This is a genomic window from Pseudomonas salicis, assembly GCF_057128705.1.
In genome coordinates, this window is the sequence record NZ_JBSKHU010000002.1 from 169,861 (window position 1) to 226,639 (window position 56,779).

The window sequence follows — 56,779 nt, forward strand, 5'->3', positions numbered from 1 at the left end:
GAACCCGCCGCGCTGGCGAGCCCCATGCCCATGCTGCGTTTTTCAGGGGGCAAGGCACGCCCGACCACGCCGAGAATGATCGAGAACGTTGTGCCTGACAGCCCGATGCCAATCAGCAACCCGGCACTCAGGGACAGTGTCGCCGGTGAGTCGGCCATGCTCATCAATCCCAGCCCCACGGCATACAGCACGCCCCCCACCAGTACGACTCTGGCAGCACCGAAGCGATCAGCCAGCGCGCCAGTGAAGGGTTGGGCCAAGCCCCAGACCAGGTTCTGCAGCGCGATGGCAAACGCAAAGACCTCCCGACCCCAGCCGAACTGCGCGCTCATGGGCGGCAAAAACAACCCGAAGCCATGCCGCGTTCCCAGCGAGAGGGCCAGAATCAGGGCACTGCCCAACAAGACCCAGCCACTGGTACGCCAGACGGATGTCATTTTTTATCTCCAAAAGCGGTGCGTGGGGCATTAGTTGCATATGCCACTAAATCAGATTCAGGCACGCTACGCGTGAGCACAAAGGGTGTCAATCAAGGTGACGGGAACGGACAAGACCGGTTCGCTGGAAGGTCGTATCTGGATCAGCGCAACACTAACGTCACCACCACCAGCGTCTCCAGCAACTCCAATAACGCCCCGGCGGTATCGCCCGTGCTGCCGCCCAGCCGCTGGATCATCAATCGACGAAGCCCGAAAAACCCGACCATCGCGAACAGTACCGACCACAACCCGGCCCAGCCCGCCACCAGGACACAGGCCAGCGTCGTCAACGCCAGCACTTGCGCCCCAAGACGACGCGGGAGGTGATCCGCCAGCGCCTGGCCCAATCCACCCGCTCGCACGTAAGGCGTAGTGAGGAACAGCCCCAGCATCGAAGCCCGTCCGATGACGGGGGCCAACAGCAGGCCAACGCTATGGTGCTGTTCGACCAGCGCCAGTACGGCGGTGAATTTCAGCAGCAGCACGATCACCAGGGTGACCACGGCAATCGGCCCACTGCGAGGGTCTTTCATGATGGTCAGGGTGCGTTCGCGGTCGCCGAAACCACCGAGCCACGCATCGGCACTGTCCGCCAGCCCGTCCAGGTGCAGGCCGCCGCTGAGCAGCACCCACGCGGCCAGTAGCAAGGCGGCGTGAAGCAGAAGAGGAGCGCCGTCGAGCAGTAGGTTCAGGCCCATCAGGATCGAGCCGAACAGCACGCCCACCAGTGGATAAAACAGCAGCGATCGCCCCAACGCTTGAGGTGCGGGCATGCCCGGCAGGCGAATGGGCAGGCTGCTGAGAAATTGCAGGGCGATCCAGAACGGCAGCATTTACACCTCCGTCAGCGCGCCATCCGCGTCGACATTGATCCCGAACAGGCTGCCATGACCGACGACCACCTGTAGCAGCTGCTCACGGGGCAAACCGCGAGCCTGGGCCAGCAACAGGCGCATCACGCCGCCATGGCTGATCAGCAGAATCCGCTCGCCCTCGTAAGCCGCGTGAAGACGTCGGACCGCGCCATGCACACGCTGGGAAAACGTCGACACTGGCTCGCCATTGGGCGGCGTGAAGGTGTAGGGGTTTTCCCAGAAGCGACCCAGCCCTTCGGCGTCGGTCTCCATCAGTTGCGCGGTGCTCACGCCTTCCCAGTCGCCGAAATGCAGCTCTTGCAGATCGGGTTCGAGTTGCAGCGGCAAGGACAACCGCGCCGACAGTTCTTCTGCAAAGCGTGCACAGCGCTGTAATGGGGAGCTGACAACCCGGTCCCAACCACTAAGCGCTGCGACGGCATCACGCATCTGCTGCCAGCCGGTCGGGGTCAACGCATCGTCCAGACTGCCGCGCAAGCCGCCACCCTGTTCGGTTTCACCATGACGCAGCAGGTCCAGGCGCAACGTCATGCCGGGCGATCCGCCACGGCGGCTTCAGCGAACGTCGCCATGCCGTTGTGCAGCTCGCACGCCAGACGCAACAGCGGCACCGCCAACGCAGCACCACTGCCCTCGCCCAGCCGCAGGCCCAGTTCCAACAAAGGCTCGGCCTGCAAGGTCTCCAGCACATGGCGATGACCCGGCTCAGCGCCGCGATGGGCGAAGAACAGCCATTCGCGGCACGACGGGTTCAAGCGCACGGCCACCAACGCCGCCACGGTGCAGATAAAGCCGTCCACCAGCGCGGCGATACCCTCTTGAGCGCAGGCCAGGTACGCGCCGACCAACGCGGCCACTTCGAAACCACCCAGCGCACGCAAGCTGCCCAGCGCATCGCCGGAATGAGCCGCATGCCGTTGCAGCACCTGTTCGATGACATGAGCTTTATGGTTGATGCCTTGCGCGTCCAACCCGGTTCCCGGCCCTACCAACAGCGGCGCCGGGCAGTTCAGCAACGAGCAGGCGACTGCGCTGGCGGCCGTGGTGTTGCCGATGCCCATCTCACCGCCGATGAACAGCTCAGTGCCGACGGCTTTGGCGCGCAACACGCTGTCACGCCCGCCTGCCAACGCGCCTTCCAGCTGTTCCTGAGTCATTGCCTCGGCCTTGGCGAAGTTGACCGTGCCCGCGCCAAGGTTCAGGTGACGCACACCCGGCAGGTTCAGCGGCGAGACGGTGCCAAGATCGACCACATCCAGCTGTGCCGAAAGCTGTTTCGCCAAGACGCTGATCGCCGCGCCGCCCATGATGAAGTTGTGCAGCATCTGCCCGGTGACTTCCTGGGGATAAGCCGACACCCCTTCCGCGACGACGCCATGATCGCCCGCAAAAATCGCGATCCAAACCTTATCTAGCGTAGGTTTAACCTTGGCTTGCAGACCGGCCAGTTGCACGGCGACCGCTTCCAGCTGGCCCAACGAGCCAGTCGGTTTAGTCAGTTGCTGCTGCCGGGCCAACGCCTGCTCACGGCTGGCTTGATCGACTTCTCGGGACGGCGCGAGCCACCAGGCATTGCTCATAGCGGGGTTCCTTTCAGGGTCATGGGCAGACCGGCGACGGTAAACACCACACGCTGGCACCGTTCGGCCAGCGCCTGATGCAGCCAACCGGCTTCATCGACATAACGACGGGTCAGCTCGCCGAGGGGCACGACGCCCAGCCCGGTTTCGTTGCTGACAAAAATGATGTCGCCCGGCAGCTGCGCCAGGCAATCGAGCAGGACGTCGCGCTCCTGCGCCAGTCGCTGCGGATCGTCCAGCATCAGCAGATTGGTCAGCCACAGGGTCAGGCAGTCCACCAACAGGCAGGTGCCCTCCTCTGCGTTTTCTTTCAGCACGCGGGCCAGCTCAAGCGGTTCTTCGACCAGCCCCCACGTGTCCGGGCGACGTGCGCGGTGCGACGCCACCCGTTGATTCATTTCGCCGTCCAGAGGCTGGCTGGTGGCGATGTACACGACATCGAGGCCACTGCCGCTGGCCAGTTTTTCCGCCAGCCGACTCTTGCCGGAACGCGCACCGCCGAGGATCAGTTGCAGCATCACACAGGCTCCAATCCACAGAGTTCGCGCAGCAATTTGCCGTCCAGATGGTTCTCCACCAGATCGGCCAAGCGTTCGATGTCGCGCTCGCGCAGACCGTGATAATCGACAGACTGCACGTTCTGCACACCGGCCCAGCGCAGCAAGGCGCTGCTGGACGCCGGGTTCTCGAACAACCCGTGCAAATAGGTGCCGAGCACTTGGCCATCGGCACTTTGCGCGCCATCGCATCGGCCATCGCTGAGCTGCACCAATGGCCGCTCAAGCGCAGGTCCGGTGGTCACGCCCGCATGAATTTCGTAGCCGCTGACGTCGGCGTCTTCCAGGGTCAACCGCCCGGTGACATTACGCAGCTGCTTTTCCTTTTCCAGCACCGTGCTGATGGCCAGCAGGCCCAGACCGGGGCTCGACCCTGCCGCGCCTTCGAGCCCCAGCGGGTCATGCAGTTCTTCGCCGAGCATTTGCAGCCCGCCGCAAATTCCCAACACTTTGCCGCCGTAGCGCAGATGCCGGGCGATGGCCGTGTCCCAACCGTTGTTGCGCAGGTAGGTCAGGTCGCTGCGCACGCTCTTCGAACCCGGCAGGATGATCAGGTCGGCGGGGGGGATCACCTGACCCGGTCCGACGAATTGCAGATTGACCTGCGGGTGCAGACGCAGCGGGTCGAAATCGGTGTGATTACTGATGCGTGGCAGCACCGGCACGACGACGTTCAGCACCTGTTCGGCCTTGTCGGTCTGACGCTGATCGAGGCCGTCTTCGGCCTCCAGATGCAGGTCCATGACATACGGCAGAACGCCCACCACCGGTTTGCCGGTGCGCTGTTCAAGCCAGTCCAGACCCGGTTGCAGCAAGGCGATATCGCCCCGGAAACGGTTGATGATGAAGCCCTTCACCCGCGCCTGTTCGCTGGGGGACAACAGTTCCAGCGTGCCCACCAAATGCGCGAAAACACCACCGCGATTGATGTCGGCCACCAGCAACACCGGGCAATCCACCGCCTCGGCAAAGCCCATGTTGGCAATGTCGCCCGCCCGCAGATTGATTTCCGCTGGCGACCCCGCGCCTTCGACCATGACCACCGGCCAGCCTTCGCTCAGCCGTTTATGGGAGGCCAGCACCGCCTGCATGGCGATGGCTTTGTAGTCGTGATAAGCGACGGCGTTCATGGTGGTCACCGCGCGCCCGTGGATGATCACTTGCGCGCCGGTGTCGCTGTTGGGTTTGAGCAGCACCGGGTTCATGTCGGTGTGCGGTTCGAGGCCACAGGCCTGAGCCTGCACGGCTTGCGCCCGGCCAATCTCGCCGCCATCGGCGGTCACGGCACTGTTGAGCGCCATGTTCTGCGGCTTGAATGGCACCGTGCGCACACCCTGGCGGGTCAGCCAGCGGCACAGCGCGGTCACGAGCGTGCTTTTACCGGCGTCCGACGTGGTGCCTTGGACCATGAGGGTTTTGCCAGCCTTCGGATGATTCATGCACGCTCCCCGGAAAATTCGCTCAACGCCTGCTCCAGTCGCTGCCAATCCGCTTCATCCCGAGGCAGACCAAAACGCAGGCTGCTGTGAGCCGGGCTGTTGTTGAGGAAGATGCGCAACAAAATCCCGCGTTGGGCGCAGAACTCGTGCAGCTCAACAGCCATCGGCGTCACCAGCCATTGGAACAATGCGCAGCCCCCTTGGGGGGCGAAGCCGTATCGGGTCAGCACCTCGACCAGACGTTCACTTGCGTGCGCTGTGCGCTCTCGTTGCACACGATGACCTTCGACGTCGTCAAAGCAGGCTTTGCCCAGAATGCGTGTAGGACCGCTCACCGACCAGGGTCCGATCTGTTTGGCCAGGACTTTGAGAAAACGCGACTCGGCCAGTACGAAACCCAGGCGCACGCCTGCCAGACCGAAGAACTTGCCAAAGGAGCGCAGCACAATAAGACCGGGGCGTTGGGTTTCGGCGGCGAGGCTCAGGTGTGGCGTGTTGTCCATGAACGCTTCGTCCACCACCAGCCAGCCGCCGCGTTGCGCCAGCCGCGCATGCCATTCCAGCAAGCGTTCCTGGGTCAGGCTCAGGCCTGTGGGGTTGTTCGGGTTGACCACCACCAGCACGTCGAGGACATCAATGAAGCGCTCGACCTCATGCTCCAGCACTTCGCGCACCAGAAATCCGTTGCTGCGCCAAGCCTCGGCGTGTTCGGCGTAACACGGCGACAGCACGCCGACCTTGCCCGCCTGGCGCAAACGCGGCAGCGCCTGAATCGCGGCTTGGGAACCGGCCACGGGCAGCAGATCCGCCACGCCGTAATACGCACAGGCGGCCGCTTCGAGGCCGTCATCGGTTTCAGGCAAACGCGCCCACGCTGAATCCGGGATCGGCGGAATCGCCCAGGACCAAGGTGAAATCCCGCTGGACAGGTCGAGCCAGCCGGCCTCGTCGATGCCGTATTTCTGTACCGCACCCCGCAACCGACCGCCGTGTTCAAGCATAGAATTCAGTCCCCAGACACAACATCAGCAACCACAGCCAGACGCCACGCTGCACCAGTTGCCAGCCTCGATCAATGGAATTCGCATCGGCTGGTGCACCTTCGCCTAATTGCGGACGCTGGTGCAGCTCGCCATGATAAATCGCCGCGCCGCCCAGTTCGACGCCCAAGGCACCGGCACCTGCCGCCATGACGGGACCCGCGTTCGGGCTGTCCCATTTAGGGGCCTGCGTCCGCCAGCAGCGCAACGCCAGTCGGGTTTTGCCGAGCACTGCGTAGGTCAACGCCACCAGACGCGCGGGAATGTAATTGAGCAGGTCGTCAATCTTTGCCGCCGCCCAACCGAAACGTTCGAAGCGTTCGTTGCGATAGCCCCACATCGCGTCGAGGGTATTGCTCAGGCGATAGAGGATCACGCCGGGCGCGCCCAGCACGACGAACCAGAAGATCGCGGCGAACACGGCGTCGCTGCCGTTTTCCAGCACCGATTCGGTGGCGGCGCGGGCGACCTCGGTGGCGTCCAGTTCAGACGTCTGGCGACTGACGAGGAAACCCACGCGACGCCGCGCCTCTTTCAGGTCATCGCTGCGCAAGGCCTGCGCCACCGGCGCCACATGTTCGCCCAAGCTGCGCAGGCCAAGGGCAAAGTACAGAGCGGCGACTTCCACCAGCCAGCCGATATAAGGCAGCCAACTGAGGAAGGTCACCAACAGGGTCAGCGGGATGACCGCAATGAACCACGCCGTGACGCCATGGCTGCGCCAGCCGCGACCGCCGCCGTTGAAACGTTGCTCGATGCGCTCGGCATGTCGGCCGAAGGCCACCAGCGGGTGGTTTCGTTTTGGCTCGCCCAGCAGCGCATCCAGCGCGACCCCGGCGACGCTCAACAACGCCACGCTCATGCGCTCACTCCCCATGTGTTTTCGTAGACCAACTCTCGCAGCGGACGCGCCTGCGCCCACCCCTCTAATACCAGCATCGGCGCCGGGTAAAATTCCTTGACCGGGCCCAGACACAGGATTGCCAAAGGTTTTGAACCGGTTGGCATCTCCAGCAGGTCGGCCAGCGCTTGAGGTTCGAATAATGAGACCCAGCCCATGCCCAACCCTTCGGCCCGGGCCGCGAGCCACAGGTTCTGAATCGCACAGGACAGCGACGCCATGTCCATCTCCGGCAAGGTGCGACGGCCGAAAATGTGCTTCTCACGATCGTCCATCAAGGCCGCGACGAGCACTTCGGCGCAGTCGTTGATGCCTTCGACCTTGAGTTTCATGAAGTCGTCGGAGCGCTCGCCCAAGGCTTCAGCGGTGCGGATGCGCTCTTCTTCAACTTGGGCCTGAATCTGGCGGCGCAGTTGACGGTCGCTGATCCGAATGAAGCGCCATGGCTGCATCAGACCGACGCTCGGCGCGTGGTGTGCGGCTTCCAGCAGGCGGGCCAGCAACTCCGGTGTCACGGAGCCGCCGGTGAAATGCCGCATGTCCCGGCGTTCGGCAATGGCCCGGTAGACCGCCACGCGTTCGGCGTCGCTGAAGGCGTGATCAGTCACGAGAGCACCTCGCCATGGCTGACCACACGTGCACCTGCTGTAGGAGCGAATTTATTCGCGATGCGAAGGTACGGCCGATAGAAAGGCTTCGGATGTACCTTCGCATCGCGAATGAATTCGCTCCTACAGGAAACCGTGTTCCCACCGAAAAATCGGGTCAGTCCTACGATGGAGAACACCGACAGACACGTCATGGCAAAAACAGCGCCGCCATCGCCTGTGGGTTGGACGGGAAATAGAAGTGCACGTACGACGCAGTCATCCGCCCTTCCCGGTACACCGCTTCCGCGCCACGTCCGCCGTTGGGACTGACGCCACGGGCAATCGGGGTCAGTTCGGTGCTGGTCAGCGAATGATGATAGGTATGCCCGCGCAAGGTCCCTTCCGGCAACTCGACCGATTGCAGGGCCAGGGCGGCCAGACGTTTCTGCATCACCGCCTCGCCGTCGAGCAGGCCCACCAGTTCGGCGCGCTGACCGTCCACGTCGGTCAGGGCGTTCAACAGGTAAAGCATGCCGCCGCACTCCGCGAGCAAGGGTTTGCCGGCGGCGTGGTGAGCGCGAATGGCGTCGAGCATCGAGTGGTTCTGACCGAGCGCCACGTGATGCAGCTCCGGGTAACCACCGGGCAGGTACAGGCTGTCTGCGTCTGGCAACTGGCTGTCGCGGATCGGTGAGAAAAACAGCAGCTCAGCGCCCATCGCCCGCAACAGGTCGAGGCTGGCGCCGTAGGTAAAGGCGAACGCCTCGTCACGGGCAACGGCGATGCGCACGCCGGCCAACAGCGGCTCAGCGGGCACGATGTCGGGCGCTTCGAAGGTCACGGCGGGTGGCAACGTCGAATCGCAGGTGCTGGCCAATGCATCGGCGGCCGCGTCGAGGCGCACGTCCAGGTCGTTCAGTTCGCTCGCCTGAACCAGCCCCAGATGGCGACTCGGCAGTTCGATGCCGGTTTCCCGCGACAACGCGCCATACCAGCGCAAGTTTTCAGTCAGGCTGCCTTCGAGCAACTGGGCATGACGCACGGTGCCAACCCGATTGGCCAGCACGCCCGCGAAGGGCAGGTCCGGTTGATAGCGCGCGAGGCCCAACGCCAGCGCCCCGAAGGTTTGAGCCATGGCCGTGCCGTCGATCACGCCCAGCACCGGCACGCCGAAACGCCGCGCCAGATCCGCGCTGGAAGGCGTTCCGTCGAACAGCCCCATCACACCCTCGATCAGGATCAGATCAGCATCGGCGGCGGCTTCCCACAGCAGGCGTCGGCTCTCATCCTCGCCCACCATCCACATGTCCAATTGATAAACGGGATTACCGCTGGCGCGTTCGAGAATCATCGGGTCGAGAAAATCCGGACCGCATTTGAACACTCGAACGTTACGACCCTGATTGCGATGCAGACGGGCTAACGCCGCTGTCACAGTGGTTTTGCCCTGGCCGGACGCGGGCGCCGCGATCAAAACCGCAGGGCATCGACGAGCCTCACTCACAGCTCAATGCCCTTCTGCGCCTTGATGCCCGCCTGAAATGCGTGCTTGACCACGCCAATCTCGGACACCGTGTCAGACAGGTCGATCAATTCCTGCTTCGCGCCACGGCCGGTGACGACCACGTGCTGCATCGGCGGACGCGCCTGGAGGTCGCTCAACACCTGTTCCAGATCGAGGTAGCCGTGTTTGAGGGCGATGTTCAGTTCGTCGAGGATCACCAGGCCGATCTCGGGATCACGCAGAAATTCTCGGGTCACGACCCACGCCGCCTCGGCCGCCGCGATGTCACGCTGACGGTCTTGGGTCTCCCACGTGAAGCCTTCGCCCATGACGTGATAGCGCACTTGCTCGGGGAAACGGCGGAAGAACAGCTCTTCGCCCGTGGCGTTGCGGCCTTTGATGAACTGCACCACGCCGCACTGCATGCCGTGGCCCATGGCCCTCGCCAGCATGCCAAACGCCGAGCTGCTCTTGCCCTTGCCGTTGCCGGTCAGGACCAGCAACAGGCCGCATTCATTGGGGGCGCTGGCAATGCGCTCGTCCATCACCGCCTTTTTGCGCAGCATGCGCGCCAGGTGGCGTTCGTCACGTTCGGGGGATTCGCTCATCTCAGCTCTCCGCTTGAGGGCAGGTGTGGCAAACGGAGGGCACGGACAAAGGCTGACAGCAGGCACCGGACAAACGCCGAGCCTGCGCAGAGCATCGCCCTCCGTGATGCTGTTGAATGGATCAGGCCGGTCTCCGGACTCATGAGCGAAACAGGGGCGGCGCGCCTTCCCATGTTCATCGAACACAGTGGCATCGTGCGCAGCCTTGACTCATTTACCGTTGCGGAGGCAGCGCCGGAATTGATCGCAAAGGCGTTCGCACCGGCTTCCCTGTTTCACCCTTTTTAGCGGGCACCTGAAACAATCGGCGAAGGTTAGAGGGTTGACTACCGAGCGTCAATCGAAGCGGCGAAGGATCTGCCGCATCCCTGAAGCAGCACGGCTTGCCAGCAGTGGCGTCCGCGAGTTTTAGCAAGGAAGGCGAGTCAGGTGTTTGCTGCGCAACAACCACGCAGCAAACCACAGGGAAAAGGATCAGTTGCTGCGCGCGAGATTCGACGGCTGGATCACACGCTTGGCGTTCAGCCAGGCTTTCTGCCAGTACGGCTTGTCGAGGCTGTCGAGCTTGACGGTGCCGCCGGTGGCAGGCGCATGCACGAAGCGGCCTTCACCGACATAGATCCCGGCATGGCTCACGTTCGAGCCGCCGCCCGTGGCGAAGAACACCAAGTCGCCAGTCTGCAACTGACTGCGGTCGATGTCCGGGCCTCGCAGGGTGATCATTTCACGGGTCGAGCGCGGCAGGGTGATGCCAGCAGCGTCGTGATAGACGTAGCCAATCAAACCACTGCAATCGAACCCCGAATCAGGCGTATTGCCACCCCAACGGTACGGCGTGCCAACAAGGCCGATGGCACGTAACAGCACGTCATCCGCAACGGGAGAATTGAATTGAGGGGGAGCAGCGATCACAGGCCGATAGGCGACCTTGGGGGGAGATGGCGGCGGAGTGCTGGAACAAGCGGCCAGCAATGCAGCCAGTGAAGCAACAGCCAGGCGAACCGTAATCGACATAAACACAACAACCTTCCTAGGATGCGGCTTACTCTGCCGGAGGCCGGAACCTTGCGCAATCAGGGTTTCCCCTAACTGCGCGGCCCGTATTTAACGGTGTTGGCGCTTGATTGTAGTCGAGGTCATGGCGGTCGTGGTTTCTGGAACCTGGGAAGGTGCCATGGCCAGCGCGCGCTTGGCTTCGATGAACGTACGGGCCCAGTAAGCATCGTCGAGGCTGTCGACGCGCACACCGCCACTGCGACGGCTGCTGGAGTGGATGAACTGGTCATCGCCCAGGTAGATGCCGGCATGGCTGACGCGGCCGCGGCCTGCGGTGCTGAAGAACAGCAGGTCACCAGGCTTCAGGTCGTTACGCTTGACCAGAGGAGCGTCGATATTGATCATTTCGCGGGAAGAACGCGGCAGGCTCATGCCCGCCTCTTCGCGGAACAGGTAGCCAATGAAACCGCTGCAATCGAAGCCGGACGTGGTCGAGGTGCCGCCGAAACGGTAGCGAGTCCCGATCAACGATTTGCCACGTTCCAGAATGCTGTCAGCCAGGACCGGCAACTGATACGGCTTGTTGTCGGAGAACTGGGCCAATTCGTCTTCGGTGGCGATTTCGTCATCCAGTACGGAAGAGGAGTAATCGGCACGCTTGGCGGTTTGTGCGGTGGCAGAGTCCCGGAATTGCGGGTTCTGCGACTGTTGTTGCGACGCTGGCATCTGGGCCGCGCAGCCGAACAGCAGCGTTACGAGTGCGAGAGGCACGAGGGGTGCGAAGCGATTCAGCATGGGCACGACCGTGGCGGATGTGTAAAGAAGCCGAGACTATGCCCTCAATCGTCATCATTTGCAAATTCAATCGAATCAAATGTGACTTACCAGGTCCTCCATCACATCTAAGGCTCTACACCTCAAAAATGCATCCATGTGAATGGAGTGATCGGTCGACGAGGGGTTGATCTCGGCGGTAAAGCCTCCTGCCACCCGCGTCCGAAACATCGGCTCGTGGATATAAGGGAAGCTGGCAGTGGTTCCGATGCTGAGCACAGCGTCAAAGCCTTTTGCCATCTCTTCGTACAGCACATTCAATGCCAGCTCTGGCAGCATCTCTTCAAACAAGACGACCGGCGGTCTCAGCACGCCATGGCACTGCGTGCATAAAGGCGGCAAGGGCCGTTGCAGGTGCTCGCTCAACTGTGGGTCTTCAGCGCCACAAGACTGGCAATAGAGCGGCGCCAACTGGCCGTGAATCTCGATCAACCGCTCCGGCGGACTCCCCGCCGCACGGTGATAGCCGTCAACGTTCTGCGTCAACACCCAGCATTCCGGTTTGCGCCGCTGCAACTCAGCGATGGCGTAATGCGCCGCATTGGGCTGTCCGCCGAGGCACGCGCTGCCTAATTGGGCAATGTATTTCCAGCACAGGGCAGGATCGCGACGCAGCATCGGACCGGATAGCGCCATTTCAATGGGCAGCCCGTCGTCGGTGTGGCCGTTATAAAGGCCGCCCACTCCGCGATAAGTCGGCAGGCCGGAATCCGCCGACAGCCCGGCACCGGTGATGATCAGAATGCGTTTGGCATGACGCAGGGCCGCTGCGGTCTGCAGGATCAGCGCCGGATCGACCACGGGCGGATTCACCAACCCAAGGTCTCTTTAAGGAAGGGAATGGTCAGCTTGCGCTGGGCCTGCAAGGACGCCTGATCCAGCTCTTCGAGCAGATCGAACAGCGCGCTCATGCTGCGTTTGCCCCGGGTGAGGATGAAATGCCCGACTTCGTCCGTCAGGTGCAAGCCACGACGGGAAGCGCGCAATTGCAGGGCACGGAGCTTCTCTTCATCGGACAGCAGGCGCATCTGGAACACCAGCGCCATGGTCAGCCGCGACTTGAGGTCGGCCAGCTTGACCGGCAACTCGCGAGGGGAGCACGACGCGGCGATCAGCAGACGGCGGCCGCTGTCACGCAAGCGGTTGAATAGATGAAACAGCGCTTCTTCCCATTCAGGCTTGCCGACGACGGCCTGAATGTCGTCGAGACACACCAGCTCATATTGCTCAAGGTGATCGAACAGCTCGACGCCTTCATCGATGACTTCAGCCATGGGCAGGTAAACGGCGGGTTCGCCCATCTGCTCGAAACGCAGGCAGGCGGCTTGCAACAAGTGCGTGCGCCCGACCCCGTGTTTGCCCCACAGATAGATGAGGCTTTCAGTCCACCCGGCCTCGGCTTCGCACAGGCGCTCGACGTAGCCGAGTGCAGCGGCATTGGCGCCTGGATAGTAATTGATGAAGGTGGCGTCATCACGCAGACGCACACTCAGGGGCAGCTGAACTGGTTTCATGCTGGCTGAACGGCTCGGTGAAGAACCGCCAAGGGGCCTCTGTGTAAAGTGTGCAAAGTTTATACCCGCAGGACGGGCCGCACAATGCGCCAGAGGGCGTGCAAAATCAAAGGCTTGCGTCTATCCCGGGCCAGGCCGCGGATTATGGGCGTCACACCGATACCCTGTAGGAGTGAGCTTGCTCGCGATTGCGCACTGCCAGACTCTATTTCTGAGACTGATATACCGCGATCGCGAGCAAGCTCACTCCTACAGACAGGTCGCGCCCGAACACCTACAAATCCGGATCTTCCATCCCGCCGTAGATATCCGACTCTTTATACAAATCGTGCACATGCCGCACCAGCACCATGATCACCGCCGCCACCGGCAGGGCCAGCAGGATGCCGGTGAAACCGAACAGTTCGCCACCGGCCAGGATCGCGAAGATAACCGCCACGGGATGAAGGCCGATCCGATCGCCCACCAGCAACGGCGTCAGCACCATCCCTTCCAGCGCCTGACCGACCATGAACACCGCGACAATCCCCAGCATCGGGTACAGATCCCCGCCGAACTGGAAGAAACCCGCCAGAATCGCCGAGCCGATGCCGATCACGAAGCCCATATAAGGCACGATGGCTGCCAGACCCGCGATGACCCCGATCAACAGACCGAGCTCAAGGCCGACCAGCATCAGGCCCGCCGCGTAAATCACCCCAAGCGCCACCATCACCAGCAACTGACCGCGAATGAACGCACCCAGCACTTCGTGGCACTCATCGGCCAGCGCCACGATCTTCTTCTCGCGATGACGGGGGAGCAGGCTGCGCACCTTCGCCATCATCACGTCCCAATCACGCAATAAATAGAAGCAGACCACCGGGATCAGCACCAGATTGGTCAACCAGCCGATCAGCGCCAGCGTCGACGTCGTGGCCTGGGCCAGAATGATTCCGACGATGTCGCCGGTCTGCCCCATGTGTTCGGAGATCGCCGCCTTGACCTTGTCGAACTTCCAGAACCCGTCCGCCAGCCCCAATTTCGCCTGAGTCCACGGCAGCGCGGTGTGCTGCAACCAGTCGAGTATCTGCGGCGCCAGTTCGTACAAGCGGTACAGCTGCTTGGCGAGCATCGGCACCAGCACCAACAACAGCCCCATGAAGATGAGGGTGAAGAACACGAAGACCGTTACCACACTCCAGGTGCGTGAGAATTTCAGCTTTTCCAGCCGATCTGCCAGGGGATCGCCCATGTACGCCAGCAGCAGCGCCACCAGAAACGGCGTAAGGATGGCGTGCAGCAGCCAGACAAACAGGCACAGCAGGACAACCCCGCCCAGCCAGAACCAACGACGTGTATCAGTCATTACCGCCCCTCAACCCAAAATAAAATGCTTCACGCACGCCGTTATGAACCCGCTCACCAGCGGAAGTGCAGTGTTTGTGTGGCAGCAGGCGCGGGGACCGGCGCAGATGCACCCGGCGCAGCACCGACAGCAGGCACTTGTCCGGCATCGACCGGCGCTGCAGCGACCTCACCCGCTGGCACCTCCTGCAACTTCGCCAGGGACAATTGCGAGCGCAGCTGGTCGGTGCTGCCACTGACGTCAAACGTCACCCGATCCGCGTCTACCGATTTGAGGCGGCCACCAAACGGCTCCAACAGACGGCCCAGTTGGGCGTAACGCTCCAGGGTCATGCCCTGGACTTCCAGCGCCATGCTCGATGAGGCGCCCGGTTTGACCACGAAACGCGGCGCCAGACGCTGACTCACCGACAGCAGCACCGCGTCGGCCAGCTCGGCGGAACTGGCCCCGCTGGCGCTGCCCTGCTCCATCTTGTCGCCCAGCCACAGGTGCCATTTGCCCTGCCACTGACCGCTATTTTCCTGTGCGTGAACGGCAAGAATGGCGTCAGAGCCATAGCGCTCGGACGCCTGCTTCAGCGGCGCGACGTCCGTGCCGTCGAGGGTTTTGGCGTTGCCGATGCCCTGCTCACCCAGGTCCGCCAGCGGCAGACGCAGCGGCAGGCCCCGATGCTGGGCGGCGCGGCGCAGCGGTTCTGCACTCGGCTGGCCGTCACCGACCAGATTGGCGCCATCAGTGGCGTCGTTCAGCCACCAGGCCATGATCACCGGACGGTTTGAGCCCCACAGCGACAAACCGGCCTGACGCAATGCCCGGTCGGTGCTCGATGGATCGAAATCCACCTGCAAGGACTCGGGCGGTCCTGCGTCATAGCCGTACTGACTGATGATCTGCTGCGGGTCCTTGCGCACGTCGGCAAGGCCCGGCCCTTGAGCGGCCTTCGGGTCACCGGTCAACCGAATGACCAGGGTTTCCAGCGCAGCCTGGGTCGCACGGGTTTTCTCATCGGGGCTCTGCCCGCTGACCGGCTCGCGCACCTGATAGAGATTGTTCACCGTCTCGGCCAGGGCCGGGAGGCTCATGAGGGACAGACAACCTGCGAACAGGCAGTTTTTAAGGCGCATAAGAATTCCCACGAAACAAATATCGCAGCCTGATAAATAGCTGCATGAACATGACTGGCTCGACTGAGACCGCGCGGCGGTCCGAATCGCTCACTCTGGAGACGAACTTACACCTTTTAGGGCGACCGACGAACGGCTAAACCCTGAACGAACGGGTTATTTTTTCTTCATCGATGGCCCTGCCCGTCGGCCCAAGGATGGCCGCTTGGGCCCAACCCTGATAAAATCGCGCGCCTTCGCAGACCGGCGATGACACGGCCACGCGCCGCACCCACCTCGGTCGTTACCCCGAATCCCCCTAAAGGCCTGGATCATGAGCAAGCAACCCTCCCTGAGCTACAAAGACGCCGGTGTAGACATCGACGCCGGTGAAGCATTGGTCGAACGCATCAAGAGCGTCGCCAAGCGCACCAAGCGCCCGGAAGTGATGGGCGGCCTGGGTGGCTTCGGCGCGCTGTGCGAAATCCCGGCCGGCTACAAACAACCGGTTCTGGTCAGCGGCACTGACGGCGTCGGCACCAAGCTGCGCCTGGCCCTGAACCTGAACAAACACGACAGCATCGGCATCGACCTGGTCGCCATGTGCGTCAACGACCTCGTCGTCTGCGGCGCAGAGCCGCTGTTCTTCCTCGACTACTACGCCACCGGCAAACTGAACGTCGACACCGCCGCTCAGGTCGTGACCGGCATAGGCGCAGGCTGCGAACTGGCGGGTTGCTCGCTGGTCGGCGGCGAAACCGCTGAAATGCCTGGCATGTACGAAGGCGAAGACTACGACCTGGCCGGTTTCTGCGTTGGCGTCGTGGAAAAATCCGAAATCATCGACGGCTCGAAAGTGGTGGCGGGCGACGCCCTGATCGCCCTGCCGTCGTCCGGCCCGCACTCTAACGGCTACTCGCTGATCCGCAAGATCATCGAAGTCTCCGGCGCCGACATCGAAACCATCCAGCTCGACGGCAAACCGCTGACCGACCTGCTGATGGCGCCGACCCGCATCTACGTCAAGCAACTGCTCAAGCTGATCAAGGACACTGGCGCCGTCAAAGCCATGGCCCACATCACCGGCGGCGGTCTGCTGGACAACATCCCGCGCGTCCTGCCTGAAGGCGCACAGGCCGTGGTTGACGTGGCGAGCTGGACCCGCCCTGCCGTGTTCGACTGGCTGCAAGAGAAAGGCAACGTCGACGAGCACGAAATGCACCGCGTCCTGAACTGCGGCGTCGGAATGGTCATCTGTGTGGCGCAGGAACACGTCGAAGCCTCGCTGAACGCCCTGCGTGAAGCCGGCGAGCAGCCATGGGTCATCGGCCAGATCGGCGTCGCGGCCGAAGGTGCTGCACAAGTCGAGCTGAAAAACGTCAAGGCACATTGATGTCCGACGTGGCGATGCCGGAAGCGTTGAAGGCCGACATGCCCCAACCCTGCGACGTGGTGGTGCTGCTGTCCGGCACTGGCGGTAACCTGCAAGCGATGATCGACAGCTTTCAGGACGGTTCGAGCCCGGCTCGCATTCGCGCGGTGATTTCCAACCGCGCCGATGCCTACGGGCTTGAGCGCGCGAAGAACGCGGGCATCGACACCCGCGTTCTCGATCACAAAGCCTACGAAGGTCGCGAGGCCTTCGACGCGGCGCTGATCGAACTGATCGATTCGTTCTCGCCGAAACTGGTGGTACTGGCCGGTTTCATGCGCATTCTCACCCCGGGTTTCGTGCGTCACTACCACGGCCGGCTGCTGAACATACATCCGTCACTGCTTCCCCTGTATAAAGGCTTGCACACCCATCAACGGGCGCTCGAAGCGGGCGATGCCGAACATGGGTGCAGCGTGCACTTCGTCACAGAGGAACTCGATGGGGGCCCTCTGGTCGTACAGGCTGTTGTTTCGGTAGAGTTGCACGACACGCCTGCCACGCTGGCACAACGGGTTCACGCTCGGGAACACCTGATTTACCCGCTGGCGATCCGCTGGTTCGCTGAAGGCCGTCTGGCCCTGAGCGAACAGGGAGCGACCCTCGACGGTCAGCCATTGGGCTCAAGCGGCCATTTGATTCCGGCCATTCAATGTGGCCCCTCACTGTAAAGACGGGAGAAATTATGCGTCGCGCTTTGCTCTTCGCCCTCGCTCTGTTCGCTATTCCTGCGGTCAACGCGGCAGACCTTCAACCTTTCGCCGCCAGCTACACCGCTGATTTCAAACAGCTCCCGGTCGGCGGCGGCAGCGCCACCCGCAGCCTGGAAAAAAACGCCAACGGCACCTGGACCCTGAGCTTCAAGGCCTCGATGATGATCGCGAGCCTGACCGAGGTCAGCACCCTCAAGGTCGACAAGGATCAACTGCTGCCACAGACCTACCACTTCGAACGTGGCGGTTTGGGCAAGAGCAAAACGGTTGACCTGGTGTTCGACTGGCCCACCAAGTTCATCACCGGCACCGACCGTAACGACGCGGTGAAAATCCCTCTGAACACCGGTGTTCTGGACAAATCTACCTATCAACTCGCCCTGCAGCACGACGTGGCAGCGGGCAAGAAGAGCATGACCTATCAGGTTGTCGACGGTGACGAAGTCGATGCTTACGATTTCCGCGTGCTGGGCACCGAGAAAGTGGCCACCAAGGTCGGTTCGGTCGATGCGATCAAGGTCGAGCGCGTGCGCGACCCGACGCAGAACAAGCGCACCACCGTGATGTGGTTTGCCAAGGATTACGACTATTTGCTGGTGCGTCTGCAGCAGGTCGAGACCGACGGCAAGGAATACAACATCATGCTGCAGGACGGCACGGTGAACGGTAAGTCGGTCAAGGGCAGCTGATTTTTCGGTCCTGCCATTGACCTCGAAAAGCCCGCTGACATCAGCGGGCTTTTTATTGCATGCTCGACCGTTGGGATTAAAGCGTCACGTCACTTGCCATGGGATTGGCGTGATGTCATAAGGACACCAAAAAACGGACAAGGATGGTTATCTTGCGCATATTTCGCCGTGCATTGCTGCTGTTGCTCGCTGTGGTCGTGCTGATTCTGGCGGTGGTGATTTATTACATCATCAACCCGAAACTGCCTGAATACACGCCTGTCGAGCAGGTGCAGTATCAGCCTCAATGGGACGACAGCGACCGTCAGACCTATTACTTCACCCCACAGGGGACGCAAGTCAAAGGCCTGCACTACAACTGGTTCACGGCGTTGGAGATGCCATTCTCCGAAGACCGCTTCGCCGCGCCCGAGCACCTCGCCCGTTTCGGGTTCCTGATCGATCCCAAGCAGGTCGCCACCGCGCTGAACCCCGGCAACCTGCCCGTCGGTTTCACCCGCCATCAGAACCCTGACCATACCGTCGAGTACCTGGACATCACCTGTTCCGCGTGCCACACCGGCGAATTGCATTTCAAGGGGCAGGCCCTGCGCATCGATGGCGGCAGCGCGCAGCATGTCTTGCCGTCCAGCGTGCCAACTCTGCGCGGTGGGAGTTTCGGTCAAGCGCTGGTCGCCAGCCTCGTGGCGACTTATTACAACCCGTGGAAATTCGAACGTTTCGCCCGCCGCGTGCTGGGCGATCGCTACGATGCCTCCCACGATCAGTTGCGTGACGAGTTCAAGCAGTCCCTGGACACCTTCGCCAAAACCGCCTGGAACGACACCCATCGTGGCCTCTACCCCACCGAAGAAGGGCCAGGCCGGACCGATGCCTTCGGTCGCATCGCCAACGCCACCTTCGGCGACGCCATCTCGCCCGACAACTACCGCATCGCCAATGCCCCCGTGGACTATCCGCACCTGTGGGACATCTGGACCTTCGACTGGGTGCAGTGGAACGGCTCGGCCAAACAGCCAATGGCGCGCAACGTCGGGGAATCCCTCGGTGTTGGCGCGACCCTGACGTTCTTCGACGCTGCAGGCCAGCCGCTCAAGGTGGCTGACCGCTACCCCTCCAGCGTACGGGTGCGCGACCTCGACACCATCGAACGGGCCTTGCAGCGCCTGAAGCCACCGGTCTGGCCAGAGCAACTGTTCGGCCCGGTGAACAAGCCGCTGGCCGCTCAGGGTCGCGCTTTGTTTGCCGAAAATTGCGCAGGCTGCCACGTCCCGCCCCACAGCGTGGTGGACGGCCGGACCGTGCAATACCTGAACATGATCCCGGTGACGGAAGTCGGAACCGACCCGAACACGGCCAATAACATCGCCGACAACCACTACGACGTGAGCGCACTGAAGTGGACCCAGGACGAACTCGACCACCTCACCAACGTTCATTTAGTCCCTAAACCGACGACACCGCTGGACACGCACAACGTCACCTCGGCCAAAGCGCTGGCGTACATCACTGCCTACGTCGAAAACAACGCCTACAACGCGGCCAACGTCCCCATCGCCGATCGCCCCGCCATGGACGGATTCGGCCTGCCCATCGCGGTTCAGGAATTGCGCGCGTACAAAGCCCGGCCGCTGGACGGGATCTGGGCCACCCCGCCCTTCCTGCACAACGGCTCGGTGCCGACGATCTATCAGCTGCTCTCGCCTCAGGACGAGCGCAGCACGACCTTCTACAAAGGCACCTTCAACTACGATCCCTTGCACCTGGGCTTCGAAACCGCAGCCTTTAAAAACGCCTTTCTGTTCGACACGAAAACCTCCGGCAACCACAACAGCGGTCACGAATTCCGCGACGGCAAGCGGGGCAATGGCGTGATCGGACGCGGCCTTTTGCCTCAAGAGCGCTGGGCGTTGGTGGAATACCTGAAAGTGCTGGGCGGACCGCTGGAGCAACAATTGCCATGATCACTCGACATCGCGACACGCAACACACTTGGCTCGGGCGGCTCTGGCTGCGCCTGGGGTCATTCCTGGGCAAGACCCTGCTGTGGCTCATCGGGCTGGGCCTGTTGGGCTGGGCGGTATCAAGCGTCTGGTTCGCCTGGCAGCATCGAGGGCCGGTGCCCGTGGAGGAGCAGATTCCCCCCGGTGAAGCGGCCATGAGCCAAGGCATCATCCAGACGGCGGTGCGGATCGTCGATCAGCATCGCGAGCCCACGCGCTACCTGCGTGATGCCCATGCTAAGGCCCACGGTTGCGTGAAGGCCGAAGTGAGCGTGCTGAAAGACCTCGACCCGGCCTTGCGCCAAGGGGTGTTCGCCGAGCCGGGCAAAACCTGGCAAGCCGTCATGCGCCTGTCCAACGGCAACGCCTACCCGCAATTCGACAGCATTCGGGATGCGCGGGGCATGGCGCTCAAACTGCTGGACGTGCCAGGCAAACAATTGCTGGCAGACCAACAAAGCCGAGCGGAACAGGACTTCGTGATGTTCAGCCACCCGAACTTCTTCGTCAGCGACGTGGCCGAATACGCACAGAACATCGGGGCCCAGGCCGACGGCAAGAAAGTCCTGGCGTTCTTCCCCAGCCTTGACCCGCGAAGCTGGCAAGTGCGGCACCTGTTCATCGCGTTGGCAACGCTGTCGCCTGCACCCGCCAGCCCGACGGAGACCACGTATTACTCGGTCTCCCCTTACAAGTTCGGCACCGCCAACGCCAAGTTCCGGGTCGCGCCGGACCCGCAAAGCTGCCCGCCGTACACCCTGCCCAAACAGAACCGGGACCTGCCGAACTTCTTGCGCACGGCCTTGAATCAGCAGTTGTCCACCGACCGCGTCCCCGCGTGTTTCGTGTTGCAGATTCAGCGGCAGAATCCGCAAACGTTCATGCCGATCGAAGACACCAGCATCGAATGGAAGGAAAGCGATGCCGCGTTCGACACCGTGGCGAAGGTCCGGGTCGCGCCCCAGGATTTCGATACACCCGAGCAAAACCTGGCGTGCGACAACCAGTCCTTCAACCCGTGGTTTGGCGTAGAAGCGCACCGACCCATCGGCGGCATCAACCGTCTGCGCAAAGCGGTGTATGAAGCCGTCAGCGACTACCGTCACAGCCGTAACGCGCTTTAGGAAAATTGAGGCTTGGGGATCGAGGCATAGCGCCGGTTTCGTGGCGTATTTTGTTCCTCAAGCGTTTATGAAAGATTCTTCATGCCCTTCAAGCGAGTGCGACAAAACGCCGCACACCCTTCAAAAACAGGCATTTGCACCACTGTTACGCAATCGGCAAATAACTCTTGCAGAAATCGCTCGTTTACTTAGCAAGCTACCCAATTCTATAAAGGAGCCACTGCGACGTCCTGCCGCAGATTTCAAAGAGTCAGGAGTTTCCGATATGACTGTAACTGTAAGTGAACGCGACGACGCCCACATTTCCCACGAAAGCATCGCTGACGGCATCCAGATCTTCGAAGTGCGCCAACAAGATCAACTGGTAGGCCTGTTCCACCACGAATCGGACGCCCAGCGTTACGCATCAGAGCTTGCAGAACAAGAAGCTAAGAAAATGGCAAGCAACACGTAGTTCAGGCAACACGTCACTACTGAATCGCATCAAAACAAAACCCGCCGAGGCGGGTTTTGTCGTTTTACAGCGATATTCAGCAACTCCGATCGCCCCTGTGGGAGCGAATTCATTCGCGAAGCGGGCGCACAGACGACGCATCTCTATCGCCTGATCCATCTTTCGCGAATGAATTCGCTCCCACAGGGGATGTGCGAACACATCAGAAATATGTATGGCGCGGAACCTGTGGGAGCGAATTCATTCGCGATACGGTGTGACAGTCACGAAGCTACGTCGGATGTACTGGCCTCTCGCGAACGAATTCGCTCACACGGGGTTCACCGTTTACAGGTGTCCGAGTTACCACATCAGATCGTCAGGGATCTTGTACGCGGCGTACGGATCGTCGCCATCCGGCTCTTCCGTCGGCTCGCTGAGCAACACGATACGGCGTGGGTCGCGCTCCTGCACTTTCAGCGCGGCCTCGCGAGGGATGACTTCATAGGTGCCGCCGTGGTGAACGATGGCCAGCGAACCGTTGCTCAGCTTGCTGCGCATCAGCGAGTTGACCGACAGGCGCTTGACCTTCTTGTCATCGACGAAGTTGTAGTAATCCTCGGTGGTCAGCTTCGGCAGACGGGTCGCCTCGATCAGCTGCTTGACCTGCGCGGTACGAGCCTTCTGCTCAGCCTTTTCCTGCTGCTGGCGATTCAGCTCCTGATCGCGCTTGGCTTTCTCGGCCATGGCGTCCTGGGCGGCGCGCTGGGCAGCATCGTCGGCAACGGCCTGACCCTTGTGCACCAGACGTTGCTCTTTCTGCTTGTTCTTGGCGACCTGTTTGGCCTGTTTCTCGTTAACCAGACCTGCTTTGAGCAACTGGTCACGAAGGGAAATACCCGCCATTTATCTTCTCTCTCTCAATGATCGACTCAACCGCAGTTGGGCGTGTTCTTTTCCTGGCGCTTGGCTTCGCCCCAGAGCGCATCCATTTCTTCAAGGCTGCAATCTTCGATGGGGCGGCCGGTCTCGCGCAAGGCGTGTTCGATAAAACGAAAGCGCCGCTCGAACTTGCCGTTGGCGGCGCGCAGGGCATTTTCCGGATCGACCTTGAGATGGCGTGCCAGGTTGACCACCACGAACAGCAAATCGCCGATTTCCTCGTGGATGCCTGCCTGATCGTTGTCGGCCATGGCTTCAAGGACTTCCTGCAGTTCCTCGCGCACCTTGTCGACCACCGGCAGCGCTTCGGGCCAGTCGAAACCGACCTGCGACGCGCGCTTCTGCAATTTGGCAGCGCGGGACAAGGCAGGCAAAACATTCGGCACGTCGTCAAGCAACGACAACTGCTCCGGGGCCTGGGCCTTTTCGGCGCGTTCCTCGGCCTTGATCGCTTCCCAGCGGTGCTTCACCTGGTCTTCACTCAGGCGCGGCGTTTCCAGCGGCGCATACAAATCCCCGGTGGGGAATACGTGAGGGTGACGGCGAATCAGCTTGCGGGTGATGCCATCGACCACGCCGTCGAATTCGAACCGCCCTTCCTCCCGCGCCAGTTGGCAGTAATACACCACCTGAAACAGCAGATCGCCCAACTCACCGCGCAGGTCATCGAAGTCACCGCGCTCGATGGCGTCGGCCACTTCGTAGGCCTCTTCGAGAGTGTGCGGCACAATGGTCGCGTAATTCTGCTTCACATCCCACGGGCAGCCGTATTGCGGATCGCGCAGGCGCGCCATGAGGTTCAGCAGATCATCCAAGGTATACATTCAAAAAATCTCTTCACTCTTAGCCGCAAGCCGCAAGCTGTACACAGACAACTTGCAGCTTGCAGCTCAAAACTCACAGCTGCTTCTAGGGCGTGCGATTACGCCGCGTCTCGATGATGTTCGGCAGCTGCGAAATCCGCCCCAACAGGCGACCCAAGGCATCCAGCCCCGGAATTTCGATGGTCAGCGACATCAGCGCGGTGTTGTCTTCCTTGTTCGAGCGGGTGTTGACCGCCAAAACGTTAATGCGCTCGTTGAGCAGCACCTGAGAGACGTCACGCAACAGGCCGGACCGGTCGTAGGCGCGGATGATGATGTCCACCGGGTAGGTGAGGACCGGCACCGGCCCCCAACTGACCTGAATGATCCGCTCAGGCTCGCGCCCGCCCAGTTGCAACACCGAGGCGCAGTCCTGACGGTGAATGCTCACGCCACGGCCTTGAGTGATGTAACCGACGATGGCATCGCCCGGCAACGGCTGGCAGCAGCCAGCCATTTGCGTCATCAGGTTGCCGACGCCCTGAATCTGAATGTCGCCGCGCTTGCCCGGCTTGTAACCGGTGGCTTTGCGCGGAATCAGCTCCAGTTGCTCGTTGCCCCGCTCTGGCTCGACCAGTTGCTGCGCCAGATTCATCAATTGCGCCAGACGCAGGTCGCCCGCCCCGAGGGCCGCGAACATGTCTTCGGCGATCTTCATGTTGGCCTTTTCCGCCAACTTGTCGAAGTCCACCTGCGGCAACGCCAGACGCGCCAGTTCGCGCTCCAACAACACCTTGCCCGCCGCGACGTTCTGGTCGCGCGCCTGCAGTTTGAACCAGTGAACGATCTTCGCCCGTGCCCGCGAGGTCGTGATGTAGCCAAGGTTCGAGTTCAGCCAGTCGCGGCTCGGGACCCCATGCTTGCTGGTAATGATCTCGACCTGCTCGCCGGTTTGCAGGCTGTAGTTGAGCGGCACGATGCGCCCGTTGATCTTGGCGCCACGGCAGTTGTGGCCAATCTCAGTGTGCACGCGATAAGCGAAGTCCAGCGGTGTCGCGCCCTTCGGCAGGTCAATGGCGTGACCGTCCGGGGTGAACACGTACACCCGGTCCGGCTCGATATCGACGCGAAGCTGCTCGGCCAGACCGCCGATGTCGCCCAGCTCTTCATGCCACTCCAGGACCTGACGCAGCCACGAGATTTTCTCTTCGTAGTGGTTGGAGCCGGACTTGACGTCAGTGCCCTTGTACTTCCAGTGCGCGCAAACGCCCAGCTCGGCCTCTTCGTGCATGGCGTGGGTGCGGATCTGCACCTCCAGCACCTTGCCTTCCGGGCCGATCACCGCGGTGTGCAGGGAGCGATAACCGTTCTCCTTGGGGTTGGCGATGTAATCGTCGAACTCTTTGGGGATGTGCCGCCACAGCGTGTGGACGATGCCCAGCGCGGTGTAGCAGTCGCGCATTTCCGGGACCAGCACGCGTACGGCGCGAACGTCGTAGATCTGGCTGAATTCCAGACCCTTGCGCTGCATTTTTCGCCAGATCGAATAGATGTGTTTGGCCCGGCCACTGATGTCGGCCTTGACCCCGGTGGCCAGCAGTTCGTTTTCCAGCTGCGACATGACGTCGGTGATGAAGCGCTCGCGATCCAGGCGGCGTTCATGCAACAGCTTGGCGATCTGCTTGTACTGTTCCGGCTCCAGGTAGCGGAAGGACAGGTCCTCCAGCTCCCACTTGATGTGACCGATACCCAGTCGATGGGCCAGCGGTGCATAGATGTCGAAGACTTCCCGGGCGACCCGGTTGCGCTTCTCGTCGTCGGTGTTCTTCACGGCGCGAATGGCGCACGTCCGTTCAGCCAGCTTGATCAGCGCGACACGCACGTCATCGACCATCGCCACCAGCATCTTGCGCAGGTTTTCCACCTGGGCCTGCGTGCCGAGAACGAGTGATTGCCGGGGGCTGAGACTGGCGCTGATGGCGGCCATGCGCTGCACGCCGTCGATCAGCTTGGCGACCGTCGGCCCGAAACGCTGGCTGACGTCGGGCAGAGGAATCTTGCCCTCGCGTACGGCGCGGTAAATCACGGCCGCAATCAGCGAGTCTTGGTCGAGCTTGAGGTCGGCCAGGATTTCAGCGATTTCCAGGCCCGTCTGAAAACTCGACGTGCCTTCCGCCCAGAGGTTCTTGGCGGCGTTGTCCTGTTGCTCGGCTTCCCGGGCAAATTCACAGGCTTCCTTCAAAGCCTGTCGGTCCACTGCGAGGTCGACGCTGACCACATGATCAAGCCATGCGTCGAGGTTGATACTGCCGTCTGTGTTTATCGGCTGGTGCGCTCTCACCTGTACCATGTTGCTTACCTTCCCTAAGGCGCGATGAAATGCGCCATCAGTCGCCGGCCTTCTCAGCGCATGCTCCTTGCGGGCCTTGCAAGGTCTCGCATGCGCGGGCCAGTCGGATTAAACGAGTTTCCCTGTGAGACGTCGGCTTGCTTCCTGAAGCCCTGCTTGTCTCACTTACTCGCTTCAAATAACGCCATTGCCTCGACATGTGCTGTCTGCGGGAACATATCGAGAATTCCGGCACGTTTTAATCGGTAGCCCTGCCTGATCAATTCGACCGTGTCGCGCGCCAAAGTTGCCGGGTTGCACGACACATACACCAACCGTTCGGCACCCAGTTTCCTGAGTTTGCCGACCACCTCGAACGCCCCGTCACGCGGAGGGTCGAGCAGGACCGCGGAAAAACCTTCCGCCGCCCACGGCGCTTTGTCCAATGGTTGCGACAAGTCCGCCTGATAAAACTTCACGTTGTGCAAACCGTTGCTCGCCGCGTTCTCGGCAGCCCGTCGAACCATGACGTCGACCCCCTCCACCGCCACCACTTCGCGCGTGATTTGCGCCAGCGGTAGAGCGAAGTTACCAAGCCCGCAGAACAAGTCCAGCACTCGTTCATCCGAACGAGGCGCAAGCCACGAAAGCGCCTGTGCAATCATCGCTTCGTTGACCTGTGCGTTCACCTGCACGAAGTCTCCGGGCCGGTACGCCAGCTCAAGATTCCACGGCCCCAGATGAAAACCCAATTGTGCTGCCGGGTCCGCAGACTGCGGCTCGCCCTCGCCGTGCAACCAGAGTTGCGCGCCGTGGGTGTCGCAAAATGCCTTCAGGGTGTCCAGGTCCTTTTCCACCAGCGGCGCGGTGTGGCGCAACAGCACAGCGTTAGCCGAACCGCTGAACAGCTCGACATGCCCCAGCGCCTGGGGTTTGCTCAAGCTGCGCAACATGGCCGGTAACGCCGTCATGATCGGTTGCAAGGCCTGTACCAGCACCGGGCATTCGTCGATGGCGATGATGTCCTGACTTGAGGCCGCGCGGAAGCCGACCTCCAGCTGTTTACCCTTGGCGTCCCAGCGAACGGCGACGCGCGCGCGTCGACGGTAAGCGAATTCATCGCCGGTCAACGGAGCGGCCCACTCTTCGGGTTCGACGCCTGCGACCCGGCTCAGCTGCTCGGCGAGCATGCGCTGTTTAAGGGCAAGTTGTTCGTCGTGGGGCATCTGCTGCACGCTGCACCCACCGCAACGACCGAAGTGCTTGCAGGGTGCCGGGCGGCGCAACGGGCTGGCCTGAAACACGCGTTCGGTGCGCGCCTCGACCACTTTGCCGTGGGCGCCCAATACGCGCGCTTCCACCTCTTCGCCAGCCAGACTGCCCGCAACAAACCAGGTCCGGCCCTCGACGAAGCCGATGCCGCGCCCGTCGTTGGCCAGTCGTTCGATGCTCAAACGTTGCTTTTTACCGGTCGGGACCTGCGTTGTCCGGGTGCCACCACTGGGCTGGAAACGCAGGCCTGTCTCACGCTTGGCCATCAGTTGGGCGCATCGTAGACACCAGTCGACAGGTAACGGTCGCCACGGTCACAAATGATCGCGACCATGACCGCATTCTCGACTTCCTGAGACAAACGCAACATGCCCGCTACCGCGCCGCCCGAAGACACGCCGCAGAAGATGCCTTCTTCTCGGGCCAGACGACGCATCACGTCCTCGGCCTCGCTCTGGGCCATGTCCACGATGCGGTCGACACGATCGGCCTGGTAGATTTTCGGCAAGTATTCATGGGGCCAGCGACGGATGCCGGGAATCGATGCGCCGTCCATGGGTTGCAGGCCGACGATCTGAATGTCCGGATTCTGTTCCTTGAGGTAACGCGAGGTGCCCATGATGGTCCCCGTGGTGCCCATGGAACTGACGAAATGGGTGATGGTGCCGCCGGTCTGCCGCCAGATTTCCGGGCCGGTGCCGACGTAGTGCGCTTCAGGATTGTCGCCGTTGGCGAACTGGTCCAGCACCTTGCCACGGCCTTCGGCCTGCATGCGCTCGGCGAGGTCGCGGGCGCCTTCCATGCCTTCTTCCTTGCTGACCAGAATCAGCTCGGCGCCATAAGCGGTCATGGCGGCCTTGCGTTCGGCGCTGGAGTTGTCCGGCATGATCAGGATCATGCGATAGCCCTTGATCGCCGCAGCCATGGCCAGGGCGATGCCGGTATTGCCGGAGGTCGCTTCGATCAGGGTATCGCCCTGGTGGATCTGACCGCGCAGCTCGGCACGGGTAATCATCGACAGCGCCGGACGGTCCTTCACGGAACCGGCCGGATTATTGCCTTCGAGCTTGAGCAGCAACGTGTTGCTGGTGTTCCCGGCCATGCGTTGCAGACGCACCAGCGGGGTGTTGCCGACGCAATCGGCGATGGTTTGATACTGCAGGGTCATGGCGTGTTCGAGGTCCAGACGTGCGGGGGTCGCCTATCATACCGGCAATCGCCCCAAGCCCATATCACGCAAAGTGAGTGGGATATAACCAAAGGGCATAAAGCAGGCCCCGGTGTTTGAGCTTGATCGCAAATTCCCCTGTAGGAGCGAATTCATTCGCGAAGCGGCTGCCCAAGCAACACCTCTCCATCGCCTGATCCATTTTTCGCGAATGAATTCGCTCCTACAGGTCAGGTGACGAGCTCTGTTTCTTTGGCAGGCAAGCGCATGATCATCCGCAACCCCCTCTGGGTGTTCTCGGCCCACATGTCACCGCCCTGCAGGCGCAAGGAATTGCGGGCGATGCTCAACCCCAACCCAAACCCTCCATCCCCGGGCCGGGCACCATCGAGGCGGATGAACGGCGCAAAGATGCGCTCAAGGTCGCTTTCGTCCACCCCGCCGCCCTGATCCTCTAGCCACAACAGCCAGTCCTCGCCCTCCCGACGCCCACCCAAGCGCACGATGCCGTCGGAGGGTGAATGACGAATCGCGTTGCGCAGGATATTTTCCAGCGCCTGCGCCAAGGTATTGAGATGACCCCGGACCCAGCAGTCGCTGTCCAGATCGCAGACAAACTGCCGCGAAGGCCAGCAGCTTTCGAAACCGGCGTTGTCCACCAACATGTCCCACAGCGCCAGCATCTGAATGTCTTCGTCGGGCAGCTTTTCTCGCTCGGCATCGAGCCAGGCCAGATGCAGGGTGTCGTCCACCAACCGACGCATGCCGTCGACTTCCCGGCTCAAGCGTTCGCGCAGCTCCGGCAGGCTCTGCTCACTGTCACAGGCCACTCTCAATCGGCTCAGCGGTGTGCGCAGTTCATGGGACAGGTCGCGGAGCAACTGCTGCTGAATCTGCACTGTCGATTGCAGGCGGGCGGCCATGTGATCAAAGGCACGGTTGAGTTCGCCCAATTCGTCCTGCCGGGAGGTCATCTGTGGCGACAGGCGATTGGACAGACGGTCCGCCCGCCACGCATTGGCCTGCTCTCGCAGCTGGTTGAGCGGGCGGATGAGCAATCGGTACAGCCCGATGCACAGCAGCAAGGTGAACAACGCCGGAATCACGACATTGGTCAGCATCTGCCAGACCAGCGCATAACGCCCTGGCTTGAAGCGTTCCGGCAGTTCGATGATCAGGCTGCCGACGCCGGGGTCATTGGGAAAGGGGATCTTCAGCCAGGGGGTATTTTTTTGTCGACGACTCATGGGCCAGTCGACGCCGCGCATGAAGGTCAGGCGCTGCATCTGGTTGTCGTCGAGAGGGATGCTGCTCAGCGATTGCAGGTCGTGGCCGATGACGCCCACCCAGCCGGGCTCATGGCGCCGGAGTTCACGCAGCCAGTCATCGATGCCCTTCTCGTTGCCCACCACCCATGCTTGTTCCGCTTCGGCGGCATAACCGTTGAGTACGCGTCGGGCTTCAGGGGAAAGAAAGGCATTCTGGGTTTCGACATAACGCCCCCAATACCAACTGAGCCAGATCATCAGCAGGCAAAAACCCACCAGCAGAAAGGCCAGTTTCCAGAACAGCGAATGCCTGCCCGGCAAACGGGAACGACGATCAGGCATCCGCTTCCGCCGCCGTCAGCACGTAGCCCTTGCCCCACACCGTGCGCACCTGATGCGCTTCGTAGCCAATCGCCTTGAGCTTGCGACGGATCTGGCTGACGTGCATGTCGAGGCTGCGGTCATGCTGGGAATACCCGCGCTGCAACACATGTTGATAAAGGAAGGGTTTGCTCAGTACGTCCTCGGGGTTGCGCCACAGGGTTTCCAGCAGGCGGTATTCGCTGCGGGTTAACTGCGCGGCCTTGCGACCGAAGGTGACATCGCACAGGCCCTCGTCGAACGTCAGTTCATCGATGCTCAGTGCCACCGGTACGTCGATCACGGTGTTGAAACGGCGCTCCAGTTCAACCCGCCGCAGGATGGCTTCGATGCGCACCCGCAGCTCATCGACGCTGAACGGTTTGGGCAGGTAATCGTCGGCGCCATGGCGAAAGCCGGTGATGCGGTCCGCTTCAGCGCCCAACGCCGACATCAGGATGATGGGCGTCGCATGGCGACGACGCAGGTGAATGAGGATGTCCAACCCGTTCATGCCTGGCAGCAAAATATCCATCAGCACCACGTCGAAGACCTGTTTCTGCGCACGTTCGAGCCCTTCCGAGCCGTTCTGGCACCAGGTGACGTGAAAGCCGCAACGGTCCAGTTGATCATGGACGAACGCGCCGAGCACGGGATCGTCTTCAATGGCGAGTATGCTCGGTCGGTGGATGCTGGCGGGATTCATTGGCGTCTGCGATTGATTCTCAAGGCGGCGATTATTGGTGATTGCGCGCTGGTCGGCAATGGCGACTGATCGGAGATGTGCGTAGGAGCGTTCTGTATTGACCATTTAGCCGGGAAGGCCCGCGCGCAAGTGGCTACACTGCGCAGATTACCCAAGGTCGAAAGGCAACCCTGGCGCAGGTCTTGCTGCAATCACGCGCAAGACGTGGGCATATGAACGAGATTGCCGGAGAAAAAGTGTGCTGAACAAACTGGGCATCAAAGGCCGCGTATTGCTGCTGACCCTGCTGCCGACGTGCCTCATGGCGGCGTTGTTGGGGGGCTATTTCACCTGGATGCAGCTCTCGGAACTGCAAACCCAGCTGCTCAAGCGCGGTGAAATGATCGCCAACGAGTTGGCCCCGCTGTCAGCGGCGGCCCTGGCTGCGGCGGACAAACCGATGCTGGAGCGCATCGCCGGTCAGGTACTGGAACAGGCTGACGTTCGCGCCGTGTCCTTTCTCGACGCTGACCGCGCCATGCTCGCCCATGCCGGTCCGACCATGATCAACCAGCCACCCATCGGCAACAGCACCCACATGCTGCAGCGGTCCGACAACGACGCCACGCGCTACCTGATGCCGGTGTTCGGTCGCAGCCGCCACTTGACCGGCGAGGTCATTCCCGACGAGGCCGACCGCCTGCTGGGCTGGGTCGAACTGGAGCTGTCCCACAACGGCACCTTGCTGCGCGGCTACCGAAGCCTGTTCGCCAGCCTGCTGCTGATTGGCGCCGGTCTGGGTCTCACCGCCATGCTCGCGCTGCGCATGAGCCGCACCATCAACGCCCCCATCGCGCAGATCAAGCACGTGGTCGCGCAATTAAAGGACGGCAATCTGGAAGCGCGACTGCCGCCCATGGGCAGCAACGAGCTGGACGAACTCGGCTCGGGCATCAACCGCATGGCCGCGACGTTGCAAAACGCCCAGGAAGAATTGCAACACAGCATCGAACAGGCCACGGAAGACGTGCGCCAGAATCTGGAGACCATCGAAATCCAGAACATCGAGCTGGACCTGGCGCGCAAGGAAGCCCTTGAAGCGAGCCGTATCAAATCTGAATTCCTGGCCAACATGAGCCACGAAATCCGCACGCCGCTCAATGGCATCCTCGGCTTCACGCACCTGCTGCAAAAAAGCGAGATGACGCCACGTCAGTACGATTACCTGGGCACCATCGAAAAATCCGCCGACAACCTGCTGAGCATCATCAACGAAATCCTCGATTTCTCGAAGATCGAGGCGGGCAAGCTGGTGCTCGACGCGATCCCGTTCAACCTGCGGGATCTGTTGCAGGACACGCTGACCATCCTCGCCCCCGCCGCCCACGCCAAACAGCTGGAGCTGGTGAGTCTGGTGTACCGCGACACACCGCTGTCGCTGGTGGGTGACCCGCTGCGGCTCAAGCAAATCCTGACCAACCTGGTGAGCAACGCCATCAAGTTCACCCGGGAGGGCACCATCGTCGCCCGCGCCATGCTGGAGGACGAGCAGGACGATAAGGTGCAACTGCGCATCAGCGTCCAAGACACCGGCATCGGCCTTTCGAATCAGGACGTGCGGGCGCTGTTTCAAGCCTTCAGCCAAGCCGACAATTCTCTGTCCCGGCATTCGGGCGGCACTGGCTTGGGCCTGGTGATTTCCAAGCGTCTGATCGAGCAGATGGGCGGCGAAATCGGCGTGGAAAGCACCCCCGGAGAGGGCTCGGAATTCTGGATCAGCCTGACCCTGCCAAAAACCCGCGACGACCTCGAAGACCTGCCCGCCCCACCGCTGATCGGTCGCCGGGCGGCGGTGCTCGAACATCACGACCTGGCGCGTCAGGCCCTGGAACACCAGTTGGAAGACTGTGGCTTGCAACCCATGGTGTTCAACAATCTGGAAAACCTCATCAACGGCGTCACCGTGGTGCATCAAACACCCCACGCCATCGAAATGGCGGTGCTCGGCGTGACCGCCCATGAGCTGCCGCCCGAGCGCCTGCGTCAGCAAATCTGGGACCTGGAAAACCTCGACTGCAAAGTGCTGGTGCTGTGCCCGACCACCGAGCAGGCGCTGTATCAGGTGTCGGTGCCGGACCCTTACAGCCAACTGCAGGCCAAACCGGCGTGTACCCGCAAACTGCGGCGCGCCCTGTCGGAGCTGGTCAGCCCGAAACAGCTGCGCACCGAAGTGCCCGAGCCGGTGTCCAGCCGCCCGCCACGTATCCTCTGCGTGGACGACAACCCTGCCAACCTGTTGCTGGTGCAAACCCTGCTCGAAGACATGGGGGCCAAGGTGCTGGCGGTGGACAGCGGCTATGCAGCGGTTCAGGCGGTGCAAGACGAAACGTTCGATCTGGTGCTGATGGACGTGCAGATGCCGGGCATGGACGGTCGCCAGGCGACCGAAGCGATTCGCGGCTGGGAAACCGAGCGCCAAATCACCTCGCTGCCCATCGTCGCCCTCACTGCCCACGCCATGGCCAACGAAAAACGTGCGCTCTTGCAAAGCGGCATGGACGATTACCTGACCAAACCGATCAGCGAGCGGCAACTGGCTCAGGTGGTGTTGAAGTGGACCGGCCTGGCCCTGCGCAATCAAGCGCCGGAACGTCATCATGAAATCAGCCACGGCAGCCTGAACATGCAGGTGCTGGATCATGAGGAAGGCTTACGGCTGGCGGCGGGCAAGGCCGATCTGGCTGCGGACATGCTGGCGATGTTGCTGGCTTCGCTGAACACCGACCGTGAAGCCATTCGCTCGGCCCGCGAAGCGAACGATCATGTCGCGTTGATCGAGCGCGTCCATCGTCTGCACGGCGCGACCCGTTACTGCGGCGTGCCGCAACTGCGGGCCGCCTGCCAACGCAGCGAAACCCTGCTCAAACAAGATTCGCCGGACAGCGACAAAGCGCTGGACGAGCTGGAAAAGGCAATCACACGGCTGGAGATCGAAGCGCGGGTGAGTGCTTGATGTGGGTCAATTGCCTATAAGCAGTGTCACTGTAGGAGTGAGCTTGCTCGCGATGGCCATCTCTCAGTGACAGAGTTGTAGACTGACAAACCCTTATCGCGAGCAAGCTCACTCCTACAGGGGTGCAGTGTCAGTCATGAACTCCGTTGGAAGGAACCCCCATGCGCACCCTCCTCTACAGCAGCCAGACCTACGACCGCGACAGCTTCCTCGCCGCAAAAACCCCAGGGGGCATCGACCTGCACTTCCAGCCCGCACGCCTGACGCTTGACACCGTGGCACTGGCCAGCGGTTACCCGGTGGTGTGCGCTTTCATCAATGACGACCTGAGCACGCCAGTCCTTGAATGTCTGGCCGAAGGTGGCACGAAGCTGATTGCCTTGCGCTCAGCGGGTTTCAACCACGTGGACCTGCCGACCGCCCGGCGTCTGGGCATCAGCGTCGTGCGCGTACCGGCCTACTCGCCCCATGCGGTGGCGGAGCATGCCGTGGCGTTGATTCTGGCGCTGAATCGCCATCTGCATCGCGCCTACAACCGCACCCGCGATGGCGACTTCACCCTGCACGGCCTCACCGGGTTCGATCTGGTGGGCAAGACGGTGGGCGTGGTCGGCACCGGGCAGATCGGCGCCACGTTTGCGAAGATCATGGCAGGGTTCGGCTGCCAACTGCTGGCCTATGATCCCTTTCCCAATCCGCAGGTCGAAGCGCTCGGTGCACGCTATTTGCCGCTGGATGAACTGCTCGCCCACGCGCAGATCATCAGCCTGCATTGCCCGCTCAACGAACACACCCGGCATGTGATCAACGAGGCATCGCTGTCGCAAATGCAGCGTGGCGCGATGTTGATCAACACCGGGCGCGGCGCGCTGGTCGACACCCCGGCGCTGATCGGCGCGCTGAAATCCGGTCAGCTGGGTTATCTGGGGCTGGACGTCTATGAAGAAGAGGCGCAGCTGTTTTTCGAGGACCGTTCGGACTTGCCGTTGCAGGACGATGTTTTGGCGCGGTTGCTGACATTCCCCAATGTGGTGATCACCGCCCATCAGGCTTTCCTGACCCGCGAGGCGCTCGGCGCGATTGCGCGGACGACGCTGGAGAACATTGCGGGCTGGGCGAGTGGCAGTCCGCAGAATCTGGTCTGAACGCCGATCACCCTGTGGGAGCGAATTCATTCGCGAAGCGGACGTACAGAGACGGCACATCTCTATCGCCTGATCCATCTTTCGTCGGTATGCCGCCCAGAATGAATTCGCTCCCACAGGTCGTGCGTCACCCTTGCGCTGCGCTCGGCCGTCGACCGGCGCGGGCAGTTCAGTTCTAAAGTGTTAGCATGCGCGCCTATTTGGAGACCCCCATGGCCGAACACGATTTTCGCTACAGCATGCTGACCCCGCACCACACCCTGATCGAATGCCGCAGCCTGGCGATCGGTCGCTACCAAGTGACCGGCAACGGTGGCTCGATCAAGCACGACGACGTGCTGCTCGTCACCGTCAAAGGCAGCAAAGACCTCTACATGCGCCTGAACGTCGAAAAAGTCCGTCACCTGATCACCCCGCCCGGCCAGTGGGTCGCGGTGGCCAACGGCCCGGCGTTCACCGAGCTGGCAATCCACCAGTGGAAGGTCAACTGCAACGGCTGTGGCAAGGAGCAGGACATCGAGTTCATGGTCGACGCCAAAGAAGGCAAGAAAGCCCTGAAGCCCGCTGCCACCGCGCGCATCGCCGAGCTGGGTTGGAAGACCGTCGGCGAGAACCACCTGTGCCCGGCCTGCGCCAAGAACGCTGCATGAAAACGCTCTGGCTGATCCTGATGGCCGCGACCCTGCTGACGGGTTGCGCCACCGACACCGACGCCCTCAAGCGTAACCACGGATACGTGCTGGAGTGGATCGGAGAACGTCCGTTGATCGATAGCAGCCACCTGACCATGACCTTGGGCAAGGATGGCCGGGCGTATGGCAATGCGGGCTGCAATCACTGGTTCGCCGGGTATCGGCTGGAGGGCGACACGATCACCTTCGGCCCGGTCGGCAGCACCCACAAACTCTGCGCCCCGGCGTTGATGGAGCAGGAACACAGGTTCCTCGAAGCGTTGGGCAAGGTTCAGCATTGGGACGTGTCGGAGGTTGAGCAGCTGGAGCTGTGGCCTGCCGAGGGTTTGCCGTTGCGGTTCTGGCTGGAAGAAAACTGACTTCCGACTGTAGGAGTGAGCTTGCTCGCGATTGCGTTTTTTCTGTGACGAACGCAGCGCCTGACACAGCGCTATCGCGAGCAAGCTCACTCCTACAGGTAATCTGCAGCAGCTATCAACCCTTCCCTTTCAACTCCGCCAGCTTCTGCGTCACGCCCGCCGCCGTCTGTTCGCCCATCAACTGCTCACGCACCTTGCCCTTGTCGTCGATGATGTAAGTCACCGGCAGCGCTTCGCTTTTGGGGATGTCGTATTGCTCGGCCGGGTCTTGGGCGAGCACGGTGAATTTGATCCCCAACGCGTTGGCCGCGTTTTTCAGGTCTTCACCCTGCAGATTGTCGAAGTTGACCCCGAAGACGCTGACGTTCTGCCCTTTCAACTGCTCGGACAGTGCGTTCAGTTCCGGAATTTCCGTGCGGCAAGGGCCACACCATTCAGCCCAGTAATTGACTACCAGCCAGTGCTTGTCGATTCGATCACTGGCGACTTTCTGACCGTTCTGATCAGTGCCCAGGTCCACGCCGCACCCGCTGAGCAACACACTCCCGATAAGCGCTACCGCTGCTGCCAACCGCCTTGCCATGATGCTTGTTCCTTTCGTTGAAAACGCGATGCGGACCTGATGTTGGTCTTTACCGAGACGCCTGTAGAATACCCGCCACCCCACGAAAGATGCGACCCGCAAATGACCGATCTGACGCTTTATCACAACCCGCGCTGCTCCAAATCACGTGGCGCGCTGGAATTGCTCGAAGAACGCGGCCTGACGCCGACCGTCGTGCGCTACCTCGAAACCCCGCCAAGCGCCGCGCAATTGCGTGATCTGCTGGCCAAGCTGGGCATCCATGCCCGCGCCCTGCTGCGCACCGGCGAAGACGAATACAAAACCCTGAACCTGGCTGACAGCAGCTTGAGCGACGACGGACTGATCGACGCCATGGCCGCCCATCCGAAGCTGATCGAACGGCCAATCCTGATTGCAGGCGACAAGGCTGTGATCGGCCGTCCGCCAGAGAAGATCCTGGAGCTGCTGCCGTGAGCGCGCCCTACATTCTGGTGCTGTTTTACAGCCGCAACGGCTCGACCAGTGAAATGGCGCGGCAGATTGCCCGGGGTATCGAGATGGGCGGGATGGAGGCGCGGTTGCGCACCGTCCCGGCGATTTCCACCGAATGCGAAGCCGTGGCGCCAAGCATTCCAGAGACCGGCGCGCTGTACGCGACCCTCGATGATTTGAAGAACTGCTCGGGCCTGGCGCTGGGCAGTCCGACCCGCTTTGGCAACATGGCGGCGCCGCTGAAATACTTCCTCGATGGCACCAGCAACCTGTGGCTGACCGGCGCGTTAGTCGGCAAACCGGCGAGTGTGTTCACATCGACCGCCAGCCTGCACGGCGGCCAGGAAACCACGCTGATGTCGATGCTGCTGCCGTTGCTGCACCACGGCATGCTGGTCACCGGTCTGCCCTACAGTGAAGCAGCGCTGATCGAAACCAGCGGCGGCGGCACGCCGTACGGCGCCAGCCATCACGCGGGGGCCGACGGCAAGCGTCCGCTGGATCAGCACGAGACCACGCTGTGTCGCGCGCTGGGTCAGCGTCTGGCCAAGACCGCGCTGTTGCTGGAACCTTCCCGTGGCTAAAAAGCCCAAAGTGCTGCCCCTGCTGGACTGGCTGGAACCTCGGGTTCGCTGGAGCCGGGTGGCGGCGCTGTCGTGCTTTTTGGGACTGATCGCGTTGCTGGGCGTTTATTACCTGGTCATTGCCGACCTGCATGGCGCGCGGCCTTGGGTGATTCTCGCGATTGAACTGGTGCCTCTGATTCTGTTGGCGCCCGGCATGTTCGTCGGCAGCCCTCGCGGGCATTCGTGGACCTGTTTCGTGGTGAACCTGTATTTCATCAAAGGCGCACTGGCCGCGTTCGACCCCAACCGCACAGGGTTCGGTGTGTTGGAAATGCTCGCCAGCCTCGCCGTGTTCACCAGCGCGTTGCTGTATGCGCGCTGGCGGTTTCAGTACGACCGAAAATTAATTGAAACGCGCGCCTACGGCGCTAGCGGTTAGCCAGAAGGCTCGGGTGAACATTCAAACCCGCCCATGAAATTTCGTTTTGGAGAGGGCATGCAAGATTACAAATGGCTCAATGAATACTGCCTCAACCGCTTTGGTTCCGCCGCCGCGCTCGAAGCGCACCTGCCCACCCCCGCTACCCCGAAGAAGCTCAAGGCCATCAGCGACGACCGCTACCTGTCGACCATGGCCCTGCGCGTGTTTCGTGCGGGCTTGAAGCACAGCCTGGTCGACGCCAAATGGCCCGCGTTCGAGCAGGTGTTCTTTGGTTTCGATCCGGAAAAAGTCGTGCTGATGGGCGCCGACCACCTGGAGCGGCTGATGCAGGATGCGCGGATCATTCGCCACCTCGGCAAGCTCAAGAGCGTGCCGCGCAATGCCCAACTGATCCTCGATATCGCCAAGGAACACGGCGGCTTCGGCCACTTCATCGCCGAGTGGCCGGTGACGGACATCGTCGGCCTGTGGCGTTACCTGGCCAAACACGGCAACCAGATGGGCGGGCTGTCGGCGCCGCGTTTTCTGCGGATGGTCGGCAAGGACACCTTCATCCCCAGCGATGACGTGGTGGCAGCGCTCAATGCACAGAAGATCGTCGATAAAGTACCCAGTAGCCAGCGCGATCAGGCGGCGGTGCAGGCGGCGTTCAATCAGTGGCACGCCGAAAGTGGCCGCCCGCTGTGCCAGTTGTCGATGATGTTGTCGTATACCGCCAACCACTGATCTTTTTTTCGTGCGCGGCACGCAGACACAGCGCGACACAAATCGGACGTCGTATACAATATCCGACATTCGCCATTGCCTGAGTCTCTCGCGTGCCTTTCCTTCTTTCTGACGCCCCTAACCTCGGCGTTGCGCCATCCGCGTCCGAGGTCATCGCCACGTTCCTGCGCGAGTCGATCATTTCCGGCCAGTTCGCCGAGGACGAGCCGATCCGTCAGGACGACATCGCCCGCGTGTTCAACGTCAGCAAGATCCCGGTCCGGGAAGCGCTGAAACGCCTTGAAGCCGAAGGCCTGGTGCAGTTCCAGCGCAACAAGGGCGCGGTAGTCACACGGATTTCCGAGCCGGAACTGGCGCAGATTTTCGAAGTGCGGGTATTGCTGGAAGTGCAGGCGATTCGTCTCGCGGTGCCAAGGCTGACCCAGGCGCAGATCGACCGCGCCAGCGCCATCTGTGATGAATTCGTGGGTGACGATGACATCGGGCGTTGGGCCGAGCTGAACTGGGCGTTTCACACCTGCCTGTACGAAGCGGCGCAACGGCCGTTTCTGCTGAACATGATTCGCTCGATTCACGACAAGGTCGAACGCTACCTGCGTGTGCAGATGAGCTTTGACGAAGGCAAGGAGCGGGCCGATCTGGAGCACCGGGAAATCCTCAAGGCCTGTGCCGAACGAGACGTGGACAAGGCCGCCGAGTTGATCGAGCACCACATCATTGGCGTTTGTCGCACCCTCTACGCTCACTTGCCCAATGCCGTGCTCAGCGAAATCTGACACCCGCGACTGTGCCGATTTCGTCATTTCACGGGACGAAATCGGTCAAGACCCTTGCCTGTATTCCCGCCAATCTGATTGACAACGAACTCGACATTGATCTGAGGCGCGGCCACTGATCTGTAGGAGTGAGCTTGCTCGCGATTGGGTGCTGCCAGCTGCTTATCCGGTGCGGACACACCGCGATCGCGAGCAAGCTCACTCCTACAGGGATTGGCGTATGCCGAGAGATCAGCGCTATCTCATGCTGCTTGAGGGTGATTCCATGAAACGCATCCAGATCCTCGATTCCCACACCGGCGGCGAGCCCACGCGGCTGGTGCTCGACGGTTTCCCCGACCTCGGCAAGGGCAGCATGGCGGAACGTCGCCAAGTGCTGGCGGATGAATTCGATGACTGGCGTGCGACAACGGTGCTGGAGCCTCGGGGCAGCGATGTGCTGGTCGGCGCGCTGCTGTGCGAGCCGGTGGACCCCGAGGCCTGTGCCGGGGTGATCTTCTTCAACAACGCTGGCTACCTCGGCATGTGCGGCCACGGCACCATCGGGCTGGTGGTGTCGCTGGCGCATCTGGGCAAGATCGGACCGGGGGTGCATCGCATCGAAACCCCCGTGGGCACGGTGCAGGCCACCCTCCACGAAGACCGCTCGGTGAGCGTCAACAACGTGCCCTCCTATCGCTATCGCAAGAATTTCATCGTCGAGGTCCCGGGCCTTGGCAACGTGACCGGTGACATCGCTTGGGGCGGCAACTGGTTCTTCCTCATCGCTGACCACGGCCTGAGCGTCACCGGCGACAACCTCGACGCCCTGACCGATTACACCTGGAAAGTGCGCCAGGCTTTGGAAAACCAAGGCATTCGTGGCGAAGACGGCGGCATCATCGACCACATCGAACTGTTCGCCGACGACGATCACGCCGACAGCCGCAACTTCGTGCTCTGCCCCGGCAAGGCCTATGACCGCTCCCCATGCGGCACCGGCACCAGCGCCAAACTGGCGTGCCTGGCCGCCGACGGCAAGCTCGAACCCGGTGCGCTCTGGCAACAGGCCAGTGTGATCGGCAGCCAGTTCGAAGGCAGCTTCCAGTGGCAGCACGGCGAGCGTCAGATGGGCGACCGGATCATCCCGACCATCCGAGGTCGCGCCTACATCAGCGCCGAAGCCGCGCTATTGCTGAATGAGGAAGACCCGTTCGCTTGGGGCATTCGTTCTTGATCCCAAATGCCACGTCCGGGGGCGCCGCCGATGTGATCGTCATCGGTGGCGGCATCGTCGGTGCGGCCTGCGCGGACGAACTGGCGAGCCACGGGCTCAACGTTCTGGTCCTCGATTGCCAGCGCCCGGCCGCCACCGCAGCGGGCATGGGCCACTTGGTGGTGCTCGATCACAGTCCCGCCGAACTGGCGCTGGGCGAATATTCGGTGCGCCTGTGGCGCGAGCTGGCACCGCACCTGCCGGATAACTGCGCCATGCGCAACAACGGCACGTTGTGGCTGGCCTGCAACGAGGGCGAGATGGCCGAGGCCGAGCGCAAACAGGCAGCGTTGAGCGCGTTCGGATTGGGCTGCGAACTGATGAGTGGCGAAGCGTTGGCGAAGGCCGAACCGTCGTTGCGTCCCGGCCTGTTTGGCGCGTTGAAAGTCACCGGCGACGGCATTCTCTACGCCCCCAATGCGGCGCGCTGGCTGTTACAGCGTCAGCCTCGGCTCGTGCGTCAACAGCAGGCCGAAGTCGTGGCGGTCGAAGGCAATCGCGTGCGGCTGGCGGACGGCCAGTGGTTGCAGGCCGAGGCCGTGTTGCTCGCCAATGGCATCTACGCAAAAGACCTGTGCCCGGAACTGCCGCTGCAAGCCAAGAAAGGCCATCTGTTGATCACCGATCGCTACCCGGCGCAGATCACCCACACGTTGGTCGAGCTCGGCTACGTCACCAACGCCCACAAGGGCGACGGTCCGTCGGTGGCGTTCAACCTGCAACAGCGTCCGACCGGTCAATTGTTCGTCGGCTCGTCCCGGCAGTTCGACAGCCACGACCCGGCCATCGACCCCGCGATGCTGGGCCGGATGCTGCGACGGGCAATGGAATTTCTGCCCGATCTGGGCCAACTGAACGGCCTCCGCAGCTGGACCGGGTTTCGCTCGGCCAGCCCCGACGGCCAGCCGCTGGTGGGCGAACACCCGAATCAACCCGGCCTGTGGTTGGCGGTCGGACACGAGGGGCTGGGCGTGACCACCGCCACCGGCACGGCCAAATTGCTGGCCGCGCAATTGCTGCGCACCCCGCCGCCCATCGAGCTTCAAACCCATCTGCACGCTTACTTGCCACAGCGTTTCATCGGAGCCCACGCCCATGCCTGAATTACGCATCGACGGCCAGCCGTTTCGCTTCGCCCAAGGCACCACCGTCGCGGCGGCTTTGATGGCCTGCGGTGATCGTTGCAGCCGAACGTCAGTCACTGGGCAGCGTCGGGCGCCGTTGTGTGGCATGGGCATTTGCCAGGAATGCCGGGTGAGCATCGACGGCCTGCGACGTTTGGCCTGCCAGACGATCTGCCGCGACGGGATGCAGGTGGAGACGCAGCCATGACCGATCACGTCGACCTGCTGATCATCGGCGCCGGGCCTGCCGGAATGGCCGCTGCCCTTGCCGCTGCGCCCAAGGGCCTGCGCATCGCGATCCTCGATGACAACCCGCTGCCGGGCGGGCAAATCTGGCGCGACGGGCCACAGGCGCAATTGCCTGCACGGGCCAGCGACATGCGGGGGCAACTGCAACAACAGGCCAATATTCAGCTGCACAGCGGCACCAAAGTCGTCGCCCTGGCAGGCCCGAAACAGCTGCTGCTGGAAGACGCCGAGCGCGGTTGGGCGCTGGGCTACGACCGGTTGATTCTGTGTACCGGCGCCCGTGAGCGGTTGCTGCCCTTCCCCGGCTGGACCTTGCCCGGTGTCACCGGCGCGGGCGGGTTGCAGGCGCTGATCAAAGGCGGTCTGCCGGTGGCCGGGGAACGTGTCGTGATCGCGGGCAGCGGGCCGTTGTTGCTCGCGTCGGCCGACACCGCGAAAAAGAACGGCGCTGAGGTGGTGCGCATCGCCGAGCAGGCTTCGTTCGCTGCGGTCAGTCGTTTTGCAGCGGGCTTGTGGCGCTGGCCGAACAAGGCGATTCAGGCCGCGACGCTGGCCACTGCCGCGTATCGAACGTCCGCCCATGTGCTGGAAGCGCTGGGTTCGGGTCGACTGGAAGCGGTGCGCGTTCAGCTGGGGAATCGGGTCGAGGACGTGCCCTGTGATCGGTTGGCGTGCGGGTTCAGCCTGGTGCCTAACGTAGAACTGGGCACGGCCCTGGGTTGCCGGGTCGAGGATCACGCGGTTGCCGTGGATGAGTGGCAGGCCACGAGTCTCGCGGATCATTTTGCCGCCGGAGAATGCACGGGGTTTGGTGGCAGCGAGCTGGCGTTGGTCGAGGGCAAGATTGCCGGGCTGGCGGCGACGGGGCAACAGGATCAGGCGCGTCAGCTGTTTGCGGAACGGGGGCGGTGGCAGGGGTTTGCGGACCGGCTGAATCACGCGTTCGCCCTCGATCCTGCGCTGAAACAGTTGGCGCGGCCGGACACGTTGGTGTGCCGCTGCGAGGACGTGCCTTACTCGGCGCTCGCCGTTCATGAAAGCTGGAACGCTGCCAAGCTGAACACCCGTTGCGGCATGGGCGCCTGCCAGGGACGCGTCTGCGCCACGGCCGCGCAGACGTTGTTTGGCTGGGAATCGCCGCTGTTACGGCCGCCGTTCAGCCCTGCCAGGGTAGCGACGTTGGCGTGTTTGGGTGAATCGGACTCCGTAGTTTAAAGAGGCGATTGGCAGCACTCGATTGGCTTCTGATTCTGGCCGAAGGCCGTAGGAGCAAGCTTGCTCGCGATCTGCTGCGCAGCGGCAGCAATATCAGCCACCTTCGTTGTGTCAGGCATACCGCATCCACCGGGTTTACGACTGCTGCGTAGCCGATCGCAGGCAAGCCAACTCCCACGGCCTTCGGCCAGAAGCGCGATCTCGACTAGGCGTCGCCCCTCATATACCGCATCATCGACCTCGTCCTTCTGATGCGGCGTGCTCCCCCGTGAACATGATTGACCTGCTCCCCACCTCGCCCTCGCCCAACCTCGATCAACTGCTCACCAGCCTCGATCGGGTCGCGCCGTTGCTCGATGCCATTCCGGGCGTGGTGTTTTTCGTGAAAGACGCGAAGGCCCGTTACGCGATGGTCAATCAGACGCTGGTGCAGCGCTGCGGCTTCAAGGAAAAACGCGATCTGCTGGGCCGCACCGCCGAGGATGTATTCCCCGCTCGCTTCGGTCCGTTGTACACCGCGCAGGATCGGCGCGTGCTGGCCGATGGCAGGCAGCTGAACGATCAGTTAGAGCTGCACTTGTATTACGGCAATCAGCCGATCTGGTGCCTGACCCACAAGATTGCCTTGCGCGATGACCAAGGCGTGATCATTGGCCTGGCGGGCATCTCGCGGGACCTGCAAATCTTACAATCGCATCCGGCTTATCAGAAGCTGGCCGAGGTCGATGCCTACATTCGTGAGCACTTTTCCCGACCGATCACGCTCCACGAACTGACCGCCATCGCCGGGCTTTCCATTGCGCAACTGGAACGGCACTGCAAACGCATCTTTCAACTCACGCCTCGACAGATGATTCACAAGGCCCGGCTTGGGGAGGCTTCGCGCTTGCTGCGTGAAGACCTGTCAATCACCGACGTGGCCATGCGCTGCGGCTACACCGACCACAGTGCGTTCAGCCGACAATTCCGAGCGTTGACCGGGGTTTCGCCGAGTGAGTATCGGGAGTCGCAGAGTGGCCTTTGAACACCACACATGGAGACTACCGTAAGCAACGCGTGGCGTCGGCTTATAGCGAGAGTGAATAAAAGTTCCGGTTTTAAAAAAGCGCCCTGTCACCGGCATGACCGTTGGTCTAGTTTGGTGTAAGACGCTGGAGAGTTCTTTTGACAACGGCCCGATAGCCTCTAATGTTCGAAGGGCTAGCTGCGATGAAAGAGGTGCGCCAGCCGTCGATAACATGTTTAACGGGTGCACCTATGGACAGCCTCGCACACCAAATCGCAGAGCAGATCATTGCCGCCTTTCAAAGAATCAGAGCACTGTTGTTTACCATGTCCATCGGCAGCGCGCTGTTGCTGTCCAATGTCTATCTGGACGAGCTCTCATTCACCGATGCTCAGTTGAAGCTCTCTTACCCCCTGAGAGACGCTTTAAGCCAGGCACGTGAACACACCACCGACCCCGTTGAGCGGTCAGCGCTAACGTTCAGAATCGATAGAATCGACAATACTCGTCGCAGCCAAAACAAGTTGCATGAGCTGAACCTGCCTATTGTCGGTCTCACCATGTCGGCGAACGATGCCGTTATCATTATTGATATATTCCTGACCGCCTTGGCGTTGTGGGCACTTTACTCCGTTCATCAGATCCGTGACGCGTTGGCAGAGAAAGAAATAAAAAACTCACTGCCTGCTGTCGCTCCACTTATCCGAAGCGCTGCAGTATTTACTTATAGAGCACCTGCCACGTGGTTCAAACGCGTCATGATCTACGGCATGTTTATGTTACCGACGCTGGCCGTGTTCATCGTGTTGCTGATCGATATTTACAGCATGGTGACCTACGACCGCCCCGAAGTCCTGCGGTCGATGTCGACTGTCATCTTTAGCCGCTTTCTTATTGAAGTGATCTCAATCGTCATACTTGCCATTACCACGCGTGCGCTCATCCTGAACAGTCATCAACTTTCCGAAGCGCTCTACATCGTCAAGACCCCCGACCCTGCCGGAGCTTCTTCTCTAAAGAGCTGATGTCGATATGACCCACTCATCGTCACGATGCCCATTGCAAAAAATCGTTGTCGCCATTCACGGGGTTGGATCGCAGACTCGAAGCGACACCATCCGCACGGTTGCGCATCGATTTGGCTGCATCGGCAAACAACCACCGCCGGTCATGCCGCTGGGCTTCTTCCAGCTTGGCAATGTCGGTGAAGTTCATCTCAGCCGTCTGGAGGTGGACGCTGAACATGAACTGTCGAACATCGGATTCGCTGAAGTGTATTGGGCGGATATTCCAAGAACCGTGGTAACACAAGGCGACACCCTCGAAGAGAGCAAAGCCTGGGGTAATACGATCGTTGCCAGAGCGCAAGCGATGTATTGCCAGAAGGTACCCCAACAGCAGCCAAAACTAGACGGCGCTGACTTCGCACTCACTGCGGGTGTGACTGAGGAGATTATCGAAGCCATCACCCTGATGGAAAATCTGGCCTGGGTGTTTAAAAAATTGGGCCTGTTTGAAATCAACATCGCGTCGTTGCTTGCTGACTATCTGGGAGATGTACAACTGGTCGCAGAATTCCAGGGCTATCGACAGCTGATCGTTAACCGTTTTCATGATGCGATGACGCAATTGCTCGAACGGTTTGAGGGTGCCTACTCAGGCGCGCCGGAAATTTATATTGTCGCCCACAGTGAGGGGACTGTAATCAGCTTTCTGGCCCTGTTGGAAGCACTCTCAAGTCCCGTAGGTCGAGAGTCCACGGGTGAGAACGGACGAAAGATCACCTACCGCTGGGTGCAATACGTCCGGGGTTTCATGACCCTCGGTTCACCGATCGATAAACATCTCCTGCTTTGGCCCAAACTCTGGCCTTCAGATCGTTTGGACACTCAAGACTATCCACAGAAAGGCAAAGATCAGCCGGTCGCATTCGTGACAACGCCGTCTGAAACTCGAGTTCAACTGCCCAGCCAGATCAAATGGCGTAACTACTATGACTGTGGCGATCCTATCGGTTTCCAACTCGACAGCGCCCGAAAGTACCTGAAGAAATTGCGGTGCGACGCGTTCGAATTTGAAACCCGTCACGACATCGGCTTCACCCGCTACTGGTTTCCGGGGAAGGCACATATTGACTATTGGAATGATTCGACGGTGTTCCGCCATTTTGTCGATGACGTCGTTTTATATAAGCCCCCGACGGCTGCGGTCCCTGTTTCAAGTCCTCCGGCGCCCAAGACACGTCCGTTCGTGGGCGCGATCAGTCTCTTGATGCCTTATCTGTTATCGGTAGCGATGCACGCGACGGCTGTCTATATCATGTTGAAATCCGTTGTAACGTTCCTTGCGCAGCACAATTGGTCAGCCCTGATGCTCGGCCAATGCGTAGTGTCTCTTTCGATTTTATTGACCGCCGTGACCGTTAGTGGGCGTTTGCCGCGTCTCGTGAAGCGATCGGAAAGTCGCTGGAGGTTGTTGGCATTTCTGATATTCGCTGCGGGGGGAGGCATCAGCATGGCGATATTGCCAACGCCTGTGGCCGACTTTCTTGCCGGGCCACTGGTCCGATGGGATGTTCTGCGCGCCGTCCTCTTCACCTGGACCGGCCCTTTTATCTTGCTGGCGGCCTGCGGCTGCATTGCATCTTCCGGGTGGTGGGTTCGCCGAATCCCTCGTATGGGGCGAAAACTGATGGTGGGGTTAGGGGTTCTGATGATCACCGTCGCGATCGCCATGGGTTATCTGGACGCAAGTGCGCAAGCTACGGTGTCAGACTCAGCGGTGGCGGAATCTCCTGCGCTCTGGCCCCTGATTCTATCGGCGCTGGCCTTCATCTACCTGTGGTGGCTAGGCATTGTGACGTTCGATCTGGCGTTCATCTGGCATCGCTACATTCGCAGTTCGGTTGCGCTGGACAACCTGAGAAGCTGGGACGCCATGTGCGATGCGCCGCCTAGAACGCTCAGGAAAAGACGAGCGGGATAAGTGCGTTCACTCGCTCATCGAAGGTTATGAAAGTCACGGCATTCCCCTGACCAGTCACTGCGCCGGGTAGGGGTGACGATGTTGCCGAATGCGCACGTACGACGCACCCCACGCCTTTTTGCTCCTTTATGTAACATCCGGGGGCGCTCCTTTCTCGCTGCCATTGCCGCCATGACGCACTAACCTACTGATTCGCCACGCCTCCCTGAACGACTGCAAAACGGGCACGCCCCATGCATGGAAAATATCGTATACGAAATTACTTATCCGGCCGTTTCCTTACTTGCATCCACCGAGGCTTCTATGAAAAAGCATGCTGTTGCAGTAGCCCTCCTCGCCGTCATGAGTTCCTCCTTCATCAACGTGGCCTTCGCCGATAAGCTCGATGACATCATCGACTCCGGGAAATTGCGCTGCGCGGTGACCCTGGATTTCCCGCCGATGGGCTCCCGGGATGACAAGAACAACCCGGTCGGATTTGACGTCGATTACTGCAACGATCTGGCGAAGGTGCTGGGGGTGACGGCCGAAGTGGTTGAAACGCCGTTTCCGGATCGTATTCCAGCGTTGGTGTCCGGGCGCGCCGACGTGATCGTGGCCTCGACCTCCGACACCCTCGAACGCGCCAAGACCGTGGCGATGACCATCCCCTACTTCGCGTTCCAGATGGTGGTGCTGACCCGCGACAACACCGGCATTACCAAATACGAAGACCTCAAGGGCAAGAACGTCGGCAACACCAGCGGCACCTATGAAGCCATTGCCCTGGAGAAAGACCAGAAAGCCTGGGGCACCGGCAGCTTCCGCGCCTATCAGACCCAGAACGACACCATCCTCGCCGTCGCCCAAGGCCACATCGATGCGACCGTGGTCACCAACACCGTGGCCGCCGCGACCCTTAAATCCGGCAAATACAAGGGCCTGAAAGTCGCGGGCAATGCGCCTTACGTGATCGATTACGTGTCGCTGGCGGCGAAGCGTAACGAATATGGCCTGATCCATTACCTGAACCTTTTCGTCAACCAACAAGTGCGCACCGGTCGTTACGACGAGTTGTGGAAGAAGTGGGTGGGTGATGAAATCAAACCTGCCAACTTGACCGTTCCGGGGGTTTATTACTGAGTCCGATATGACCACGGCAGTAGCGGCTCGGCGCGATTTTCACGCCGCACGCTCAACCTGTGGGAGCGAATTCATTCGCAATAGGCCGGTACAGCAGACGCAGAAATATCGTCTGTGCCCTTTTTTCGCGAATGAATTCGCTCCCAAGGATTGATGATTCGCCGCAATACTCCGGTGGCCCATCCCTTCTTAGGAGCCCACGATGTCTGAAGTTTCGTTGAACGGTCGGTGTCTGGTGGCAGGCAGTGCCCAAGGCGCGTTGTTGTACGCCGACATGGGCCTGAGTTTCTGGGGCGGGGTCGAGCCGTTTACCGGTGAGGTGATCGACCGGCATCACCCCCTCAGCGGCCAAATCATCACTGGCAAAGTGCTGGCGATTCCCAGCGGGCGCGGGTCGTGCACCGGCAGCAGCGTGTTGCTGGAACTGATCCTCAACGGCCATGCCCCCGCCGCGTTAGTGTTCGAACGGGTCGAGGACATTCTGACCCTCGGCGTGCTGGTCGCCGAGCAGATGTTCGGGCATTCGATCCCGGTCATCAGCCTCGGCGAAGCGGGTTTTGAGGCCTTGCGTGAGGTGAAATTCCTGCGCGTAGAAGACGCGCGTGTTACCGCTTTCGACAGTGCTCCGCCTGCAATGGCACCCCGTTCGCCCGTCCAGAAAACCGCGCTGCACAGCAAGATCACCCTGACCGAAATGGACCAGGGCTTTCTCGACGGCGCCTACGGCAAGGCTGCGCAAGTGGCGATGGGCATCATCCTGCGCATGGCCGAGCTGCAAGGCGCGACCGAATTGCTGGACATCACCCAGGCGCACATCGACGGCTGCATTTACACCGGTCCTGCCAGCCTGCGCTTCGCCCGGCAACTGGTGGACTGGGACGCGAAAGTCCGCGTTCCGACCACCCTCAACTCCATCTCCGTGGACAAGCGCCGCTGGCGCGAGCTGGGCGTGGACCCGGCGCTGGGCGAGCCGTCCAGCCAACTGGGCGACGCCTATCTGGACATGGGCGCCCGCGTCAGTTTCACCTGCGCACCCTACCTGCTGGACAGCGCGCCGGAGCTGGGCGAGCAAATCGTCTGGGCCGAATCCAACGCGGTCGTCTACGCGAATAGCGTGATCGGCGCGCGCACTCTGAAATACCCGGATTACCTCGACATCTGCATCGCCCTCACTGGCCGTGCGCCAAAAATCGGCTGTCACCTGACGCAACAACGGTTGGCCACGCTGCGCATCGACGTGCCCGATGTCGGCGAGCTGGACGACAGTTTCTACCCGTTGCTCGGCTATCACATCGGTCTGCTCTGCGGCGCCAACATCCCGGTCATCTGCGGCCTGGAACACAAGGCGCCGACCCTCGACGACCTGAAAGCCTTCGGCGCGGCCTTCGCCACCACCTCCGCTGCACCGATGTTTCATATCGCGGGCGTGACCCCGGAAGCGGCCACCGTTGAACTGGCCCTTGGCGGACATCCGCCAGACAAGGCATTCAGCATCAGCGACCTCGACCTGCTGCACAGCTGGCGCGAACTGAACAGCGCACAAAGCCCCGAGGTGGACGCTGTCACGTTGGGCAATCCGCATTTCTCCCTGAGCGAATGCGCCACCCTCGCCCGCCTTTGCCAAGGCCGGCGCAAGCTCGACAGCATCGCCGTAGTCATCACTTGCGGCCGGGCGACCCTCGAACGTGCACAACAGGCAGGCCATGTAGCGACGCTGGAGACCTTCGGCGTGCAGTTCGTGACCGACACCTGCTGGTGCATGCTCGGTGAACCGGTGATTCCTCCGAAAGCTCGCAACCTGATGACCAACTCCGGCAAATACGCGCACTACGCACCGGGTCTGGTGGGGCGTCGCGTGCACTTCGCCAGCCTGGCCGAGTGTGTCGAAAGCGCTTGCACGGGCCTGGCCGGCGGACGCTTGCCGGTCTGGCTGCACGCTGCCGAAAAGGCGGAGGCGCTGCCGCATGTTTGATTACAACTTCCACTGGCGCGCCGCGTTCAAAGCCTTGCCGGACATGCTCGACGGCGCTGTCGTCACCTTCCAGACGGCGGCTCTGTCGATGATTCTCGGGGTCACCATCGCGCTGTTTCTGGTGTTCATGCGTCAGGGCAAAAACCCGATATTCCGGGGCTTTGCCGCGACCTGGATCTCGATTGCCCGCAACACCCCGTCGCTGTTTCAGGTGTACATCCTCTACTTCGGTCTGGGCTCGTTCGGCTTGCACGTGAGTTCGTGGGTTGCGCTGCTGGCGGGGATCACCATTAATAACGCGGGTTATCTGGCGGAAAACTTCCGTGGCGGTTTGAAGGCCGTGCCGGATACCCAATTGCGCGCCGCCCGCTCGCTGGGCATGAGCGCACCCCAGGCCTACCGGCTGATCGTCATCCCGCAATTGCTGCGCATCGTCTACTACCCGCTGACCAACCAGATGGTCTGGGCCGTACTGATGACGTCCATGGGGGTAATTGTTGGCCTGAACAATGACCTCACCGGTGTCACCCAGGACTACAACGTCAAGACCTTCCGCACCTTCGAGTTCTTCGCTATTGCGGCGGTGCTGTATTACCTGATCGCCAAACTGATCGTGGCCGTGGCGCGGCTGCTGTCATGGCGCCTGTTCCGGTATTGAGGGATCGACCATGTTCAACAGCACATTCAGTTGGGGCGATCTGCAATTCATGCTGCAAGGGGCGTGGATCACGATCCTGCTCACCATTGTCTCGATGCTTATCGGCACCCTCGCCGGGGTCGTCTGCGGCATGGCCCGGGCGTTGCTGCCACGCAGCACGATTCCATTGGCGTGGCTGCTCGACGTGTTTCGCAGCGTGCCGTTGCTGATCCAGTTCGTGTTGTTCAATGCACTGAAAAGCATTGCCGGGCTTAACTGGAGCGCCTTCACCGTCGCGTGCATCGTGCTCGGTCTTTACGTCACCGCGTACTGCACCGAAATCGTCCGCAGCGGTGTGCTGTCGGTCCCGCTCACGCTACGCCGCGCCAGTCGTTCGCTGGGCCTGAGCTACTGGCAGGACCTGCGCCAGATCGTCATGCCGATGGCGACCCGCGTGGCGTTTCCGGGTTGGGTCAACCTGTTGCTGTCGGTGATGAAAGACACCGCGCTGGTGATGTGGATCGGCATCGTCGAACTGCTGCGCGCCTCGCAGACCATCGTCACGCGCATTCAAGAACCGCTGCTGGTGCTGTGCATCGCAGGCCTCATTTACTACGTCATGAGTCTGGTGATCGCCCGCCTGGGTGCGCGCCTGGAAACGAGGTGGCAGGAAAATGATTGAGATCGACAACGTACACAAATCCTTTGGCGAGCTTGAAGTCATCAAGGGCGTGAGCCTGCAGGTGGAGAAAGGCGAAGTGGTGTCGATCATCGGCGGCTCGGGTTCGGGTAAATCGACGCTGCTGATGTGCATCAACGGCCTGGAGTCGATCAAAAGCGGCAGCATTCGCGTGGACGGCACCGAAGTGCACGCCAAGAGCACCGACATCAACAAGCTGCGGCAGAAGATCGGCATCGTCTTTCAGCAGTGGAACGCCTTCCCCCACCTGACCGTGCTGGAAAACGTGATGCTCGCCCCGCGCACCGTGCTGGGCAAAAGCAAGGAAGAAGCCGAGGCGCTGGCAGTCAAGCAGCTGAAACACGTGGGCCTGGGCGACAAGCTCAAAGTCTTCCCCGGCAAGCTTTCCGGTGGCCAGCAACAGCGCATGGCGATTGCCCGGGCGCTGGCGATGTCGCCGAATTACATGCTGTTCGACGAGGCCACCTCGGCCCTCGACCCGCAGTTGGTCGGCGAAGTGCTGGACACCATGCGCATGCTCGCCGAAGACGGCATGACGATGATTCTGGTGACTCACGAGATTCGGTTCGCCCGCGATGTGTCGGACCGTGTGGCGTTTTTCCGCAATGGCCTGGTGCATGAAATCGGCACGCCGGATCAGGTGATTGGCAACCCGCAACGGCCCGAGACGGCGGATTTTTTGCGGTCGATTAATTAGAAAAGCTGAGGGCTGCAAGAGTGGGATCTACCCGGCCTGACCAGAAGGTTCAGGTCTGTGGAGATCAAAACTGTGGGAGCGAATTCATTCGCGATTGGCCGGTACAGCCGACACAAAAATATCGTCTGTACCTTTTATTCGCGAATGAATTCGCTCCCACAGGTTGTGCAGTTTCGTCAGACCAACCGAGTTCGACAGGAGGGCTTTAAAGCATGCGCTCATCGAAAGTGATTCACGTGGTCAGTTGTCACGCCGAAGGTGAAGTCGGCGACGTCATCGTCGGCGGAGTCGCCCCACCACCGGGCGATACGATCTGGGAGCAGTCGCGCTGGATCGAGAAGGACAACGTACTGCGCAACTTCGTGCTCAACGAGCCGCGCGGCGGGGTGTTCCGTCACGTCAACCTGCTGGTGCCGCCCAAGAACCCGAAGGCGCAAATGGGCTGGATTATCATGGAACCCGCCGACGTGCCGCCGATGTCCGGCTCCAACTCGCTGTGCGTCGCGACCGTGCTGCTGGACAGCGGCATCCTGCCGATGACCGAGCCGGAAACCCGCCTGATTCTGGAAGCGCCGGGCGGGCTGATCGAAGCCATTGCCCAATGCCGTGACGGCAAGGTGCAGAGCGTCGAGGTGCACAACCACCCCTCCTTCGCCGATCAGCTCGACGTGTGGATCGAGGTGCCGGGGCTGGGGTCGATTCAGGTCGACACCGCCTATGGCGGCGACAGTTTCGCCATTGTTGACTCGACGAAACTGGGCTTTTCGCTGACCGCCGACGAGGCCAAGGACCTGGTGGAAACCGGCCTCAAAATAACGAAGGCCGCCAACGAACAACTGGGTTTCACCCACCCGCTGAACAAGGACTGGAATCACATTTCCTTCTGCCAGATCGCCGCGCCCGTGAACTACGACGGTGGCGTGGCCAATGCCGCCAATGCGGTGGTGATCCGCCCCGGCAAGATCGACCGCTCGCCCTGTGGCACGGGATGTTCAGCGCGACTGGCGGTGCTGCATGCCAAGGGTCAACTGAAGGTGGGCGAACGCTTCATTGGCCGCTCGATCATCGGCTCGGAGTTTCATTGCAAGATTCAGCGCGTGACCGAAGTCGCCGGACGACCTGCAATCGTCCCGAGCCTGTCGGGGCGTGCGTGGATAACAGGGACCCATCAACACATGCTCGACCCGAGCGACCCGTGGCCGGAGGGTTACAAGCTGACCGACACCTGGCCGGTGGGGTTGAAGTTGTGATTTGAAGAAACACGCAATACCTGTAGGAGCGTGGCTTGTCCCGCGATGTGCCGGGAACCGGCAGCAAACCCTGCAAACGCGAGCCATCTGACACACCGCGCATGCAGGTTTTACGACGACGTTGTCGCCGATCGCGGGACGAGCCACGCTCCTACCTATAAACGCATTAAACGGGCGCAATGTGCCCAAACTAGAACGTATACGAAATACTTTCCATCCCGAAAAAGGAGTCTGTCATGAGTCAATCCGTATCCTGGAACGGTGTCTTCCCTGCCGTCACCACACAGTTCAACGAAGATTTTTCCCTCAACCTGGAGGCAACCCACAAGGTTATTGCCAACCTGGTACGCGATGGGGTGTCGGGGTTGGTTATCTGCGGCACGGTGGGTGAGAACACCTCCCTCAGCGTGTCGGAAAAGATCAGCCTGGTCGAAGCCGCGAAAGACGCTTCGGCGGGTCGGGTGCCGGTGATTTCCGGGATTGCCGAGTTCACCAGCGCCAACGCCAGCATCGTGGCAAAAGACGTGCAGAAGGCCGGGGCCGACGGGATCATGCTGATGCCCGCGCTGGTGTATTCCTCGAAGCCCTTCGAGACCGCCGCGCATTTCCGCACCGTCGCGTCCGCCTGCGACCTGCCGATGATGGTCTACAACAACCCGCCCATTTATAAGAACGATGTAACCCCGGACATCCTGATTTCCCTGGCCGACTGCGACAACATCGTCTGCTTCAAGGATTCGTCGGGTAACACCAACCGTTTTATCGACGTGCGCAACGAGGTGGGCGACCGCTTTGTGCTGTTCGCCGGGCTGGATGACGTGCTGGTAGAAAGTGTTGCCGTGGGCGCGGTGGGCTGGGTGTCGGGCATGTCCAACGCCTTTCCGAAAGAGGGTGAAACCCTGTTCCGTTTGGCCAAGGCCGGGCGTTTCGCAGAGGCAATGGCACTTTACGAGTGGTTCATGCCGCTGTTGCACCTGGATGCACGCCCGGACCTGGTGCAGTGCATCAAGCTGTGCGAAGCCATCATGCAACGCGGCAGCGCCCTCACCCGCCCACCGCGCCTGGCGCTGCCGGACAGCGATCGTGAGTACGTGGAGGGGCTGATGAAGACGGCGTTGGCGAACAAGCCGGTGTTGCCGGAGGTGGGGCTTTAATACGGCGGATTTGACCTCAACCGCCCCCTGTAGGAGTGAGCTTGCTCGCGATAGCGGTGTGTCAGGTAAGTATTTGAGTCTGACAAATGTTAATCGCGAGCAAGCTCACTCCTACAAAGGGATTTTCGGTGCTGCCTAGATATTCACCACATTCACAAACCGCGACGCGGCGGTCTCGTCGATCTTCAGGCTCGTGAAGTCGAACAGGTTGCGGTCCGCCAGTTGCGACGGCACCACATTTTGCAGGCTGCGGAAGATCATTTCCGAACGGCCCGGGGTCTTGCGGTCCCATTCCTGAAGCATGTCCTTGACCACTTGGCGTTGCAGGTTTTCCTGCGAGCCGCACAGGTTGCACGGGATGATCGGGAATTGCTTCATGTCCGAATAGGCCTGGATATCTTTCTCGGCGCAGTAGGCCAGCGGGCGAATCACCACGTTACGGCCATCGTCGGCGCGTAGTTTTGGCGGCATGGCCTTGATCGTGCCGTTGAAGAACATGTTCAGGAAAAAGGTCTCGACGATGTCATCGCGGTGGTGACCGAGGGCCATTTTGGTCGCACCGATTTCGTCCGCGAAGGTGTACAGCGTGCCGCGACGCAGGCGCGAACACAGCGAGCAGGTGGTCTTGCCTTCCGGAATCAACTCCTTCACGACCGAGTAGGTGTCTTTCTCGACGATGTGATACTCGACGCCCAGCTCTGTCAGATAAGCAGGCAGGACGTGTTCGGGAAACCCCGGCTGTTTCTGGTCCATGTTCACGGCGACGATGGAGAACTTGATCGGCGCGACTTTCTGCAAATGCAGCAGCACGTCGAGCATGGTGTAGCTGTCCTTGCCGCCAGACAGGCAGACCATCACCTTGTCGCCCTCTTCAATCATGTTGAAATCGGCCACTGCCTCGCCTGCAAGCCGACGCAGACGTTTCTGCAGTTTGTTCTGATTGACTGAAAGGGTGCCCATGGCGCTGTGGTCCGCTCGCTGTGACGTAGGGGAAGAAAGGGCCGGTATTTTACGCATAAACGTTACGGCTGGTAATGCCTGCTGATCGTGCAATTCAAGCGCACCACGTCCCTTGTAGGAGTGAGCTTGCTCGCGATGGCGGTTCGCCTAACACATCTTTGTCCCTGAAACCGCCATCGCGAGCAAGCTCACTCCTACACCTGTACATGCCGTTCGTCCGACCGCGCCAAGCGATTGATCACCTCTGGCTATTAGCAGCACTCTTGAATGCGCCAATTACTCTAAAGCCCACGGTTTTCGGGGCTTGCAGGTTTCTATACTCCCAAGTGAGGTCGCAGCCATGCATTTCCCCTTGTCGAGATTGTGGCCTTGCCCTGACGGCATCAGGCTATCAGGCGCGACGGCATCCATGATGAGGAGTTACGGGCATGATCCATCACGTTTTGGGGCTGTTCACACACCCCGATCAAGAATGGCAACAGATACGTGGCGAGGAAGAAGAAACCATCGGCCACATGTACCTCACCCACACCCTGATTCTGGCGGCGATCCCTGCCGTGTCCGCGTACATCGGCACCACGCAGGTGGGCTGGGTCATCGGCAATCGTGCGCCGGTGATGCTGACCAGCGAAAGCGCGGTCTGGATGACGCTCATGTCCTACATCGCCATGCTGGCCGGGGTGGCGGTGATGGGCGGGTTCATTCACTGGATGGCCCGTACCTACGACGCCAGCCCCAGCCTCGCCCGCTGCGTGGCCTTCGCGACCTACACCGCGACACCGCTGTTCATCGGCGGACTCGCCGCGCTCTACCCTCATATGTGGCTGGGGATGATGGTCGGCCTGGCGGCGGTCTGCTACACGGTTTACCTGCTGTACGTGGGGTTGCCGGTGTTCATGAACATTCACCCGGACGAAGGCTTCATGTTTTCCAGTTCCGTGCTGGCGGTGGGCCTCGTGGTGCTGGTGGCGATCATGGCGTTCACGGTGGTGCTGTGGGGTGTCGGGGTGGGACCTGAGTACACGAATTGATGGAGTCGGCCCTTTTATTCGCTGAAACACGATACCTGTGGAAGCGAATTCATTCGC

The 56,779-nt window shown here is 61.2% G+C and carries 56 protein-coding genes and 1 riboswitch (1 of these 57 cut by a window edge); of the genes, 30 read left to right on the top strand and 26 right to left on the bottom strand.

The genetic code is table 11. The annotated features are described in order from the left end of the window. The 17 genes from ACWKWE_RS06805 to ACWKWE_RS06885 form a co-directional block, all read right to left on the bottom strand. Nucleotides 1-437, bottom strand: the beginning of a protein-coding gene (locus tag ACWKWE_RS06805) for an MFS transporter (RefSeq protein ID WP_166596648.1). Its footprint begins 772 nt before the window's first position; the window shows 437 of its 1,209 coding nt (coding positions 1-437); the start codon lies at nt 435-437; its stop codon lies off the left edge, out of view. A gap of 143 nt (nt 438-580) precedes the next feature. Then, nucleotides 581-1,312 (bottom strand): adenosylcobinamide-GDP ribazoletransferase, encoded by a 732-nt coding sequence (locus ACWKWE_RS06810; RefSeq protein ID WP_166596647.1) that lies wholly within the window; start codon nt 1,310-1,312, stop codon nt 581-583. Beyond that, a complete protein-coding gene (gene cobC / locus ACWKWE_RS06815; protein WP_483850069.1) occupies nt 1,313-1,885 on the bottom strand; it encodes an alpha-ribazole phosphatase family protein in 573 nt (190 codons plus the stop codon). Next, nucleotides 1,882-2,934, bottom strand: a complete 1,053-nt coding sequence (gene cobT, locus ACWKWE_RS06820) for a nicotinate-nucleotide--dimethylbenzimidazole phosphoribosyltransferase (RefSeq protein WP_483850070.1) — start codon at nt 2,932-2,934, stop codon at nt 1,882-1,884. Before cobT ends, cobC begins: the two co-directional genes overlap by 4 nt. Further along, a complete protein-coding gene (gene cobU, locus ACWKWE_RS06825; RefSeq protein ID WP_483850071.1) occupies nt 2,931-3,452 on the bottom strand; it encodes a bifunctional adenosylcobinamide kinase/adenosylcobinamide-phosphate guanylyltransferase in 522 nt (173 codons plus the stop codon). The genes cobT and cobU overlap by 4 nt, the downstream gene beginning before the upstream one ends. After that, entirely contained in the window at nt 3,452-4,930 is a 1,479-nt protein-coding gene (locus ACWKWE_RS06830; protein ID WP_483850072.1) for a cobyric acid synthase, read from the bottom strand. Before ACWKWE_RS06830 ends, cobU begins: the two co-directional genes overlap by 1 nt. Beyond that, nucleotides 4,927-5,931: a threonine-phosphate decarboxylase CobD gene (gene cobD, locus ACWKWE_RS06835; RefSeq protein WP_483850073.1), complete on the bottom strand. Its 1,005-nt coding sequence runs from the start codon at nt 5,929-5,931 to the stop codon at nt 4,927-4,929. Before cobD ends, ACWKWE_RS06830 begins: the two co-directional genes overlap by 4 nt. Next, nucleotides 5,924-6,832, bottom strand: coding sequence for an adenosylcobinamide-phosphate synthase CbiB (gene cbiB / locus ACWKWE_RS06840; protein WP_483850074.1), 909 nt, complete (start codon nt 6,830-6,832; stop codon nt 5,924-5,926). The genes cobD and cbiB overlap by 8 nt, the downstream gene beginning before the upstream one ends. After that, nucleotides 6,829-7,479 carry a 5,6-dimethylbenzimidazole synthase gene (bluB, locus tag ACWKWE_RS06845; RefSeq protein ID WP_483850075.1) on the bottom strand — a complete coding sequence of 217 codons (651 nt, stop codon included), beginning with the start codon at nt 7,477-7,479 and terminating at the stop codon, nt 6,829-6,831. The genes cbiB and bluB overlap by 4 nt, the downstream gene beginning before the upstream one ends. A 190-nt stretch (nt 7,480-7,669) precedes the next feature. Beyond that, nucleotides 7,670-8,965: a cobyrinic acid a,c-diamide synthase CobB gene (locus tag ACWKWE_RS06850; RefSeq protein WP_483850076.1), complete on the bottom strand. Its 1,296-nt coding sequence runs from the start codon at nt 8,963-8,965 to the stop codon at nt 7,670-7,672. Beyond that, nucleotides 8,962-9,573, bottom strand: coding sequence for a cob(I)yrinic acid a,c-diamide adenosyltransferase (gene cobO, locus ACWKWE_RS06855; protein ID WP_166596638.1), 612 nt, complete (start codon nt 9,571-9,573; stop codon nt 8,962-8,964). Before cobO ends, ACWKWE_RS06850 begins: the two co-directional genes overlap by 4 nt. A gap of 107 nt (nt 9,574-9,680) precedes the next feature. Beyond that, nucleotides 9,681-9,887, bottom strand: a riboswitch (cobalamin riboswitch). A gap of 160 nt (nt 9,888-10,047) precedes the next feature. Beyond that, nucleotides 10,048-10,587 (bottom strand): C40 family peptidase, encoded by a 540-nt coding sequence (locus tag ACWKWE_RS06860; protein WP_166596637.1) that lies wholly within the window; start codon nt 10,585-10,587, stop codon nt 10,048-10,050. A 90-nt stretch (nt 10,588-10,677) separates the two neighbouring features. Then, nucleotides 10,678-11,364, bottom strand: a complete 687-nt coding sequence (locus ACWKWE_RS06865; protein ID WP_166596636.1) for a C40 family peptidase — start codon at nt 11,362-11,364, stop codon at nt 10,678-10,680. A 75-nt stretch (nt 11,365-11,439) separates the two neighbouring features. Beyond that, nucleotides 11,440-12,204, bottom strand: coding sequence for an NAD-dependent deacylase (locus tag ACWKWE_RS06870; protein WP_483850077.1), 765 nt, complete (start codon nt 12,202-12,204; stop codon nt 11,440-11,442). An 8-nt stretch (nt 12,205-12,212) separates the two neighbouring features. Next, complete coding sequence (gene hda / locus ACWKWE_RS06875; RefSeq protein WP_166596635.1) at nt 12,213-12,917, bottom strand: DnaA regulatory inactivator Hda; 705 nt, start codon at nt 12,915-12,917, stop codon at nt 12,213-12,215. Nucleotides 12,918-13,191: 274 nt separating this feature from the next. After that, on the bottom strand, nt 13,192-14,265 hold the full coding sequence (locus tag ACWKWE_RS06880) for an AI-2E family transporter (protein ID WP_166596634.1): 1,074 nt from the start codon (nt 14,263-14,265) through the stop codon (nt 13,192-13,194). A gap of 53 nt (nt 14,266-14,318) precedes the next feature. After that, on the bottom strand, nt 14,319-15,389 hold the full coding sequence (locus ACWKWE_RS06885; RefSeq protein ID WP_483850078.1) for a DUF2066 domain-containing protein: 1,071 nt from the start codon (nt 15,387-15,389) through the stop codon (nt 14,319-14,321). A 313-nt stretch (nt 15,390-15,702) separates the two neighbouring features. On the opposite strand from ACWKWE_RS06885, the gene purM reads away from it, so the two are divergent. The 6 genes from purM (at nt 15,703) to ACWKWE_RS06915 (ending at nt 21,783) form a co-directional block, all read left to right on the top strand. Continuing rightward, nucleotides 15,703-16,761, top strand: coding sequence for a phosphoribosylformylglycinamidine cyclo-ligase (purM, locus tag ACWKWE_RS06890; protein ID WP_074752973.1), 1,059 nt, complete (start codon nt 15,703-15,705; stop codon nt 16,759-16,761). 38 nt (nt 16,762-16,799) lie between these two features. Then, entirely contained in the window at nt 16,800-17,471 is a 672-nt protein-coding gene (purN, locus tag ACWKWE_RS06895; RefSeq protein ID WP_483850463.1) for a phosphoribosylglycinamide formyltransferase, read from the top strand. A gap of 14 nt (nt 17,472-17,485) precedes the next feature. Next, nucleotides 17,486-18,202 (top strand): DUF3108 domain-containing protein, encoded by a 717-nt coding sequence (locus ACWKWE_RS06900; RefSeq protein ID WP_166596631.1) that lies wholly within the window; start codon nt 17,486-17,488, stop codon nt 18,200-18,202. A 152-nt stretch (nt 18,203-18,354) separates the two neighbouring features. Further along, nucleotides 18,355-20,166 (top strand): di-heme-cytochrome C peroxidase, encoded by a 1,812-nt coding sequence (locus ACWKWE_RS06905; protein WP_483850079.1) that lies wholly within the window; start codon nt 18,355-18,357, stop codon nt 20,164-20,166. Next, the gene (locus ACWKWE_RS06910; protein ID WP_483850080.1) at nt 20,163-21,329 is read left to right on the top strand and encodes a catalase family protein; all 1,167 of its coding nucleotides are present in this window, start codon (nt 20,163-20,165) and stop codon (nt 21,327-21,329) included. Before ACWKWE_RS06905 ends, ACWKWE_RS06910 begins: the two co-directional genes overlap by 4 nt. Before the next feature lie 265 nt (nt 21,330-21,594). After that, nucleotides 21,595-21,783: a hypothetical protein gene (locus tag ACWKWE_RS06915; RefSeq protein ID WP_166596628.1), complete on the top strand. Its 189-nt coding sequence runs from the start codon at nt 21,595-21,597 to the stop codon at nt 21,781-21,783. 342 nt (nt 21,784-22,125) lie between these two features. Here the strand turns inward: ACWKWE_RS06915 and ACWKWE_RS06920 are convergent, their stop codons facing one another. The 7 genes from ACWKWE_RS06920 to ACWKWE_RS06950 form a co-directional block, all read right to left on the bottom strand. Then, a complete protein-coding gene (locus ACWKWE_RS06920) occupies nt 22,126-22,668 on the bottom strand; it encodes a DUF2058 domain-containing protein (protein ID WP_166596627.1) in 543 nt (180 codons plus the stop codon). A 26-nt stretch (nt 22,669-22,694) separates the two neighbouring features. Then, on the bottom strand, nt 22,695-23,528 hold the full coding sequence (gene mazG / locus ACWKWE_RS06925; protein ID WP_483850081.1) for a nucleoside triphosphate pyrophosphohydrolase: 834 nt from the start codon (nt 23,526-23,528) through the stop codon (nt 22,695-22,697). An 85-nt stretch (nt 23,529-23,613) separates the two neighbouring features. Beyond that, nucleotides 23,614-25,857: a GTP diphosphokinase gene (gene relA, locus ACWKWE_RS06930; protein WP_341963024.1), complete on the bottom strand. Its 2,244-nt coding sequence runs from the start codon at nt 25,855-25,857 to the stop codon at nt 23,614-23,616. A gap of 161 nt (nt 25,858-26,018) precedes the next feature. Continuing rightward, entirely contained in the window at nt 26,019-27,374 is a 1,356-nt protein-coding gene (rlmD, locus tag ACWKWE_RS06935; protein ID WP_483850082.1) for a 23S rRNA (uracil(1939)-C(5))-methyltransferase RlmD, read from the bottom strand. Further along, nucleotides 27,374-28,276: a cysteine synthase CysM gene (cysM, locus tag ACWKWE_RS06940; protein ID WP_166596623.1), complete on the bottom strand. Its 903-nt coding sequence runs from the start codon at nt 28,274-28,276 to the stop codon at nt 27,374-27,376. The genes rlmD and cysM overlap by 1 nt, the downstream gene beginning before the upstream one ends. A 230-nt stretch (nt 28,277-28,506) precedes the next feature. Further along, nucleotides 28,507-29,886: a sensor histidine kinase gene (locus ACWKWE_RS06945; protein ID WP_166596622.1), complete on the bottom strand. Its 1,380-nt coding sequence runs from the start codon at nt 29,884-29,886 to the stop codon at nt 28,507-28,509. Continuing rightward, a complete protein-coding gene (locus ACWKWE_RS06950; RefSeq protein WP_483850083.1) occupies nt 29,879-30,610 on the bottom strand; it encodes a response regulator transcription factor in 732 nt (243 codons plus the stop codon). Before ACWKWE_RS06950 ends, ACWKWE_RS06945 begins: the two co-directional genes overlap by 8 nt. A gap of 238 nt (nt 30,611-30,848) precedes the next feature. On the opposite strand from ACWKWE_RS06950, the gene ACWKWE_RS06955 reads away from it, so the two are divergent. The 4 genes from ACWKWE_RS06955 (at nt 30,849) to ACWKWE_RS06970 (ending at nt 35,798) form a co-directional block, all read left to right on the top strand. After that, the gene (locus ACWKWE_RS06955) at nt 30,849-33,602 is read left to right on the top strand and encodes an ATP-binding protein (protein ID WP_483850084.1); all 2,754 of its coding nucleotides are present in this window, start codon (nt 30,849-30,851) and stop codon (nt 33,600-33,602) included. Nucleotides 33,603-33,763: 161 nt separating this feature from the next. Next, nucleotides 33,764-34,747, top strand: a complete 984-nt coding sequence (locus ACWKWE_RS06960) for a 2-hydroxyacid dehydrogenase (RefSeq protein WP_483850085.1) — start codon at nt 33,764-33,766, stop codon at nt 34,745-34,747. A 212-nt stretch (nt 34,748-34,959) separates the two neighbouring features. Continuing rightward, on the top strand, nt 34,960-35,397 hold the full coding sequence (locus ACWKWE_RS06965) for a hypothetical protein (protein WP_483850086.1): 438 nt from the start codon (nt 34,960-34,962) through the stop codon (nt 35,395-35,397). Next, nucleotides 35,394-35,798: an META domain-containing protein gene (locus ACWKWE_RS06970; protein WP_483850087.1), complete on the top strand. Its 405-nt coding sequence runs from the start codon at nt 35,394-35,396 to the stop codon at nt 35,796-35,798. Before ACWKWE_RS06965 ends, ACWKWE_RS06970 begins: the two co-directional genes overlap by 4 nt. A 115-nt stretch (nt 35,799-35,913) precedes the next feature. On the opposite strand, the gene ACWKWE_RS06975 is transcribed toward ACWKWE_RS06970, so the two are convergent. Further along, complete coding sequence (locus ACWKWE_RS06975) at nt 35,914-36,381, bottom strand: TlpA family protein disulfide reductase (protein ID WP_166596616.1); 468 nt, start codon at nt 36,379-36,381, stop codon at nt 35,914-35,916. Nucleotides 36,382-36,483: 102 nt separating this feature from the next. Between ACWKWE_RS06975 and arsC the strand changes: the two genes are divergently transcribed. From arsC to ACWKWE_RS07070, 19 genes are all read left to right on the top strand, one after another. After that, a complete protein-coding gene (gene arsC / locus ACWKWE_RS06980) occupies nt 36,484-36,837 on the top strand; it encodes an arsenate reductase (glutaredoxin) (RefSeq protein WP_483850088.1) in 354 nt (117 codons plus the stop codon). Then, nucleotides 36,834-37,439, top strand: a complete 606-nt coding sequence (wrbA, locus tag ACWKWE_RS06985) for an NAD(P)H:quinone oxidoreductase (RefSeq protein ID WP_166596614.1) — start codon at nt 36,834-36,836, stop codon at nt 37,437-37,439. Before arsC ends, wrbA begins: the two co-directional genes overlap by 4 nt. Further along, complete coding sequence (locus ACWKWE_RS06990) at nt 37,432-37,860, top strand: DUF2069 domain-containing protein (protein ID WP_483850089.1); 429 nt, start codon at nt 37,432-37,434, stop codon at nt 37,858-37,860. Before wrbA ends, ACWKWE_RS06990 begins: the two co-directional genes overlap by 8 nt. Before the next feature lie 57 nt (nt 37,861-37,917). Further along, nucleotides 37,918-38,589: a DNA-3-methyladenine glycosylase I gene (locus tag ACWKWE_RS06995; RefSeq protein ID WP_483850090.1), complete on the top strand. Its 672-nt coding sequence runs from the start codon at nt 37,918-37,920 to the stop codon at nt 38,587-38,589. 92 nt (nt 38,590-38,681) lie between these two features. Beyond that, entirely contained in the window at nt 38,682-39,365 is a 684-nt protein-coding gene (locus ACWKWE_RS07000) for an FCD domain-containing protein (RefSeq protein WP_166596611.1), read from the top strand. 265 nt (nt 39,366-39,630) lie between these two features. Beyond that, nucleotides 39,631-40,581, top strand: coding sequence for a 4-hydroxyproline epimerase (locus ACWKWE_RS07005; RefSeq protein WP_483850091.1), 951 nt, complete (start codon nt 39,631-39,633; stop codon nt 40,579-40,581). After that, entirely contained in the window at nt 40,578-41,723 is a 1,146-nt protein-coding gene (locus tag ACWKWE_RS07010) for an NAD(P)/FAD-dependent oxidoreductase (protein WP_483850092.1), read from the top strand. Before ACWKWE_RS07005 ends, ACWKWE_RS07010 begins: the two co-directional genes overlap by 4 nt. Continuing rightward, nucleotides 41,716-41,952 carry a (2Fe-2S)-binding protein gene (locus ACWKWE_RS07015; protein ID WP_401144940.1) on the top strand — a complete coding sequence of 79 codons (237 nt, stop codon included), beginning with the start codon at nt 41,716-41,718 and terminating at the stop codon, nt 41,950-41,952. Before ACWKWE_RS07010 ends, ACWKWE_RS07015 begins: the two co-directional genes overlap by 8 nt. Continuing rightward, nucleotides 41,949-43,208 carry an FAD-dependent oxidoreductase gene (locus ACWKWE_RS07020; protein WP_483850093.1) on the top strand — a complete coding sequence of 420 codons (1,260 nt, stop codon included), beginning with the start codon at nt 41,949-41,951 and terminating at the stop codon, nt 43,206-43,208. The genes ACWKWE_RS07015 and ACWKWE_RS07020 overlap by 4 nt, the downstream gene beginning before the upstream one ends. A gap of 274 nt (nt 43,209-43,482) precedes the next feature. Then, complete coding sequence (locus tag ACWKWE_RS07025) at nt 43,483-44,232, top strand: helix-turn-helix domain-containing protein (protein ID WP_483850464.1); 750 nt, start codon at nt 43,483-43,485, stop codon at nt 44,230-44,232. A 233-nt stretch (nt 44,233-44,465) separates the two neighbouring features. Continuing rightward, nucleotides 44,466-45,239, top strand: coding sequence for a hypothetical protein (locus ACWKWE_RS07030; protein ID WP_166596608.1), 774 nt, complete (start codon nt 44,466-44,468; stop codon nt 45,237-45,239). A 34-nt stretch (nt 45,240-45,273) separates the two neighbouring features. Beyond that, nucleotides 45,274-47,199: a hypothetical protein gene (locus tag ACWKWE_RS07035; protein WP_483850094.1), complete on the top strand. Its 1,926-nt coding sequence runs from the start codon at nt 45,274-45,276 to the stop codon at nt 47,197-47,199. Nucleotides 47,200-47,502: 303 nt separating this feature from the next. Beyond that, a complete protein-coding gene (locus ACWKWE_RS07040) occupies nt 47,503-48,321 on the top strand; it encodes an ABC transporter substrate-binding protein (RefSeq protein WP_166596606.1) in 819 nt (272 codons plus the stop codon). A gap of 202 nt (nt 48,322-48,523) precedes the next feature. Next, nucleotides 48,524-50,293, top strand: a complete 1,770-nt coding sequence (gene lhpI, locus ACWKWE_RS07045) for a cis-3-hydroxy-L-proline dehydratase (RefSeq protein ID WP_483850095.1) — start codon at nt 48,524-48,526, stop codon at nt 50,291-50,293. Further along, the gene (locus ACWKWE_RS07050; RefSeq protein WP_166596604.1) at nt 50,286-50,951 is read left to right on the top strand and encodes an amino acid ABC transporter permease; all 666 of its coding nucleotides are present in this window, start codon (nt 50,286-50,288) and stop codon (nt 50,949-50,951) included. The genes lhpI and ACWKWE_RS07050 overlap by 8 nt, the downstream gene beginning before the upstream one ends. A gap of 10 nt (nt 50,952-50,961) precedes the next feature. Continuing rightward, nucleotides 50,962-51,612 (top strand): amino acid ABC transporter permease, encoded by a 651-nt coding sequence (locus ACWKWE_RS07055; RefSeq protein WP_483850096.1) that lies wholly within the window; start codon nt 50,962-50,964, stop codon nt 51,610-51,612. Continuing rightward, nucleotides 51,605-52,327, top strand: a complete 723-nt coding sequence (locus tag ACWKWE_RS07060) for an amino acid ABC transporter ATP-binding protein (protein WP_166596602.1) — start codon at nt 51,605-51,607, stop codon at nt 52,325-52,327. Before ACWKWE_RS07055 ends, ACWKWE_RS07060 begins: the two co-directional genes overlap by 8 nt. A 212-nt stretch (nt 52,328-52,539) precedes the next feature. Next, nucleotides 52,540-53,577 (top strand): trans-3-hydroxy-L-proline dehydratase, encoded by a 1,038-nt coding sequence (locus tag ACWKWE_RS07065; RefSeq protein ID WP_483850097.1) that lies wholly within the window; start codon nt 52,540-52,542, stop codon nt 53,575-53,577. Nucleotides 53,578-53,813: 236 nt separating this feature from the next. Beyond that, on the top strand, nt 53,814-54,731 hold the full coding sequence (locus tag ACWKWE_RS07070; RefSeq protein WP_166596600.1) for a dihydrodipicolinate synthase family protein: 918 nt from the start codon (nt 53,814-53,816) through the stop codon (nt 54,729-54,731). A gap of 135 nt (nt 54,732-54,866) precedes the next feature. Here ACWKWE_RS07070 and ttcA read toward each other — a convergent pair whose 3' ends face one another. After that, entirely contained in the window at nt 54,867-55,691 is an 825-nt protein-coding gene (ttcA, locus tag ACWKWE_RS07075; RefSeq protein WP_483850098.1) for a tRNA 2-thiocytidine(32) synthetase TtcA, read from the bottom strand. 428 nt (nt 55,692-56,119) lie between these two features. Between ttcA and ACWKWE_RS07080 the strand changes: the two genes are divergently transcribed. After that, the gene (locus ACWKWE_RS07080; protein ID WP_166596598.1) at nt 56,120-56,722 is read left to right on the top strand and encodes a Yip1 family protein; all 603 of its coding nucleotides are present in this window, start codon (nt 56,120-56,122) and stop codon (nt 56,720-56,722) included. Nucleotides 56,723-56,779: the final 57 nt, after the last annotated feature.

Coding starts and splice junctions, on each gene's coding strand:
- ACWKWE_RS06810 (WP_166596647.1), bottom strand. CDS start 1,312: ATGCTGCCGTTCTGGATCGCCCTGCAATTTCTCAGCAGCCTGCCCATT.
- cobC (WP_483850069.1), bottom strand. CDS start 1,885: ATGACGTTGCGCCTGGACCTGCTGCGTCATGGTGAAACCGAACAGGGT.
- cobT (WP_483850070.1), bottom strand. CDS start 2,934: ATGAGCAATGCCTGGTGGCTCGCGCCGTCCCGAGAAGTCGATCAAGCC.
- cobU (WP_483850071.1), bottom strand. CDS start 3,452: ATGCTGCAACTGATCCTCGGCGGTGCGCGTTCCGGCAAGAGTCGGCTG.
- ACWKWE_RS06830 (WP_483850072.1), bottom strand. CDS start 4,930: ATGAATCATCCGAAGGCTGGCAAAACCCTCATGGTCCAAGGCACCACG.
- cobD (WP_483850073.1), bottom strand. CDS start 5,931: ATGCTTGAACACGGCGGTCGGTTGCGGGGTGCGGTACAGAAATACGGC.
- cbiB (WP_483850074.1), bottom strand. CDS start 6,832: ATGAGCGTGGCGTTGTTGAGCGTCGCCGGGGTCGCGCTGGATGCGCTG.
- cobO (WP_166596638.1), bottom strand. CDS start 9,573: ATGAGCGAATCCCCCGAACGTGACGAACGCCACCTGGCGCGCATGCTG.
- ACWKWE_RS06860 (WP_166596637.1), bottom strand. CDS start 10,587: ATGTCGATTACGGTTCGCCTGGCTGTTGCTTCACTGGCTGCATTGCTG.
- ACWKWE_RS06865 (WP_166596636.1), bottom strand. CDS start 11,364: ATGCTGAATCGCTTCGCACCCCTCGTGCCTCTCGCACTCGTAACGCTG.
- hda (WP_166596635.1), bottom strand. CDS start 12,917: ATGAAACCAGTTCAGCTGCCCCTGAGTGTGCGTCTGCGTGATGACGCC.
- ACWKWE_RS06880 (WP_166596634.1), bottom strand. CDS start 14,265: ATGACTGATACACGTCGTTGGTTCTGGCTGGGCGGGGTTGTCCTGCTG.
- ACWKWE_RS06885 (WP_483850078.1), bottom strand. CDS start 15,389: ATGCGCCTTAAAAACTGCCTGTTCGCAGGTTGTCTGTCCCTCATGAGC.
- purM (WP_074752973.1), top strand. CDS start 15,703: ATGAGCAAGCAACCCTCCCTGAGCTACAAAGACGCCGGTGTAGACATC.
- purN (WP_483850463.1), top strand. CDS start 16,800: ATGCCCCAACCCTGCGACGTGGTGGTGCTGCTGTCCGGCACTGGCGGT.
- ACWKWE_RS06900 (WP_166596631.1), top strand. CDS start 17,486: ATGCGTCGCGCTTTGCTCTTCGCCCTCGCTCTGTTCGCTATTCCTGCG.
- ACWKWE_RS06910 (WP_483850080.1), top strand. CDS start 20,163: ATGATCACTCGACATCGCGACACGCAACACACTTGGCTCGGGCGGCTC.
- ACWKWE_RS06915 (WP_166596628.1), top strand. CDS start 21,595: ATGACTGTAACTGTAAGTGAACGCGACGACGCCCACATTTCCCACGAA.
- ACWKWE_RS06920 (WP_166596627.1), bottom strand. CDS start 22,668: ATGGCGGGTATTTCCCTTCGTGACCAGTTGCTCAAAGCAGGTCTGGTT.
- mazG (WP_483850081.1), bottom strand. CDS start 23,528: ATGTATACCTTGGATGATCTGCTGAACCTCATGGCGCGCCTGCGCGAT.
- relA (WP_341963024.1), bottom strand. CDS start 25,857: ATGGTACAGGTGAGAGCGCACCAGCCGATAAACACAGACGGCAGTATC.
- rlmD (WP_483850082.1), bottom strand. CDS start 27,374: ATGGCCAAGCGTGAGACAGGCCTGCGTTTCCAGCCCAGTGGTGGCACC.
- cysM (WP_166596623.1), bottom strand. CDS start 28,276: ATGACCCTGCAGTATCAAACCATCGCCGATTGCGTCGGCAACACCCCG.
- ACWKWE_RS06945 (WP_166596622.1), bottom strand. CDS start 29,886: ATGCCTGATCGTCGTTCCCGTTTGCCGGGCAGGCATTCGCTGTTCTGG.
- ACWKWE_RS06950 (WP_483850083.1), bottom strand. CDS start 30,610: ATGAATCCCGCCAGCATCCACCGACCGAGCATACTCGCCATTGAAGAC.
- ACWKWE_RS06960 (WP_483850085.1), top strand. CDS start 33,764: ATGCGCACCCTCCTCTACAGCAGCCAGACCTACGACCGCGACAGCTTC.
- ACWKWE_RS06965 (WP_483850086.1), top strand. CDS start 34,960: ATGGCCGAACACGATTTTCGCTACAGCATGCTGACCCCGCACCACACC.
- ACWKWE_RS06970 (WP_483850087.1), top strand. CDS start 35,394: ATGAAAACGCTCTGGCTGATCCTGATGGCCGCGACCCTGCTGACGGGT.
- ACWKWE_RS06975 (WP_166596616.1), bottom strand. CDS start 36,381: ATGGCAAGGCGGTTGGCAGCAGCGGTAGCGCTTATCGGGAGTGTGTTG.
- arsC (WP_483850088.1), top strand. CDS start 36,484: ATGACCGATCTGACGCTTTATCACAACCCGCGCTGCTCCAAATCACGT.
- ACWKWE_RS06995 (WP_483850090.1), top strand. CDS start 37,918: ATGCAAGATTACAAATGGCTCAATGAATACTGCCTCAACCGCTTTGGT.
- ACWKWE_RS07005 (WP_483850091.1), top strand. CDS start 39,631: ATGAAACGCATCCAGATCCTCGATTCCCACACCGGCGGCGAGCCCACG.
- ACWKWE_RS07015 (WP_401144940.1), top strand. CDS start 41,716: ATGCCTGAATTACGCATCGACGGCCAGCCGTTTCGCTTCGCCCAAGGC.
- ACWKWE_RS07020 (WP_483850093.1), top strand. CDS start 41,949: ATGACCGATCACGTCGACCTGCTGATCATCGGCGCCGGGCCTGCCGGA.
- ACWKWE_RS07025 (WP_483850464.1), top strand. CDS start 43,483: ATGATTGACCTGCTCCCCACCTCGCCCTCGCCCAACCTCGATCAACTG.
- ACWKWE_RS07030 (WP_166596608.1), top strand. CDS start 44,466: ATGGACAGCCTCGCACACCAAATCGCAGAGCAGATCATTGCCGCCTTT.
- ACWKWE_RS07040 (WP_166596606.1), top strand. CDS start 47,503: ATGAAAAAGCATGCTGTTGCAGTAGCCCTCCTCGCCGTCATGAGTTCC.
- lhpI (WP_483850095.1), top strand. CDS start 48,524: ATGTCTGAAGTTTCGTTGAACGGTCGGTGTCTGGTGGCAGGCAGTGCC.
- ACWKWE_RS07050 (WP_166596604.1), top strand. CDS start 50,286: ATGTTTGATTACAACTTCCACTGGCGCGCCGCGTTCAAAGCCTTGCCG.
- ACWKWE_RS07055 (WP_483850096.1), top strand. CDS start 50,962: ATGTTCAACAGCACATTCAGTTGGGGCGATCTGCAATTCATGCTGCAA.
- ACWKWE_RS07060 (WP_166596602.1), top strand. CDS start 51,605: ATGATTGAGATCGACAACGTACACAAATCCTTTGGCGAGCTTGAAGTC.
- ACWKWE_RS07065 (WP_483850097.1), top strand. CDS start 52,540: ATGCGCTCATCGAAAGTGATTCACGTGGTCAGTTGTCACGCCGAAGGT.
- ACWKWE_RS07070 (WP_166596600.1), top strand. CDS start 53,814: ATGAGTCAATCCGTATCCTGGAACGGTGTCTTCCCTGCCGTCACCACA.
- ttcA (WP_483850098.1), bottom strand. CDS start 55,691: ATGGGCACCCTTTCAGTCAATCAGAACAAACTGCAGAAACGTCTGCGT.
- ACWKWE_RS07080 (WP_166596598.1), top strand. CDS start 56,120: ATGATCCATCACGTTTTGGGGCTGTTCACACACCCCGATCAAGAATGG.